This is a genomic window from Paenibacillus antri (assembly GCF_005765165.1).
Lineage (GTDB): Bacteria > Bacillota > Bacilli > Paenibacillales > YIM-B00363 > Paenibacillus_AE > Paenibacillus_AE antri.
The window spans coordinates 115343-173013 of the sequence record NZ_VCIW01000008.1; the positions used below are offsets into that span (position 1 = coordinate 115343).

Genomic DNA, 57671 nt, shown 5'->3' on the forward strand with positions numbered 1-57671 from the left:
GCGACCGTTACCTCGTTGGTTGTTGCGTTCGCTTGAATGTCGTTCGCGGACGGTGCAGTGGACGATTCTTGCGTTGCAGTTACCGTTACCGGCGTGCTCTCATTCTTGTTCGCTTCCGTGATCGCGACCTTCACTTCGTCGCCGTTCGCCAGATCGACGTTTAACGTCACCGGGCCGGACGTACCGCCTGTGTTCGTAGCTGTGCCGATGACCGTCTCGCCGTCCGCGGCGTACACCTTCACCGTCGCTCCCGCCGGCACGTTCGCGACCGTCACTTCGTTGGTTGTCGCGTTCGCTTGCACGTCGTTCGCGGAAGGTGCAGTGGACGGTTCTTGAACTGCCGTTACCATCACCGGTGTACTCTCATTCTTGTTCACTTCCTTGACCGTGACCTTCACTTTGTCGCCGTTCGCAAGGTCCGTGTTCAACGTCACCGTTACCTGGCCGGTCGTGGCGCCATTGTTCGTCGCCGTGCCGATGACCGTCACGCCGTCTTCGGCATACACCTTCACCGTCGCCCCCGCAGGCACGTTCGCGACCATCACTTCGTTGGTTGTTGCGTTCGCTTGAACATCGTTCGCGGATGGTGCGGTCGACGATTCTTGAACCGCCGTTACCGTTACCGATGCACTTTCGTTCTTGTTTGCTTCCGTGATCGTGACCTTCGCTTCATCGCCGTTCGCGAGGTCCGTGTTCAATGTCACCGTTACCGGGCCGGGCGTACCGCCTGTGTTCGCAGCTGTGCCGATGACCGTCAAGCCGTCCACGGCGTACACCTTCACCGTCGCGCCTGCTGGTACGTTCGCGACCGTTACCTCGTTGGTTGTTGCGTTCGCTTGAATGTCGTTCGCGGACGGTGCCGTCGATGGATCCTGCTTGGCCGTCGCGGTTACCGACGCGCTCTCATTCTTGTTTGTTTCCTTGACCGTGACCTTTACTTCGTCGCCGTTCACAAGGTCCGTACTCAATGTCACCGTTACTGGACCAGACGTACCGCCTGTGTTCGTAGCCGTGCCGAGGACCGTCACGCCGTCCTCGGCGTACACCTTCACCGTCGCCCCCGCAGGCACGTTCGCGACCATTACTTCGTTGGTTGTCGCGTTCGCTTGAATGTCGTTCGCGGACGGTGCCGTCGATGGTTCCTGCGTCGCCGTCGCGGTTACCGACGCGCTCTCATTCTTGTTTGTTTCCGTGATCGTAACCTTCACTTCATCGCCGTTCGCGAGGTCCGAATTCAATGTCACCGTAACTGGACCAGACGTACCGCCTGTGTTCGTCGCCGTGCCGATGACCGTCACGCCGTCCTCGGCGTACAACTTCACCGTCGCACCCGCAGGCACGTTCGCGACCGTTACCTCGTTGGTTGTTGCGTTCGCTTGAATGTCGTTCGCGGACGGTACCGTCGATGGTTCCTGCGTCGCCGTCACCGTTACCTGCGTACTTTCGTTCTTGTTCGCTTCCGTGATCGTGACCTTCACTTTGTCGCCGTTCACAAGGTCCGTGTTCAACGTCACGGTCACCGGGCCGGTCGTGCCGCCATTGTTCGTCGCCGTGCCGATGACCGTCTCGCCGTCCGCGGCGTACACCCTCACCGTCGCGCCCGCCGGCACGTTCGCGACCGTCACTTCGTTGGTTGTCGCGTTCGCTTGAACATCGTTCGCCGATGGAGCGGTGGACGGTTCTTGTGTTGCAGCTGCCGTTACCGGCGTGCTTTCGTTCTTGTTCGCTTCCTTGACCGTGACCTTCACTTTGTCGCCGTTCACCAGATCGACGTTCAATGTCACTGTCACCTGGCCGGTCGTGCCGCCATTGTTCGTCGCCGTTCCGATGACCGTCACGCCGTCCTCGGCATACACCTTCACCGTCGCACCCGCGGGCACGTTTGCGACCGTTACCTCGTTGGTTGTTGCGTTCGCTTGAATGTCGTTCGTCAACGGCGCCGCTGTCGTTTCCTGCACGGCCGTTACCGAAATTTTCTCGCTTTCGCTCTTACCCACTTCGGTAATCGACACCTTAAGCTCCGTGCCGACCGTCAATGCGACGATCGGCACCGGAACGCTTGCAACCTCGGACCCGCCGTTCGTCGCCGTACCGAGTTCCGTTACGCCGTCTGCCGCGTACACCTTCACCGTCGCTCCGGCCGGCACATTCACAACCGTGACGATATCCGTCGTAGCATTGGCTTTCAAATCTTCAGGTGCAGGGGCTGCGCTGCCGCTGGCACCTTTATCAGGAATATCTTCGAGCAGTTTCTCTTCGCTCTCAGGATCGATCTTCGATCCTCCCGTCGGGTATGTAAGAACTACTTTTTTCGTAGTCGCCGGTACTTTAATGTATTTCCCCGTCTCGCCATCCCCGAACGTTAGAGTCCCGTCTCGGACGCTGGTACCTGACTCATCCATTGCACCCCACTTTACTGTAACGGTACCGTCGCTTCCGTCTTGGCGTTCCACGTAAATCTCGTACTCGCCATCGTCCTGCAATTCTTTCTCGATGATATTGTATTCTCCAGGCTTCGCAGGGCGGTCATTCATACTGTCCGCTTTTATGAAAACGTTGGAGTCGAGTGTATTATCCATGCCATCTGCGATTGCTAGTTTAATATGGTTTACTTGACCGCTATTCACCGGAACGGACACGGACATAACGACGGTCAATCCGTCCATTTGAATGTCCAACAACTCGCTTTCCGTAAGTTCGTCCAAGTCATTGTTAATAAAGTATTCTTCATTAACTGGATCGGACTGGTCATTACCACCGTTAACGGTATTAATAGATACCGCCGTGTCCGTCCCAGGGATTAATGCCCTATTCATATCGTTCACGAAGAAAGCAAATACATCGTTATAATCCGAATTCGCATATTCGTTATACTCTTCTGAAGAAAAAACGTATTGGAAGGAAATGTTATCCCCGTTTGGAATAAAGTCGAATTCCAAGATCGCTGCGTCGTATGTTTCCCTGCTCGCAAGATCTGTTAACTCCTGATCCCCATTCGTACCGTGTGACACGGATATACCCGGATCATCATTCGGACCTGCAACATTCACCGCATTGCCAGTGCTTAAAATGATCCCGCTCGCGAAGCCAACGGAATCCGCCCCTCCTACGAACGTACCGAATGCGGCCTCTTTGCCGATTAACGTAACATTCGAATACGTAATACCGCTCCCCACGATAGTTTCTACCAATTGCTCCGCATCCTCAGCGTTAGCCAGTGGAGTTACCGAAATTCCTCCGGCCGCTTCCGCGGATGGAGCAACAGGGAAGAACGAAACGAATAACGAAAAAATGATCAAGCCGACCAAACTTGTCCTTTTCTTTCTCCTAATACTACTGAAATCCATCATTCAACCTCCAGCTCATAGAATTACTAGTTCATTAGTCGCACGACCTTCGTTGCAAATAATCCCATATATCACCAATGATATATTCTGAAAAAGAGTAAAGCACGTTCATTTGACGCGCGCCAATTGTCGATTTTTGACACAAAATAGAAAAAAATGTATGACTTTTATACTTGCCTTTTTAAACGAGGTCTGTTTCCATTTCTGCGATCGGAATGACCGATTCACCTGACAACAGAAAAAATCCCGGAACCCTCTTAGTAGAAGGTTCCGGGATGCTTACCCGCGCCCGCGGCGCTCGATCAGATTAATGCCGACGCCCATGCACGCGACGCCGATCAGCAGCAAATACGACACCGGCCGCAGCAGCTCCGACCACGTGTATCCGTGGTAAGCGACGCCCTTGAGCGCCTCCATCCCGTACGTGACCGGGATGACCTTGGCCAAGGCGAGCAGCGCCGGGTTGGTCACGATCTCGATCGGCCAATACGCGCCGCCGATCATCGCCGAGCTCACCGCGACGATCGGGATGAGCACCGCCATCTGCTGCGGCGTCTGCACCAAGCCCGCGAGCAGCAGGCCGAGCGCCACGACCGCGAACGTGTAGACGCCGATCAAGAGAAGCAGCGTGGCGAAGCTGTCACCGACCGGGAAGCCGAAGACGTAGCGGAACAAGACGAACACGATGGCGATCTGCGCGTACCCGGCGATGAAGCTGTTGACGAGATGACCGATGTACATCGACGTCTTGGACACCGGCGACAGGATGACGCGGTCCCAGACGCCGCTTTTCTTCTCCTCGAGCAGCGCGTTGACCGAGTAAGCCACCGTGAAAATCGAGAAGAACAAGGCGAATCCGAACAGCGCTTGCACCCTCGCGTCGTACTTGAAATCTTCTTCCGTCGCCACCTCCGACGACGCGACGCGCAGCGCCGGGGCGGCCAAGCGCTCCTCGAGCTCGCCGCGAATCGACGCGCCGCCCGACGACGCCTCCGCCGCGCGAATCGTCAGCTCCTCCTCGTACACCGTCCGAACGTAATGAGCTAGCGCCTGGAGGTTAGCGCTGTCGTCGACGGCCGCCACGATCCGATAATCGTCCGGCAGCAGCCGCAGAGCGAATTCGGCCTTCCCTTCGGTGACGCGCTCCTTCGCTTCCGCCTCAGGCGTGAGCGCGAACTCGAACGTCTCCGACCGGTTCAGCCGCTCGAGCCAAGCTTCGGCGTCGTCGGCCGACAGCGCCGGATCATGGAACGCATACACGGGCACGCTGGTAACCGCGTTCGCCCCCATCGCCACCGTAAACAGAACGGTCATGACGATCATTAACAGCATCGTGGCGGGGTTTCGCTTCATCTGTTGAAGCTGCACCTTCAATATGGCAAACATCGCTCAGCCGTCCCTCCTCTTCGGAAACATCCATACGGCGGCCGCCGCGAAGACGACGGCCATCCCGAGCAGCCGGTATACGTCATCCATCCAGCGGGCGGAATCGGCTCCTTGCAGCATCTGCAGGTACGAGGACAGCGCGGCGCCGTTCGGCGTCCATCCGCCGAGCGCGTTCAGCCAATCCGACATCTGCGCGGTCGGGAAGAAGCTGCCGCCGAGGAAGGCCAACAAGGACACCATCATGCCGGAAAATAAATCCGTCGCCGTCCCCGTCTGCAGCCGGTAATTCATCGCCGTCAGCAGCGCGGCCAGCCCGCCGACGCAGACGGCCGCCGCCGCGCTGATCAAGGCGAGACCCGCCCAGAACCGCGGCGGCTGCCCCGCGAACGATTGGAAAATGAGACTCGACAGCAGGAAGAGCACCGCCAGTTGCAGGAAGGCTAGCATCGCGCCCGACGCGATCTTCCCGCCGAGGAAGCGAAGCGGATGCGCGCCGGCGATGATCATCCGGTCGAACGTGTACTGCCGCTTCTCCAGGAAGGCGCGGCCGGCCGTCGACGAAGCGACGTACAGCACGAACATGACGGCCATCCCGATCGTGTAATATTGCAGTGAATTCACAGTCTTATACCGAGACACGGACTCGACGCCGCCCGCGGCCGTCGCGGCCGCCGGAGCGTCCGTCGCGTCGGGAGCGGCGCCGGACGTCTGTCCCAACGCCGTCTGGAAATTCACCGAGCGGACGAACCCGTCCACGATGTCCCGGATGACGCCCGCCCGCAGCGGCGACGACTCGGACGCTTCCAGCTCCAGCGTCGCCCCATCTCCGCGCTCGAGCAGCATCTTCCTTAGCGTATCGTACGTGAAGTTCGGCGGGATGCGCACGATCGCGTTCGCCTCGTCCCGTTCCAGCGCCGTCCGAGCGGCTTCCAGCTCCATCTCGGATACGGCCAGCAGCTCGGACAACGCTTCGCTCTCAAGCATGTCCCGCAGCAGCCGCTGCGGCCGCACCTCTTCGGAGGCGGCGAGCAGCGCGGTCTTGGCGTCTTCCGGGAGCGGCGCGGACCGAACCTCCTCCTGGAAACGCGCCAAACCTTCCGCTTCGTCTTCCTCGTCGACGACGACGACGCCCATATCCAAGGTCGGCGCCGTCGCGTTAATCATGTCGCCGAGCGCGAAGCCCAGTATGGCGATCAGCACGAACGGCATCAGGATCAGAATCGCGAGTTCCTTCCGGTCGCGAAGGATCAACAGCACGTCTTTCTTTAGAAACGGTGTCAATCGTCCTCCCCCCTAATCTCTCAATTTACGTCCGGTCAGATGCAAGAACACGTCTTCGAGGCTCGGCTTCTGCACGTTCAAGTTCACGATCTGCGCGCCGTGCTTCTCCGCCGCCTGGAACAGGCGGCCCAGCAGCTTGCTTTGCTTCGGCACGATCAGCTTCAGCCCTTGGTCCGCCTCCGCGACCTGCCGAATGCCTTCGGCGCTCCGCAGCTCCTCCGCCAGCGCGGGGCACGGCTCCTCCAGTTGCAGGAAGATGGTGTCCTCCGAAGACAAGATGCTCTTCAGCTCGTCTTTGCGTCCGGAAGCGATCACCTTGCCGTGGTCCATAATGTACACGCGGTCGCACAGCTGCTCCACTTCTTCCATGTAATGGCTCGTGTAGAGCACCGTCATCCGCTTCTCCCGATTGAGCAGCCGCACCGTCTCCAAGATGTAATTCCGCGACTGCGGGTCGATGCCGACCGTCGGTTCGTCCATGATAACGATCTTCGGCTGATGCAAGAGAGCGGCGGCGATGTTAATCCGGCGCTTCATCCCGCCCGAATACGTCTTGATGCGCTCCTTCTTGCGCTCGCTGAGGCCCACCAGCTCCAGCGATTCTTCTACGGCGAGGTCGAGCGCCTTGCCTCGCAACCCGTAGATTCGTCCGAAAAACTGCAAATTTTCGAGCGCGCTCAGTTCCTCGTATAGGGCGATCTCCTGCGGCACGACGCCGAGGACGCCTCGAATGTGCTTCGGATCTTGGACCACGCTCCGCCCGTCCAGCTTCACGTCTCCCGACGTCGGGCGCAGCAAGGTGGAGATCATCGAGATCGTCGTCGATTTTCCGGCCCCGTTCGGACCGAGCAGACCGACCGACTCGCCCGCGTCGAGATATAGATTGACATTGTCTACCGCGACATTGGTTTTATAAGTTTTGCGCAGATCGACCGTTTCCAGCATCGTTACGTTCCTCCTAAGCGGCTATTGACTTCAATATACATAGAAAAAGACAGTGCTCCCACTGCCTTCGGTCATTCGTTATCGGCGCGACCATGACTTCGGTCACTTTATATCAAATCATGCCGGATGGCGTAAATCGCCAGCTGCGTGCGATCCCGCAGCTCCAGCTTATCCAGAACGAGGCTGATATGGTTTTTCACCGTGCCCACGGACAGAGCCAGCTCTTCGGCGATCTCCTTATTGCTTCGGCCTTCTCCGACCCTTCGAATGATGTCGAGCTCCCTCGGCGTCAAAGACGGATCGACCGGCTTCGTCTCCGTCTTCCCCAACAGGCGGGGCATGACCTTGGCCGCCACATGCTCCTCCAGCGACAAGCCGCCCGACAAGCAGCTTCGGATCGATCGGATGAGCGCCGCCGGATCGGCGTCCTTCAACATGTACCCGCTCGCCCCGATCTTGAGCGCTTCGAGCGCGTATTCGTCGTCGTTGAACGTCGTGAGCATCATCACCTTGCGGTCCGGCCAACGGGATACGATATGCCGGGCCGCCTCCAAGCCGTCCATCTCCGGCATCCGAATGTCCAGCACGACGAGGTCGAACGCTTGGCGTTCGCATTGCGCGACCGCCTCTCGGCCGTTCGACGCCTCGCCGGTGACCCGAAGCTCGGGATCGGTTTCGATCATCATTTTCAAGCCGTGGCGCACTAACGTCTGGTCTTCCGCGATCAAAATCCGAATCATCGGCCTCGCTCCTCCCCTTGCTCCAGCTTGAACGTGCCTCGCACCAGGAATTGTCCGCCCGCGCGAACGAGCGTAAGCTCGCCCCCGGCCTTCTCGATCCGCTCCCGCATCGCGGTCAGTCCGAATCCTTCGCGAACCGGCTGCTCCGGCCCGCCGTCCGCGTCGTTCGACACCTCGAACCGGAAGACGCGGCCGCCCGGCGATTCGAGCAGAATGCCGACCTTGCGCGACGCGCCGTGACGCATCGCGTTCGTCATCGCCTCCTGAATCGCGCGGTAGACGGCGATGGACGGCTCGTTCCCGAGCGGAACGGAGAGCGCGCCGTGCCGAACCGTAAATTCGACCTGCAGATAACTCTCCGCCTCCAGGTTGCGGATCAGGCGCAGCAACGCCGGAAGGCCGCCTTGCTCCTGCTCCTGCAGCGTCTTGACGGCGCGGCGCGTTTCCTCGAGGCTGTCCTGCGCGAGCCGCTTCATCTGTTCCGCGGCGGCGAGATGCTCGCCGGCCGCGTTCAGGCGGAACATCTCGATCTGCATGAGCAGCGAGGTGAGCTTATGCCCGACCGAATCGTGGATCTGCCGGGCGACGTTCGTCCGCTCCTCCGCGCGCGCCGCGTCTTCGCCGCTCTTCGCTTGCCGCTTGAGCTTGCGGTACTCGCTCAGCAGCGCCTCGAACCGGGCGCCGCCCTCCACGTTCGCCGACCGCTCGCGGCGGTACAGCGTCAGCGCGGCCGCGGCCGCAGCCGCGAACAACAACGCGAAGGCGGCGGGGAGCGCCCGCGCCGAATCGGCGGCGTCGAGCCAAGCCGACGCCGTCGCCCCCGCGGCGGCGAGCGCGCCGAACGCCGCCGCGAAACGGCCGGGAAGCCGGTACACGGCTTCCCCGGCCAAGTACGCCGCGAGGAGCAGCGCGTAGAGAGCCCCCGCGGCGCCGATGCCGGGCAGCGCGGCGACAGAGGCCAGCAGCGCGCCCGTGAGCAGCGCGAACAACGCCGCCGGCCGGCGAAAGACGAGCGGCGACGCGAAATAACACGCGAAAAACAGCGCGCAGCCCAGCGCGCCTCGAGGCGCCGCTTCCGCCCCGCCTTGCAGCAGCGCCGCCGCCCACACGGCGCCCAACCATGCCAACCAAGCCCAATACGAGCGCATGAGCTCCGTTCACCTACTTTATGGTTCGATATCTATTCTATTCTCTCCGCTCCTTCGCTTCTCCTGTTTCTTCCCACCCTTGACTTAAGTCAATGTAAGGTCGGCGGTCTCCGTCTACAATGAATGCATGATGAACCTGGGGGGAATACGAATGAATTCGGATCTGCGGGCTTCCGCGCTCGTCGCAGGGATGTCGCTGCTGGGGATGGCGATCGCGGCCGGCTTCTCGTACGGCTACGTCCATGGAAACCTAGTAATTCCGGGGGATGCCGGAGCGACTTACGAAAATATCGCATCGTCGGCTCCGCTGTTCGCCGCCGCGCTCTTCGGTTGGCTCGTCGTCTTGATGCTCGACGTCGTTGTCGCTTGGGCGTTCTATGTGTTTCTGAAGCCGATTCGGCCCCGTCTCGCCTTGTTGGGAGCTTGGCTTCGTCTCGCGTATGCCGCGATTCTAGGCGTCGCGATCGCGTGCCTGTTCGTGTCGTCGCTCCTCGCGAGCGGCGCCGTCGATACGTCGTCCTTCCCGCCGGAACAGCTTCACGCGCTGACGAATTTGTTCCTGGAAGCTTTCGATTCGATCTGGTCGATGGGATTGATCGTGTTCGGCGCGCATCTGTGGGTGACGGGCTGGGTCTCTTCCCGATCGAACCGCATTCCGAAGCTGTGGAGCATCCTGCTGCTGATCGCCGCCGTCGGTTATGCAGTCATTCACATCGGAAACGCGTTCCTTCCTTCGTCCGATCGAATCGTGGCCGCGCTGGAGACCGTATTTATGGTCCCGATGGTCGCGGGCGAGCTCGGCTTCGGCTTGTGGCTGTTGTTCAAGGGAGGGAAGCTATCGTCCGCCCCGGCGCAGGCGCCGCCTACGGGTGGACCCGTCGCTTGATCCGGCTCAACGATTCGGGGGTCACGCCCAAGTAGCTCGCCAATTGATGTTGGGGAACGCGGTCGATCAAGTTCGGCCGCTTCCGCAGCAGCGACATGTAGCGCTCTTCGGGGCTGGAAGCGACGAAGGCGGCGAATTCCTCTTGCATATGGCCGAAGCTTTGTTCGATCATGCGGCGCGTCATCCCTTCCAGCTGGGCGTGTTTATCGTACATGTCCTGTTCGATGTCCAGCGCGCCGACGACCGCCGCGGTGTCTTCCAGACACGCATACGTATACTCGGATGCGGGGTCCCCCCGATGGCGGTGGAACATCGCGATCGCTTGCTCTTCGGTATAGAACTCGGAAGTGAGCTCTCTTCCGTCTTCGTCCACGGTATACTGCCGGACGCAACCCTTCAATACGAAATAACAACGGTCGGGAACGTCCCCTTGTTTCAGAAGGATCGTTCCCTTCTTGTATTCCTCGACCCGAAGATCGTCTAAGATCGCTTGCTGCGCCGCTTCGTCGAGACTCGTGTAGCGGGTCAAATACGTTTTCAAGATTTCCTTCATTCGCTCGGTCCCCTCGTCGCGTCTTCGATCAGCCGAAGCAGCTGCGCTTTCTCTTCCTCCGGGATCCCTTCCGTCAATCGGGCGGCCGCCACCGGGAGCGTCCATTCCTCGATGCGGCGAAGCGTCAACCCGGATAACTCGAGGTACCGTTCCAGATAAGCTTCGCTCCATTCGTTCCTCGCCCGCCGAAGCGCTTCTTTCGCGTCGGGCGGTAAATCTTCGGGCGGCGTTCCGTATCGAAATAAGAGCAGCGTTCGCGCGACGTCCCCCGCCGCATCTCCGATCGCACCCGTCATCCAATCGATGACCCAGGCCCGCTCGCCGGAGATGACATTGTCCGGGTGATAATCACCATGGCAGACCGCGTTCCCGTCCGGCAGCCGCTCCGTATGGCGCAGAAGCTTCGTCTTTATATCGCTCGAGAGCTGCGTCGCGTTGCGGATGTTTCGGGCGAGCTCCGCCTTCAGGACCCGCAGCGACGGATGCCTTCCGGCATCGACTTGACATCGGTGAATGCATACATGCAGATCCGCGAACTCCCTTGCGAACCGGTTCCGTTCGCCGGGATGACGAAGCATCTGCTGGAGCAGCGTCGAGCCTTCCGCCCGTTCGAATACGATGCCGTGCCGCCCTTCGGTATCGACCATGTCGAGAGCTCTCGGCGCGGGGATGCCTAGGTCGGCGACGATCCGGCTCATCTCATGCTCGTATTCGACGGAATCTCTAGGAAAGCCGGTAAGATACAGCTTCACGACCTTGTCCGCTCCATGCTCGAAAACTTCCGCGGTTCTTCCCGCGCCAAGTGCGCTCATCCCTCATCCCCCTGTCGTCCGGATTTATAATACTTCCAGCTTCACCGATCCGGTTTGACCTGGATACGATGTCAGCATCAGTCCAGCGAACCATGCCCTTACCCTTAGTCCGACTTCCAAACGCGTTGTGTCTCCATTATAGTTCACGACGGCATCGTCCGTCAGCGAAATCCAAACCGCTTCGGGATGATTCGGGTCCCCGACCGTCAAATCCGGGTTTTCAATAAGAATCCGATTCGTTCGCTCGTCGATTTCCGTAATAACCCCTTCGATATCGGCTTCCTCGGGGATTACGAACTGATGCAGCTTCAACGGAAACGCCGTCCCTGCGACTCGGAAGATCGAGCCCTGAATCTCGTTCAGTTCTTCCGGACTTATCTGCGCTTCATGTTCGCCGTATTTCCGGAATACGATCTCAGCCTGCCCGTCGACGCTCCATCCGGAGAGAGGAACGAAACCATATTCGTCTTGCAGTTGTTCCCTATGATCGATGATTCGTTCCATCATGTAGTTAAAGTCTTCATCCTCGACGTATACGAGCGATGTCTCCACGTTTGCGCTTCGACGCTCCTCGTCCCACGTCACTCCCGCTCCGAAACCGGCGGACAAAGCCCTAAGAGAGGAATATAATGTCCCGTCGAGGATTTTCACTTGATTTTGTAAGCTGACCTCCGCGTCTCCTTCCACGATCAAAACCTCGGCGTCGGGCAATACTCTGATGCTTCGATTGAGTTTCTTCCCGACGACCTCTCTGGCTTCATGATCCCATTCTACGGTTGCGCCTATGGACTCAAGAAGCTTTCTGACGGGCGCCAGCATTACTCCGTCCACTAGAAGGGGCGGCGGCGAAAACAGGATCATCTCTCCGTCGACCGTTACCGCCGGCGGATCGTCTTGCGCCGCGGCGGTCGGGCTCGTTAAGGCCATTAAGAAAACTAGCAGCAGTGCCGATTTGCGTCCCATAATGAAAACCTCCTCGACCGGTTTAAAGTATCCTTATATACGCCCCCAGACATGGAAAGTTTCCCCATACGCCAACGCGGTCGGCGGCAGAAAAAAAAGGCGCGCATCCGCGCACCCTTTTCGGTGAACCCTTTAACGGTCGATGCCTCTGCCCCTCAGCAGGAGCAGCATCGCGACGGACTGAAGCAGCCCGATGATCAAACCGTACATCATATGTCTTTGCTGCCCGGTGGCGGGCGTCCAGCCCGGCGGCAGGACGGCGTCCGCGACGTACAGCCCGACGGCGAAGCCGACGCAAGCGGCCGCCGTCCCTGTCGCCAACCAAAGCCAGACGCTGCCCTCTTTGTTTTGCGCCAACCAGAACAGGAAGCTTACCAGCAAGCCGCAAAACAGCCCCACCCAAACGAAATGCACAGACAACGGCCTCGCATCCCCTACCGCATGCGTAAGCGCGAAGCCGGCGACGGCGGCCAGCATCCACCGGCCCCCGAAACGATGCCCGCTCACCCGGAGCGCGATCCATTGCGCGCCGCCGATCAAGACGCCGCCGATCGCCCCTTGGAACACCCCGCCTACGGCACCCTCGAGCATCCATTCCGTTACTTCGTTCGTCCCTGTAGGGAAATGCGTCAGGAATCCCGCCGCGATATAACCTGCGATACTCAATAACAACCATACATAAACGTTGATCTTCCGCGTCGCCAACCTCGGATCGCCCCCCTCCCCAGCATTGTATACGCGCCGGCGAAGGGAGGGAAGTTACGGCGGTCATATGACTTGCCTGACTCGTCTATTCGACCAGTCGATACACGCGCGCCTCGTATGGGCGGAGCGACAGCTTCCGCAGCGATTCCGCCCGGTCGACGTCTCCGTTCGTCAGCAGCAGCTCGCCGTGGCTGTAACGGATCGACTCCGGCAGCGAGAACGTCGTCTCGACCGGAAACAGATTCGCGATGACGATCAACTTCTCGTCCCCGAGCGTGCGCGTGTACGCGTAGATGAACTCGTGCTCCGGCAGGATCAAATCGTATGTGCCGTACACGGCCACCGCATGCGCCTTCCGCAGCTCGATCAGCTTCTTATAATAATGATAGATCGAATGAGGATCCTCTATCGCGTCCTGTACGTTAATCTCTTCGTAATTCGGATTGACCTTCAGCCAAGGCTTGCCGGACGTAAAGCCCGCGTTCGCCGCATCGCTCCACTGCATCGGCGTGCGGGAGTTGTCGCGCCCGTTCTTCCAGATGACCCGCATGATCTCTTCGTGCGTCTTCCCGTTCTCCCGCTCGAGCCGGTACAAGTTCTTGATCGCGACGTCGTTGTAGTCTTCGATCGAATCGAACCGCACGTTCGTCATGCCGATCTCCTGCCCCTGATAGATGAACGGCGTGCCCTGCATCAGGAAGTACATCGTCGCGAGCGCCTTGGCGGACGCCGCCCAATATTCGTCGTCGTTGCCCCAGGTGGAGACGGAACGAGGCTGGTCGTGATTTTCGAGAAACAACGCGTTCCAGCCCATGCCTTCCAGCCCCTTCTGCCAATGGGTGAGCGTCTTCTTCAGCGCCGGCAGGTCGAGCCCGCCCTCCGCGCTCTTGCCCCAGAGGCCGAGATGCTCGAATTGGAAAATCATATCGAACGCCCCTTTGCTCTCGCCGACCCACAGCTCCGCGTCGTCGACGGTCACCCCGTTCGCCTCGCCGACGGTGACGATGTCGTATTTCGCGAACGTCTCCCGCTTCAGCTCGCCCAAGTATTCGTGAATGCCTTCCCGATTCATATGCCCTTCGTACGAAGGCACGTACGGCAGCTTCTTCGGGTTCGGCAGGTCCGGGAAGCCCGGCACCTTCTTAATATGCGAGATCGCGTCGACGCGGAAGCCGTCGATGCCCTTGTCGAGCCACCAGTTCACCATCGCGTACAGGTCGCGGCGCACGGCTTCGTTTTCCCAATTCAGGTCCGGTTGTTTCTTCGAGAAAATGTGCATGAAATACTGCCCCGTCCCAGCGTCGTACTCCCACGCCGAGCCCCCGAAGATGCTCTCCCAATTGTTCGGCTCGGCGCCGTCCTTCGGATCGGCCCATATATAATAATCGCGCTTCGGATTGTCCTTGCTCGATCGCGACTCGATGAACCAAGGATGCTCGTCGGACGTATGGTTGATGACCAGGTCCAAGATGAGCTTCATCCCCCGCGCGTGCACTTCGGCGAGCAGCGCGTCGAAATCTTCCATCGTGCCGAATTCGGCCATAATGTCCTGATAATCCGAAATGTCGTATCCGTTATCGTCGTTAGGCGAAGCGAACACCGGGCAAATCCAGATGATGTCGATGCCGAGACCTGACACATAATCGAGCTTCGAGACGATGCCGCGAAGGTCGCCGATGCCGTCGCCGTCGCTGTCCATAAAGCTTCTCGGGTAAATTTGATAGGCTACCGCTTCTTTCCACCATATCCGTTTCATCCGTCTATTCCTCTCTTTGTCGTGGCTGCTTACTTGATGGCTCCTTGCATGACGCCTTTGATAATGAAGCGCTGGCCGAACAGGTACGCGATCAATATCGGCAGGATCGTCAGCAAGATCGCCGGAATCAACAATTCCCAATTATTCATATAGGTTCCGTTAAATACCTTCATCTTAATCGGCATCGTGTACACTTCTTCCTTCACGAGCACGAGCGACGGCAGCAGGTAATCGTTCCAAATCCATAGGACGTTCAAAATGGCGATCGTGACGGACGTCGGCATGAGCATCGGCAGCACGATCTTGAAGAAGCTCTGCCTCGGGGTGCAGCCGTCGATGAACGACGCCTCCTCTAGCTCCAACGGGATCGACTTCACGAAGCCGTGGTAGATGAACACGGAGAGCGCGCTGCCGAAGCCGATATACAAGGCGATCAAGAGCGGGATCGGCGCGGTGTCGATCAGGTGCAGCTTCGCGCCGTAAATATATACGAGCGGAATCATGATCGATTGGAACGGAATGATCATCGAAGCGACCATGAGCGCGAAGAAGCCGTTCGCGAAGCGCGAAGGGTTGCGGACGAGGTAGTGCGCCGTCATCGCCGAGAACAGCAAGATGAAGAAGACGCTGACCGACGTAATGACGAACGTGTTCTTGAACGTGACCAGGAAGTTCATCTTCGCGACGACGTCTGCGAAGCGGCCGAGATCGACCGACTGCGGCAGGGCGAACGGGCTTTCCAAAATTTCGCCGTTCGACTTGAACGAGTTCACGATCAAGAGAAAGAACGGGAACGTGAACAAGACGAACGCCGCGAGCAGCGGCAGGAGCGTCAGCGAGGCGGAGGACATTTTCCGAACGGGCATCTAGGCTTGCACCTCCCACTTCTTGCTGAAATACACCTGCAGGCCGGTGACGACGGCGACGATGACGAACAGCAGTATCGCTTCCGACTGCCCGAGGCCGTAATTCGTCTCGACGAACGCCTTCTGTACGACGTGCATCGACACCATCTTCGTGCTGCCGTACGGGCCGCCTTCGGTGAGCGAGTAGTTCAGGTCGTACACCATGAACGCGTCCTTCAGCGTCAGGAACACCGTAACGACGAAAGCGGGCACCATGAGCGGCAGCGTAATTCTCGTCAGCCGGCGCCACGGCCCGGCCCCGTCGATCGTGGACGCCTCGATGACGTCGCGCGGCACCGCGATGAGGCCCGCGATGAAGATGATCATCATATAGCCGGCCGACTTCCAGATCGTGACGATGACGAGCGCCCAGAACGCCAGCGCTTCGTCGCCCAGCCAGCCGAGCCGGAGCGCCTCGATGCCGAGCTTCTCGCCGACGGACGGCAGCGACTGTACGAAGATGAACTGCCAGATGTAGCCGAGCATCAGGCCGCCGATCAGGTTCGGGGTGAAAAAGGCGGTCCGGAAAAAGTTCTGGCCCCGCATGCCGGACGTCACGAGGAACGCCAGCGCGAAGCCGATCGCGTTGACGAACGCGATCGTTCCGCCCACGTATTTGAGCGTCAGCCACATCGAATCCCAGAACTGCTTATCCTGGAACGCCTTCGCATAGTTGGCGAACCCGGCGAACTCGACCGGACTGACCGGCGACGTAATGCTCGTTAACGTCAGATAGAAGCCGTACGCGAACGGGATCAGAATCGCCGTCGCGAAGAACAGCGCGGTCGGTCCCATGAAGAACGCTTGGTTGGCGAGACGGTGGATTCTACTCTTCCCTGTCATAAGGTTCCTCCTGCATATCTAGAAAATAAGGAAAGATCAAACGGGCAAGGTCGCGGCCTCGCCCGTTTGATCGTCTCATGCGTCGTTGCGATTATTTCGCGTAGTAGTTCTGGATGAATTTCGCCAAGTCTTCGCGCGTGTTCTTGCCGACGATGTACTTCTGCACTTCCGGACCGATAATCGTGTTCCACTCTTCGGCCAGTACGTAGTTCGTGCTGAACGGCATCGTTCTGCTGTTCGCGATGGCGTCGCCGATCGCGGCGCCGAGCGGGTTCGTCACCTTGTTCGGGTTGTTCTTGAACGCGGAGATCACTTGCGACTTGTTGACGATGAAATCTTGACCGGCCGCGTCATACACGAGCCAGTTCAGGAACTTCTTCGCCGCTTCTTGCTCTTCCGGCTTCGCCGCTTTGTTGATGACGAGGACCTGCGTCGCGCCCGCCGCGATTTTGCCGTTCAGCGGGTTCGCCGGATCGTTGTCGACCGGCACCGGGATGAAGCCGAAGTCGTCGCCCGCGACCGCCTGCAGCGAATCGTACGCCCAGTTGCCGTTGAACAATACCGCGGACTCGCCTTTGCCCACGGCGACGTGCGCGTCGTCGTAGTAGCTGCCGAGCGGACGCTCGCCGTACTTGTTGTACTTCTTCGACGCGAGCAGGTCCATCGTGTCGTAGTAGCCGTTCCACGTCGCGTTGCTTGCGAGATCGAGGGTGCCGGCTTCGAGCTGCTTCACGACTTCCGTCGGATCCGCCGCTTGGTTGATGAACTGCGTGCTGTAGTGGTTCGATACCGACCAGCTTTCCGTCTGGTACGCGACAGGGTACGTTACGCCCGACGCCTGCAGCTTGTCGAACAGCTCGACGAGCTTGTCGCGCGTATTGATGGAGAACGGATCGAACGCGCCGCCTGCCGCCTTTTCGACGACTTGCTTGTTATAGACGAGACCGAAGCCTTCGATCGCGAACGGGAAGCCGACGACTTGCCCTTGTTCGTTCTTCAGCGCGCTGTCCGTCTCGGACACCCACTGCTCGTTCGACAGATCACTGTAGACGTCCTTGTATTTGTTGAGCGCCGCGCTCGGCTCGAACATGGCGATCGTGACCGTCTTGCCGGACGCCGTCATCATGTCGAAGACGTTCAGCGCGTCTCCGACGGCCGCGGAACGCGTCTCGACCGTGATGTCCGGGTTCGCCGCCATGAAGTCCTTCGCCGCTTGCTCCCATTGCGACGTAATTTCGCCCTTGCCGTTCGTGATGATGATGTTGACCGGCTCGGCCGCTTTCTCGTGGGCTTTCGCCTCCGCCGCCGGTGCGGGCTCGGTGGCAGCCGGCTCGCTCGCCGTCGTGTCGCCGCCCGATGTCGCGCCTCCGCCGCAAGCCGCTAACGCGACCGCCATGAATGCGGATAAGACGATGAGGCCGTGTTTCTTCGTGCGTGCCGTGAACATTTTCATTCTTGTACTCCCCTTGTCTGGAATATATAGCGTCCGGATCGCCGGAACGGTTTCGGGTTCGGCGGTTCGGGTGGGCTCGGTTGCGGGTAAGCGCTAACATATTAATTGTGGGAAAATATTTTCCTGATGGAAGTGTCTTGGCGGGAAAAGTCAGGTTTATATTCACTCATTTTCATGCTGTAAGCGCTAATAATGCTATGTATTGGGAAAATTATTGTCCTGCATTGGTGATTATATGACGTTTTATTTTCCCGGTCAACGGCGAATATTCTAGATTCCGCATCAGGCGCATGGTATCATGGGGATAACGAACTCGGAGCTTGGAGAGGAACCGTGATGAAGGTAACGATTAAAGATATCGCAAGCATGGCCGGCGTCTCCATCTCGACCGTGTCTCGCGTCATCAACGGCAGCAAGCCGGTGAACGAGGACGTGCGGAACCGGGTGCTCGAGGCGATGCGGCAGACGAATTACCGCGCCGTGCACATCCCTGGCGGGGGCGAAGCCGCGGATCGCGAGTCGCTGCGCATCGCCGTCATTATTCCCGAATACAGCAATACGGTATTGAACGAGTTTATCGTCGGGATTCATCGGGTCGCGCAGTTGTACGGCTACGTCATCGACATCGGACTGACCGACGGCACGCCCGCCACCGAGCTCGACTATTTGCGCCGGTTCAGCGAAGAGCGGCCGAACGGCCTCATCTTCGTCGGCTCCGAATGGGGCGCAGAGCATACGGAGATCGCGAAGTCGTCGGATCTTCCGTGCGTGCTGGTGGGACAAGAATCCCGTGTGCCGGGGGTGCCTTCTGTGCACGTGGACAACGTGACGGCGTCGTACGAAGCCGTGACGTACCTCGCGCAGCGCGGGCATCGCGACATCGCGATCATTTGCGGCACCGGCAATATGGCGGTCGGCACGCATCGGCTGCAAGGGTACCGGCAGGCGATGGCCGACGCGGAGCTGCCCGTGCGGGACGATTGGGTGGTGGAGTGCGAGATTTCGGTAGAGGAAGGCTATCGCGCCATGCGCGCGATCGCCGGAACGGGCGAGTTGCCCACCGCGGTGTTCTGCGCGACGGACCTCATGGCGATCGGCGCGATGAACTGTTTATTGGATCAAGGCGTGCGGATCCCGGAGGATGTGTCCGTATTCGGCTTCGACGGCAGCTTCGTGTCGTCCATCTTCCGTCCGAAGCTGACGACGGTCGAATATTCCGCGACGGAGGTCGGCATGACCGCTGCCCGCCACTTGATGAAGCTGATCAAGGGCGAAACCGGCGTGCCGCCGCACTCCAACGTAACGCACTATTTGGCGATTCGGGAGAGCACGAACTAAAAAACCAGCGTCCCCCCATCTTATCGGGGGATGCTGGTTTTTTGGTGCGCCTGGGGGCGCAGAGTTGCGCTTATAAGCGGAGTTTCGCCCGGCGAACCGCGAATCCGCGCTTATAAGCGGAGTTTTCCGCTTATAGCGCCCGGCGAACCGCGAATCCGCGCTTATATGCGGTGTTTTCCGCTTAAAGCGCCGGCGAACCGCGAATCCGCGCTTATAAGCGGAGTTTTCCGCTTAAAGCGCCGGCGAACCGCGAATCCGCGCTTATAAGCGGTGTTTTCCGCTTAAAACGCCCGGCGAACCGCGAATCCGCGCTTATATGCGGAGTTTTCCGCTTATAGCGCCCGGCGAACCGCGAATCCGCGCTTATATGCGGAGTTTTCCGCTTATAGCGCCCGGCGAACCGCGAATCCGCGCTTATATGCGGAGTTTTCCGCTTATAGCGCCCGGCGAACCGCGAATCCGCGCTTATATGCGGAGTTTTCCGCTTATAGCGCCCGGCGAACCGCGAATCCGCGCTTATATGCGGAGTTTTCCGCTTATAGCGCCCGGCGAACCGCGAATCCGCGCTTATAAGCGGAGTTTTCCGCTTATAATGCCCGGCGAACCGCGAATCCGCGCTTATGAGCGGTGTTTTCCGCTTATAGCGCCCGGCGAACTGCGAATCCGCGCTTATAAGCGGAGTTTTCCGCCTCAACCGGCCGGGGCTACGCCTCAGCGGCCGCCGAATACGTGCTTCATGCCCGCACTCGGGGAGAAGTTACTCGCCTCTTGCGTACGTCTTCCCTACTTGCAGACCGATCGCCTATGCGGGCACACTTTCTACGCGCCGCTGGCCGGCGGGGCAAGCCGTTAGAAACGGTCGAGACGTTCGTCAGACGCCGTCCCTAAAACCGGTACGTCCAAAACCGCTCCGTCCCGAACCGCTCTTCGACTTCCTTGGTCGGCTGCTTCTTGTTCCCCTGCAGCTCGGGCACTTGGAATTGGCTCCGATGCGCCTGGATGGACGCGATCTTCTGCTTCAAGAACGGCTTCACGTCGACGGCGACGTCCGGCTTGCCGATATACTGTTCATGATCCCGCGAGAATGCCATGCAGTGCACGACCGGACGGTCGGCCTCGGGCAGCCGCTCGACCGCGCGGATGACCGCCGCGCCGCAAGCGTCATGGTCCGGGTGGACGCTGAACCCCGGATAGAACGTATACACCAAAGAAGGGCGCAACGTCTGAAGAAGCTCGAGAATTTTCCCGTCCAGCAGCTCCTTGTCCTCGAATTCGATCGTCTTGTCGTGAAAGCCGAGCAAGCGGAGATCTTGAATGCCGATCGTCCGGCACGACAGCTCCAGCTCCTCCTTACGAATCCGGGGGAGCGTCACCCGATTCGCGAACGGGGGAACGCCCATGTTGCGCCCCATCTCCCCAAGCGTCAAGCATGCGTAAGTGACGTACCCGCCTTCGCGTATATGCTTCGAAAGCGTGCCCGACAGCCCGAAGCACTCGTCGTCCGGGTGCGGCAGCACGACTAGAATTTTCCGTTCCGTTGATTCCATAGGTTCGTACACCTCCTCTGTCCGCTTAGAATGGCTGCCCGCTTAATTGAAGAGCGACGACCAGCTTGCCTTGGCTGTCGTGCCCGGCCAAGAGCAACCGTTCCGTCTCCGTCTCTTCGTAATGCGTCAAGCCTTCCGAATAAATCCACCCATGCTCCGTCTTCAAACCGACGCGGTACGGACCGGCGCCGGAGATCGAGCCGTGGGTATAACGGACGGCGGCGTTCGTGACGAACGTCGCGGCCGGATGCTTGGTGCTGTCCCAATGGGCGGCATAAGCACCGGTCGTCATCTCGAGATGAAGGTATAAGTCCTGATTCTTTAACGAATCGATGCGGCGCTGAATTTCGCCAAGTTCGATCGGTTGCACGTGAACGACTTCCTTTCTTGCTTGCCGCGACTTCTATGTTTTCGGCGGCTCTGTATTTGACGATGCGTTCGATCCAATCGTAAGACAGCTTATCCTTACTATCTCATCTTCCGATCGATTCGACAAGTCCGCGGACGACGCGGAAAACGAAGGAAGACTGCCTATGCGGCAGCCTCCCGAAAATCTACTTCGACTTTTTCTTCGCGGCCGACCGGCCTTGCTTCTTCGGATCGTCCGACGGCGGCGCGGCGTGCTGCGAGCCGTTCGGGCGAATTTGATCGCTCATGGGTGCTCCTCCTTTTTTCGCGGGTTGTCGTTATTTATGCGCCGTTTCGGAAGAAACTATCACGCATGAACGTACAACCACTGCAACCCGATCGAGCACCGAGCCGCTCGAATCGTCAACCGGCGCACGCCCGCTTCCGCCGGGAAGGCCGTCGTCCGCGCCGAATGCCAGTCGCGCCGCGCGACGTCGATCGACGCGACCGGAGCGTCGTCCAACCGGATTTCGGCTTCTCCATCCCCGTCGGAAGAAACCATCAATTCCAGCGAATACGAATCCGCGCCGCCCGCCGGGACGACGAACTCGTACGCCAGCCATTCGCCCTCCTCCAGATGGACATACATCCATTCGTCGTCCCGCCACGGTTCGCCGCCCATGTGCTGGAAGTTCGGCCGGTCCAGGCCGCTGTCGACGAACCGAATGTCCGTCCGGTCCCCGGCCCGAAAGCCCTCCGTCGCCTTCGGCCTCGGGCGCGGCCGTGCCGAAGCGCCGAAGCCGTAGCCGACGCCTTCGCCCTTGCTGCCGTAGAACACGGCCGGAATGCGCAGCGGCGGCCGGCGAAGCAGCGCGTTCGCGACCTGCGGGCGGTACTCGCATCGCCTAAGCGGCAAGGCGTCCAAGTAGTCCCATAAGATACGCTCCGCCGCCTCGGCGTCCGGCCGGGCGCCGCCTTCCAAATACGCGACCAACAGCGGCCACCCGTCCGGCTTCCGGACCGAGTACGGCGAGTTGTCGCAGTCCATCTTTTTCCACGTCCAGAAGTTCCACGAGATGCCGAGATCCTCGTATAACCCGAAGGCGCCGGCGTACCAATCGCAATTGTTCTCTCCGCCCTCGCCCATGAAGATCGGGACGTTCCACGCCTCCCGCTTCTCGAGGAACGGCCGAAGGCTCTCCGCGTCCGGGGGATTCCAATACTTATGAAACTGCAGCATCAGATTGTCGTCGAGCTTCTCGTCGAAGATCGACCAATCCGTCGCCCAATGAACGCCTTCCAAGATGATCATATGTTTCTCGTCGACCTCGCGAATCGCGCGGACGATGTCCTTGTACAGCGGCATTACCCGGTCGTTGTAAGAAGCAAACCACTCCGGCAGCGGTTCGTTGAGCAAGTCGTAGCCGGCCACGATCCACTCGTCCTTGTAGCGCGCCGCGAGCATACGCCACAGCTCGATCGTCAACCGCCGATTCCGCTCGCTCGTAAATAGGTCCGGGCGGTCGAACTCGGAATCGTCGATGTTCGTTCCCGTCTGGCCCCCGGGCGCGCCGTGCAAATCCAAGATCGCGTATACGGCGTGCTCCCGGCACCAGCCGACGACGCGGTCGAGCAGCTCCAGATGCTTCTCGCGGTATTGGAGCGGATCTTCCTTTTCGATAAGAAATCTTGCATGGATCGGGATGCGGACCGAGTTGAACCCTTCGGCCGCGACGGCCCGGATGTCCGCTTCGGATACGTAGCGCTCGTAGTACAGCGCCCAGAAGCTCGCCGCCTTCTCCGCGCCGATCAGCTCCTCGATCATGCGCTCGATCTTCCTCGGACGGTCTCCCCCGCTCGGAAACCGCCACATATACCCCTCCGGCAGCAGCCAGCCGCCGAAGCCGACGCCCCGCAGCAGCACTTCTTCGCCCGAGCCGTTCGCCAGCTTCGCGCCGGAAGCGCTCAGAAACCCCGAAACCTCCGTCGTTCGCATTCGTTCCATAGAACCGCCTCGCCCCTTCGCGTCAGCCTTTGATCGCGCCTTCCGCGATGCCGCTGAGGATATATTTCTGCAGCAGCAAATACGCCGCGACGACCGGCAGCATCGTCAGCACGAGAGACGCCAAAATCGCCGACCAGTCGTTGTTGTATTCGCCGAACAGCATGTTCGTTGCGATCAATAACGTGTAATAGTCGCTGTCCGTCAGCATGAGGAGCGGCAGCAGGAAGTCGTTCCACATCCACAGCGCGTTCAAGATCGCGACGGTGGCCGAAATCGGCAGCAGCAGCGGGAAAATGACCGAAGAAAACAACCTCAGCTCGCCGCAGCCGTCGATGACCGCCGCCTCGTCCAGCTCCCGCGGGATCGACTTCACGAAGCCGTGGTACAGAACCACCGCGAGCGCCACGCCGAGTCCGATATAAACGAGCGCCAGTCCGTACGTCGTCCCTTGCAGATGAAGCCCTTTGGCGATGCGGACGAGGCTGATCATGATCGAATGGAACGGAATGAGCGAGGACAAGGCGAACAGCCCGAAGAGCGCTCCGCTCAGCCGCCCCGGCGTACGGGACATCTTATACCCCGCGAGCGAGGCGAACAGCACGATGCCCGCGACGCCGATGACCGTGACGACGATCGTATTCTTGAAGCTTTGCGGAAAATCGATCTTTTCGTAAGCATCCGCGTAATTGAGCAGCTCCAACCGGCTCGGCCAGGACAAGACGTTCGTCAGCATCTCGCCTTCGGTCTTTACGGAATTGAGCAGCGCCATGTAGATCGGGAACAGCGTGAAGACGGCCGCCATGGACAACGCCAGCAGAATCGCCGCGCGGGACGCGGCCGCGGCACGGCCGGAGCGCCTCATGCCTCCACCTCCCTTCGCTTCATGACGCGCAGCTGAATCAAGGTGACGAGGAGGACGATCAGGAACAAAATCATCGCCTTGGCGCTGGCGTACCCGTACCGCTGCTGGAACCGGAACGCTTCCTCCATAATGTTGATCGCGATCACCTGCGTCGACCGGCCCGGACCGCCGCCCGTCAGCGCGTACACGGCGTCGAACACCTTGAAGGACGAGCTGAGCGTCAGGAACACGCCGATCGTCATCGCCGGGGAAATCATCGGCAGCGTCACGTGCCGGACGATCTGCCATGCGTTCGCGCCGTCGATCGCCGCGGCTTCCTTCAGGTGTGCGGGCACGCCTTGCAATCCCGCGATATAGATGACCATGATGTAGCCGACCCCGCCCCACAACGAAAGCATGAGGATGGAATAAAACGAAAGCGTCGGGTCGCCGATCCACGATCGGTCGAGCCAGCCGAAGCCGGTCCGCTCCGCGAAGAACGGCAGCGCCTTCGTAAAGATGAACATCCACATGAAGCCGCCGACGATCATGCTGAGCATGTTGGGCATAAAGAAAATCGTGCGGAACAGCGCCTTGCTTCGGCGCCGCGACTCCACGAGCACCGCCAGCCCCAGCGCCGCGACGTTCTGAAGCACGACCATGAACATCACGTATTTGAGCGTAAAGAGAATGGAATCCAGAAAATACGGGTCGTCCCGGAGCGCTTCGACGTAGTTGGAGACGCCGACCCACTCGTACTCGCGATTCAATCCGTTCCAATCCGTCAGACTGTACCAGAAGCCCCCGAAAGCGGGGGCAATCGTACAGACGAGGTAAAAGAGCAAGGCGGGAAGGACGAAAGCGAGCAGGACGGCCGTCCGCTTCGCGCCCCTCGTCATTGCGACGCTTTCACCGCCGCGGCCCACGTGCGGTCCATCGTCTCGATAAATTGCTCCTTCGTCACTTCCTTCGCGTAGTAGCTCTGCAGCAGCTTCGCCTGCTCGTCGGTGACGCCGTTCGGCAGCTTCAGATCCTGATACGCCTTGCCTTGAGCGACGTTTTCGGACGCTTCGTTGACCCAAGGGAACACCTCGTATTGATGGGCGCTCGAGACGGGGTTGAACTTCAGCTCCTGGAACAGAGCCGACGAATCCTTCTCGTCAAGAATGTAGTTGAGCAGGTCCAACGCGACTTCCTTGTTTTTGCTCGTCGGCGATACGGCGAGCGTCGTCGACGTGGACAGGTTGATCATCGTTCCCGCCGGATCGTTGCTGACCGGCAGCGGCGCGACGCCGAACTCCATATCCGGATTGACCTTCAGAATCGTCTCCGCGTTCCAAGGCCCTTGCACCCACATCGCCGCCTTGCCGTTCGCGAAGTCCGTCGAGCCCGCTTCGTTGCCGACCTCGAACGGCTTCTCCGTGCCGTTCGCCATAATAAGATCGATGATATCGAAAATGGCCTGCACGTCCGCGTAGGAAGCTTCCCCCGCGCTCATCTTCTCGATCCAATCCGGCTGCTGCGACGACACGATGCCGCCGAGCGACAGCGCCGTCATCAGCTGCGGCACCCACGATTCTTGGAACGCGAGCAGGAACGGGGCGACGCCGTTCGCCTTGAGCGTCTCGACGGCCGCCTTCATCTCGTCTAACGTCTGCGGCGGCGTAAGGCCGTTGTCGGCGAAAATTTTCTTATTGTACAGGTATCCCCAAGACAAGCTCTCCATCGGAAGCGCGACGACCTTGCCGTCTAACGTGACTTGCCGCTTCACGCCGTCGTACAGCGTCGCGACGAACGGCTGAGCGGACAAATCCTCGAGATAGCCGGCGCTATGGTACGTCGCCAGATCGTTGGCGTGGACGTCGAACAGGTCCGGGGCGTCGTTCGAGGCGAGCCGCGCCTGCAGCACTTGCTTCGCCTGATCGGGATTCGGCATCTCCAGCTCGATCGTCACCTCGATGTTTTTCTCCGCGAGCTCCTTCGCTTTGAATTGTTCGAAGTATTTCTCGAAATACTCCTTGAACCGCGGCTGACCGAGCATGACCTTCAACTCCGCCTTCGTCGGCGGCGGCGTCTCCGTCGGCTTCGGCTCCTCCTTGGCCGCGCTCGAATCCGCGGCCGCCGGTTCGTCCTTCGGTTCGTTCCCTGCGGCGCCTCCCGAGCTGCACGCCGCGAGCAGCGACAGCAGCAGAATCGAAACCAACATCGTATAAAGCGCTTTCTTCATGAAGGTTACCCCCTTAATGTAAGTACATCCCCAGTATAAGAGAGCCCTCGGTTCCGATCATTCCAGCGAATTAGCGACTTTCGTTGCACGATATTGATATCGGTTTCATGGACAACGCTCCGCTCGATACTCCCCCGGCGTCTTCCCGGTCCGCTTCTTGAAAATGCGGTGGAAATACGCAAGCTCGGGATACCCGACCGTCCGAGCGACGTCCTTCGTCGCCATCCCCGGGACGGCGAGCAGCTCCATAGCCCGCTCGATTCGCTTCCGGACGATGTAGTCCGAGACGTTCTCCCCCGTCGTCGACTTGAAGGAGCGGCTGAGATGCTCCTTGCTCACGTAGAAGCGAAGGGCGATCGACTCCAGCGTAATCGGGTCGGCGTAATGCTCGTCGATGTACCGGGCGACTTGGGCGATCGCGAGCTTCGCCTTGCTCGGCCGGCTCGCCTCGGTGCGGTCGATCGCTTCGACGTAGGCGGCGGCCAGCGCGCGCACGACCGCTTCCGCGGTCTTGGGCGTCCCTCGGGACGCTTCGACCGGCGTCTCTACCCGCTGCTCCGCCATAAATTCCCGCAGCGTTCGCAGGCCGTCGGCGTATATCTGCCGCAGCATCGGCCCGTCGGCCCCGTCGGGATACGCCGCGCGAAGCAGCTCTTCGAGCTTGTCGAGCGCCTGCAGCGCCCCGGGCTTGTTCAGCTCGAAGAGCGAGCCGAACAGCCGCTGCCGAAGGAGCAAATACCGCTCCATCATGACCGCGTCCGGCAGCGCGAGCGGCGACCGCCAAGAGGTGCTTATCGTCTGCTCCGCCTCCTCCAACTCCCGGACGCAGCGCTCCAGCGCGCCGTTCAGCTCGTCCGGATCGATCGGCTTGAGCATATATTCGACCGCGCGGGACTGGATCGCTTGCTTGAGGTACGCGAAGTCGTCGTAGCCGCTCATCACGATCATTTTCAAGGTCGGATACCGTTCGTGCATCGCCTGCAGCAGCTTCGCGCCGTCCACGCCGGGCATCCGCATGTCGGTGACGACGATGTCCGGCTTCAGTCGTTCGATCAAGCCCAGCCCCTGCGCGCCGTCCTCCGCTTCGCCCGCCACCGTCAGCCCGAGACGGCTCCATTCGCCGAGCGCCTTCACCGCCTCGCGCGCCCACGGCTCGTCGTCGATGATCAATACGGTTCTCATGAGTACGTCTCCTCCCCCTCGCCGTTCATTGGCAGCGCCAGCGCGATCACCGTTCCTGCGCCCGGCTCGCTGAACATGCGGATGCCCGCTCCCGCGCCGAAATGGAGTCTTAGCCGCGCATTCACGTTACGCAGCCCGATTCCTTTGCGCCGCGGCGGCTCCCCGCGTTCTTCGACGCTCCGGGCCGGAAGCTGCAGCGAGACGCCGGTGCGCAGCTCCTCCCGCAGCTCGCGAAGCCTCGCCGCGTCGATGCCGACGCCGTTGTCCCGGATCAGTACGGCGATACGCCGCCCGACCGTCCGAATTCGGATGTCGATCTCCCAGGCGCCCTCCTTCGGCTGAAGGCCGTGTTCGAAGGCGTTCTCGATCAACGGCTGCAGCGCGAAGCGCGGCACGAGAAGCCTCGGCGTCGGCTCCTCTACGACGAACGACACTCGGCATCGCCCGAGGAAGCGCTGTTCCTGGATCAGCAAGTAGTTGCGCGCATGCCTGACCTCGTCCCCCAGGGACGCCGTCTCGGCACCCGAGCCGATCGAATAGCGCAGCAGGTCGCCGATCCCTTTCGCGACGCGGTAAATATCCGGCGCGCCCTTCGACAACGCCATTCCTCCGATCATAAGAAGCGCGTTATTGAGGAAATGCGGATTGATCTGCGCCTGCAGCGCCATCAATTGGGCGTTCTTGACCTCGATCTCGCGCTGATATTCGTGTTCGATCAGCTCGCGAATGCGCTGGATCATCGAGTTGTAGCCGCGCTCGAGCAGGCCGATCTCGTCCCGGCTGTTCACCGACGTCATCTCGAAGTGGCGGATCGGCGCCGTGCGCATCGTCTTCGCCAGACTGACGATCGGGCGGCTGATGCGCAGCGACACCAGGATCGACGCCAGCACGGACAGCCCGGCGAAGATGAGGCCCAGGGCGACGCCGGCGCGCACCGTGTCGTTCGCGCTTTCCGTCACCGCGGATATGGGAACCGCTTTCAACAACGTGAGCGCTCCGTCGTCGACCTGCTCGGCGAACAGGAAGTACCGATCCGTCTTTCGGAATCCCGCCGCATCTTCCTCGTATGTCCTACGATACGTATCGAGGACGGCGTCGTATTCGGCCGCGGAGGAGGACCCCGTCAGCAGCTCGCCTTCGTCGTTCATCAGGAAGACGGCGCTGTCCGACTCCGAGCGGAGAATGTCGCCGACCTGCTTCCAGACGCCGTCGTTGATGCGGACCGATAAGCCGCCCAGCAGCGCGCGGTCCTCGAACCGGTTGACGCTGTGGAACGCGGAGACGCTGTCGCCCGTCTGCTTGAAGTATAAGTTCACCGGTCCGGCGGTCATGCGGCTCCAGGCGCCGTTTTCGATATGGAGGGAATGAATGAGTCCGCTCGTCGAAAAATTGACCGAGTAGAGGCGTTGGTTCTGGTGCGTGTAGAGCGAGAGCTCGTCCACCTTCCGCGAGTTCGCGTAGAAGGCGGACGTCAGCGTCTCTTGGATATACCGCTGCGTCCGGAACTGCTCGCCAACGCTCGGATTGCCCGTCGGGTTCAGCCCGTCCATCAATGTTTGGTTGATCTGCAGCGAATAAAACAACACGTCGATTCGCTCGACCAGCTCGTCCAAATATTGCTGCGCCCACAGCATCCGAGATCGATTCGCATCGATGATTTCCTTCTCAACGGAGCTGCGCGTATTGTGGGTCGCCGTTAACGTCACGATCAGTACGGGAATCGTCGTCAAGCAGATCATCAGCAGCATCAGGCGATATCGGATGCTCGTTCTCATAAACATGCGTCGTCGCCCTCCAGTCCCGTCGTTCGGTCTGTTGGTATTCGGCGCCGCCGGGGCGAAATCCTGTCTGCGAAGCGGGCGGGGCGTTGGAGCGCGTTGACGTCTTTCATTGGACGATATTGATCTGGATGCGGTACATGCCGCATGCTACAATGGAGGGAACAAACATTCTCTTCATGCGTAATGAGGGGGGACGTCGGGATGGACAAATTCTTGTACAAGCCGAGTGCGGCCGGACGGGATATGCTGCGAGAGGAAAACCTGACCTACGACGATTATGCGAGCTGGGACGACGGAAATCGGTACGAGCTCGTAGACGGTCGGTTGGAATTAATGAGCCCGGGGCCGAACACCGCGCATCAGTGGATCAGCATGGAAATTTTAAAGCGCATTACCCAAACCTGTTCGAACGAGGCCGTCATTCTCGCTGCGCCGCTCGACGTGATCTTATCGCCGCGCGAAGTGCGTCAGCCGGATTTGGTCGTGGTGCTTCGACAGAACTTGCATATCGTCACCAAGCGCGGCATCGAAGGTGCGCCGGACATCGTCGCCGAAATCCTGTCCCCCTCCACGGCGAAACGGGATAAGATCGGCAAGATGCGCGCTTATGCCGCTTACGGCATTCCGGAATATTGGATCGTGGATCCGGCCGCTTGCGTGTTGGACCAGTATATGCTGGCTGCGGACGGAAAATATGAATTGTCGAACGTATACGCCGGCGAGGAGCCGGTCGTTTCCCCGCGCCTGCCTTGCCTCGCGTTCGCGATGCAAGAAATCGCCGACAGCCTGCCCGAGGCGCTGCGGTGAGGCGGCCTTTCGCCCCTTGCCACGCGGCCTCGCTCTCCACGCCGAACGCTCGCCGCCCGCCACCCTTTGGGCACGCTCCCGCCGCTCGCCCACTCCGCCGAAACACATCCCCATTTCATCCTGCTCGTGCCACTTTCTTTGCCCTTGCGGTTCCCGGTTCACGCCGGTTTCCTCTGCGACCGCAATCCCCCCCTGCCACGGAGGGGCACGATGAAGCAGTGGGGCGGCAGCAGCGTTTTTGACGTTACAGCACGAAGTTACGGCGATTCGGCGGGCGGTAGCGGCATTTTTGACAATGCATCCCCCCCGGCGGGATTACCTGTTTTCGGCCATCGTAGATAATTTTCTAAATTAGAAAAAAATCGACGATAAGAAAAAAAACATCTAGCGGTGGGGAGGCGGCCGTCGGATAATCGGAGGATTCCGCTTAAAGTGGCCTAGAGTGGCCGGGAGCCCGTACTTAAGCGGGGAACGCGCGAAGCCCGGCGACGAGCGGAACATTCCGCCGCCCCCGGGCTTTCCTGCGCCGGCAAGCTAGCCGCCGCTCGTGCGATCTTGCAGCTGAGCGAGCCGCTGCGCGCCCCATGCGAAGCCGCCGGACCGCAGCCGCTCCACCTTCGCCGGGTCCAGCTCCACGCCGATGCCCGGCTTCGCCGCGTCCGGCACGAGCAGGTACCCGCCCTCGTACCGGACCGGCTCGACGGCGACGTCGTCGACGTACAGCTCCGGCCCCGTCGGATCGGAGATCGTCGTCAAGTTCGGGAGCGACGCGCCGAAGACCGCCTGCGCCGCGGTGCCGAGGCTGAGCTCTTGCGTCGTGCCGATCAAGACGCCCTTGCCCGCGACCTCGGCGGCCGCGGCGGCTTTGCGGGCGGCCTCGAAGCCGCCGATGAAGACGAGCGCGATGTTGAGCACGTCGACGCAGTCGCCGCGAAGCATCTCGTGCAGCTGCCGGAAGCTCCAGACATGCTCGCTGACCGGCAGATCGACGGCCATGCGGAAGTGCCGCAGCCCCTCGAAGTCGTTCCGGAACGCCGGGCTCTCGACCAGCTGCACGCCATACGGCAGCAGCCGCTTCGTGACGCGCAGCGCCGACTTCCAATCGAGCAGGTGGCTGTAATCGAGCGACTTGATCGTCACGCGATGTCCGAATTCGGAGCGCACCCCGTCGAGGAACGCCTCGTCCGCGTCGGGATTGACGCCGGCGTACAGCCGGAAGGCGTCGAAGCCTTGCGCGAACCGCTTCCGCACGACGTCCAGATTGGCGTCGACCTCCTCGAGCGTGCGGCTCCGGAAGATCGGGTAGCATACCTTCAGCTTGTCGCGAAGCCTCCCTCCGAGCAGCGTGCCGACGTTGACGCCGAGCGCCTTCCCCGCGACATCGTAGAGCGCTAGGTCGACGCCGCAGCGGATGAAGGTCCCCTTTTCGTAATAGTACATCGTCTCGGGGAACAGGTCCGCCAGCTCGCGATTGAGCGCGACGAGATCGAACGGGTCGCGTCCGACGAGCTGCGCGCGCAAGGTCGCCCGCAAATCCTCGACGTCGATCGAATACTTCGGCAGATGCGAGAAGTCGGACATCTCTCCGATTCCCGTAATTCCTTCGTCCGTGTCGAGACTTACGATCCCGTGCTGGCATACGAAGCCCGTGCGCCTCGGGACCGAGACGACGTCGAGCCGAACGTCCGTAATTTTCATGGGCGAAGCACTCCCTCCTTCCGTCAAACCGAAATCGAAATCGTCTGCGTATGCGTGAAAAATTCCATCGCCGCGCGCCCCTGCTCCCGCGAATGCGAGCTGGACTTCTTCAAGCCGCCGAACGGCGCCTGGTACTCGACGCCCGCGGTCTCGCCGTTGACCTTGATCATGCCCGCCTCGACGCGGTTCGCGAACGTCATCGCCGTCTTCAGCGAGCCCGTGAAGATCGCCGCGCTGAGGCCGTACTCGGTGCCGTTCGCCAGCGCGATCGCCTCGTCCAAGTCGGTCGCTTCCATCAAGGCAAGCACCGGGCCGAAAATTTCTTCCCGCGCGAGCGACGTCTCGGGCGTCACCCGGTCGAACAACGTCGGCTCGACGTAGCAGCCCGCTTGCAGCTCGGGCCGATCCGGAGCGCCGCCGCCGTGCAGCAGCCGGGCGCCCTCTTCCGCGCCGCGGCGGATAGCCTGCAGCACGGCGTCCCGCTGCGCCGGCGTGGCGACCGGCCCGAAGTATGTGTTCGGGTCCATCCCGTCTCCGACGCGAATCGCGCGGATGCGCTCCAGCAGCAGCTGCGCGAACCGTTCCTTCGCGGAGGCGGCGACGATGACCTTGCTAGTCGCGGTGCATTTCTGCCCGGCGCTCTTCATCGCGCCGGAGACGACGAGATCCGCGGCGCGCTCCAGCTCCGCGTCCCCCCAGACGACGACGGCGTTCTTGCCGCCCATCTCGAGCTGGTACTTCGCCCCCCGCTCCGACGCGATGCGGGCGATCCGAGCGCCGACCGCGTTGGAGCCGGTGAAGCTGACGCCGTCGACGAGCGGATGCGCCGTCAACGCGCCGCCGATGTCGGAGCCGGAGCCGTGCACCACGTTGACGACGCCCGGCGGGCATCCGGCTTCGTCGAAGAGCTCCGCGAGTCTTGCGGCGGTAAGGCCCGCATTCGTCGCCGGCTTCAGCACGACGGTGTTCCCGTACGCCAAGGCCGGCGCCATTTTCCAAATCGGGATCGCCACCGGAAAATTCCAAGGCGTAATCAAAGCGACGACGCCGAGCGGCAGCCGCTTCGTGAAGAGCAGCGACGTCCCGTCCGACGCCGGAATATGCTCGCCGTTCGCGCGCAGCCCTTCGGAAGCGTAATACTTCAAGATGGCGGCGCCGCGCAGCGCTTCGCCTCTCGCTTCCGCCAGCGTCTTGCCCATCTCCCTCGTGATCGAACGCGCAACGTCCTCGGCGCGCTCCTCGAGGAGTAGCGCCGCCCGCAGCAGCAGCTCGCCGCGGACCGCGCCGCTCGCGGCGCGCCACGCCGGCAGCGCCCGATGCGCGGCGCGGACGGCGGCGTCCGCGTCCTCGGGCGTCGACAGCGGCACGCGGCCGACCGTCTCCCGGACGTCCGCCGGATTGACGTTGTCCGCGTACGTCCCGGAAGACGGCGGCGTCCAACCGCCGTCGATATAATTCAAGCGCGTCTCCATGCCGAGCCTCACTCCTCCTTGCCGATTATGTCTCATGCCTCCGGCAGCAGTCCCCACGTCCGCAGGATGCGGGACACCTCCCGCTTCTCCTCGGCGGCGAGCGGCGCGATCGGCGGCCGAACGACGCCGTTCCCGCGGCCCAGCTGCGCCATCGCCTCCTTGACGACGCTGACGTTGTCGCCGCTCAAGCGCCGCTCCCGAAGCCGTTCGAACGGCCGCGTCTCTTCCCATAGGCGCATCGCTTCCTCGAACCGCCCGAGCCGGAGCGCCTCCGCCATGGCGAGCGAGCGTCCCGGATCGACGTTGGCGAGACCCGATGTAAAGCCGACCGCCCCCGCGGCGTAAAAGAACGGCGCCCACGTCTCCGCCGTGCCGCAAATCCACTCCAGCGCGCTCCCGACTTCCCGCACCGCTTGCGCGAACGCGGGCAGATGGTTGACCGCGTATTTGACGCCGACGACGTTCGGAATGGCCGCCGCCTCCCGAAGCGTCGCCGCCGACATCCCTTCGCTGCGGACGTACAGCACGATCGGCAGCGACGTCGCGTCGGCGATCCGCCGGTAATAGTCGAGCACGCCGTCTTCGCGCTGGAACGGATGCGCGGGCTGATGAATCATCAGCCCGTCCGCCCCCGCCCGCTCCGCATGCGCAGCAAGGGCGGCGGCCGTCTTCGCGTCGTGACCGACGCCGACGACGATCAGCCCGCGGCCCGCCGCGGCTTCGACGGAAAGCGACGCGACGCGCTTCGCCTCCTCGACGTCGAGCGAATAAAACTCCCCCGTGTTCCCGCACGGATACAACGCGTCCAGCCCGCGGTCGATCAAGAAGCGGATGGCTTCGCCGAGCGCGGCTTCGTCGATCTCTCCGTCGAGCCGGAACGGCGTGACCGGGATCGCGTTCACCCCTCGAATGCGTTCTCTGAATCGTTCCCGTTCCTTCATGTTCTCCTCCTCTTACTCCGCCTTCTGGAACGCCATCCGCCCTCCGTCCACGACGAGGGACGCCCCCGAGACGAAGCGCGCCTCGTCGGAGGCGAGGAACAGCGCCGCGTTCGCGACGTCCTCCGGCGTGCCGAAGCGGCCGAGCGGATGCGACGCCAGCATCGTCCGCTCCTTCGCTTCGCGGTTCTCGAACAGCTGCAGATGCGCTTCCGCGAGCGGCGTCAGGATGAAGCCCGGGCATACATTGTTCGCCCGGATGCCCTGCCCGCCGAACTCGACGCAGATGCCGAGCGTCATCGCCTGCAGCCCGCCCTTCGCCGCGTGATACGGAAAGTGGCGCTGCTGCGTGCGAAACACATGCGTGGAGGAGATGTTGACGATGCTCCCGCCGCCGGCGTTCGCCATATGCGGAATGGCATGCTTGCAGCAATGCCAAGCGCCCTTCAGGTTCGTATTCATCACGCGTTCCCAATCGTCCTCCGTCGCTGTCAAGACGTTCGTATTGCCCGTCACGCCCGCATTATTCACCAGGACATGCAGCGCCCCGTACGCGCCGACCGCCTCCTCGACGACGGCGCGCGCCTCGGCTTCGCTTCGCAAATCCGCCCGGACGAAGCGGGCGTCCCCTCCCCGGGCGACGATCGCCGCGACGGTCTCCTCGCCCGTAGAAGCGACGTCGTTCACGACGACGCGGGCGCCCTCCTCCGCGAACCGAAGCGCGATGCCTCGGCCGATGCCGGAGCCCGCGCCGGTGACGACCGCCGTCTTGCCGCGCAATCTCATCGGACGGACGCCTCGGCTTCGTCCGCCGCTTCGAACAACCAATCCAAATCCTCCGCCTTGCCGGCTCCCGCGACGTCCCGCGCGCGCAGCGGCTGGTCCGCCTTCACGATGCCCGCGATCAAGTACGCCCCTTGCCCGAAGACGAGCCGATGCCGCCCCGCCTCGTACAGGAAAGCATGAATATTCACGCTCGGTTGGAAAAAGACGCTCACCCCGTTCTTCAACACCGGCGACAAGCCCCCGCGATCGTCCGCATGCGTGTTCTCCTCGAGATTCGGCACCTTCAGCCACTGCGGATCCGCGGAATTGAAATACCCGACAAGGATGCGGGCGGGCTCCTTCAATTCGATGTCGAGATGGACGCCGTCCCGAATCGCCGCGTCGCAGCTGAACCGGATCGCGATCGCGCCGTCCAGCTCCTCCGCCACGTTCGAAGCGAGCAGATCGGCGTCGGTAAACAGCTTGCTTTGCTTGCGCAGCGTGTACGTCTCCGCGTCCGGCGAATGAAGGACGAACGCCGCCGGCGCGTACCGTTCGATCGGCCGCCCGGATTCGATGACCGGCGTCGGCAGCCGACCGGCCCGGAGCGACTCCAGCCGCTGCAGGAAGACGTCGAACTCTGCCTCGTACAGCGGGAGGCAGTCCTTCCAGTGCCGATACGCTTCCCCATCGGGGAACGGCACCTTCCGCTGGGGCGTCTGCATGCTGTTGGCGTACAAGTACGTCCGCTCGGTCAGCTCCGTCAGCTTGCGGTACTGCGTAAGACTCTCTCGAAAATGCGGCACGGCCGCCTCCAGTCGCTCCGCCTGCGACGCATAATCGCCGGCGGCGAGCGCCTTGTACGTCAATATGTCGATCGCCGCCCGGACCTTATGCGTGTAAGCGCGCGTCATCAAGCCGATCGCCTCGATATCGGCCGCGAGCCGCTCGAACTCGTCGCGACCGCTCGCTGCGGACGAGCGCGCCCGCTCGATCGCCCGCTCCGCCTTCGCGGCGTGCCGTTCGACCGCCTCGATCACGTCGAGCGGCGTCTCCCCGATATGCGGCTCTCCCGCCAGCTCGCGCCTCACGAACACATCCAGCCGTTCGCCCTCCGGCGCTTGGCATTCCCACAGCTCCGCCCAAGGACGGTAGCGCTCCGGATTCGTCAGCTGGCTCATCGTCATGCCGAGGCTCATCGTCTGACGATTGCCCTCCGTGATGCCGAATCGCCGCAGCAGCCGCGGCGCGTTCTCCCCCGACGCCTCGTAGGCGTCCAAGACCGCCTCGCCCGCTTCGGCGGAGCCGTATCGTTCCGCGAGCTTCCCGATCCAATAGGCGCGCTCCGTCCGAGGATCCAGGTCCGGATTCCAGGCGTACCGGAACCACGCGGCGAACCAGATCCAATCCCGCTCCAATTGCAGCAGACGGGGGCTCGCCTTGTCGGGCGCGTACGGCCAATCCCAATAGAACAGCGGATACAGATGGATGCCGTTCGCCTCCAGACGGTACTTCGCCGCTTGCACGCATTTCTGTATGAAGCTCGGCGACCCGTACCGGAACGGCTCCAAATTCGCAAGGATATGCACATTGAAAAGGTGAACCGAATTCAGCGAGCTCAAATGCCGATGAATGTCCTGCCAACGGCCTCGCGGCGTATACGTCGTCAGCGACTCGCCGTTGTACTTGGCTTCCGTGAACAAATTCGCGTATTTCGGGATCGCGGCTTCCATCACCTTTTCCGAAGGAATCGCATGCGCCCTTACGATAATCGGCGGCAGCTCCTTCCGATCGAGATCCTTCAGCCCTTCGTTCACGCCCGTCAGAATCGTCTCGTTGAACCACTCGACGCCGTACAAAGCGCCTTGCAGCGCTTCCCCGAGGCAGACCATCAAGCCGACGTTCGGGAACGAACGGATGAACGCGGCGATCGACCGAATGTAATAGTCGCTCGTCAGCGGAAGCGGCTTCGGCTGATGCAAATCCAGCCCGTGCTTCTCGGCGAACGGCAGCGGAATATGAATGTTGTAAAATTTCAACACGAGCCAGATGCCGCGGCGGTCGCACTCCTCCGCCAGCCATCGGAACGTCTCCACGTTCAGTCGAAACTCGTCTTCGGTCACCTCGAGCGCTTCCGGATACTCCGGCAGTCGGACGAGCGAGGAGAACGGATGCCCGGACCACACGTACACGACGTTGCAGCGGTACTCCAGCAGCCGATCCAGATGCTCGATCCAGAGCGCTTTGTCGTAAAACCACGGAAACCGACCCGGCGTAATCGGGTATTCGTACGTGCGCCGCGGCGGCTCCACCTTCGTCAGCTGCAAGGGGACGACCGGTCCGCGCAGCTTCATGACGGGCGCGTCGCCGAAGGCGAGCTCGTCGGGCAGGGCACCGTGCGCCGCGACGACGGCAGCCAGCTCCTGGCAGCCGTATAAGGCGCCCGTGTCCCCGCCGCCGGCCACCACATACAGGTCGCCCGGCAGCCGCGCCAGATAGAACCCCTCGCCCTCCGGCGGCGCCGTATGGTACAGCAGCACCTCGCGTTGCTCCAGCTCGCGAATGAGCTCGTTCGTCCGGCGATCGCCGACGACGAGCTTCGGCCCTTCGACCCGCCGGTAGTCCGAGATCGACCACGTCTCCGCCGTCTCCTCGACGTCATATCCGGCCTCGCGCAGCGCCTTCCCGATCAAGGCGGCGCCGAACCGCAGCCGCGGCGCCGCGTCGGCGGATACCGATATCGTCGCTATCGTCGCTTTCGTCGCTTTCGTCGCTTCCGTCGTCGCATTCCTCATCGATGCCTTGCCCCCTCCGCCGTTCCTTGTTCTTATTGCGCGGACTTCCGATGCAGCTCGAGCAATTGCGTCAGTCCGGCTTGATTCAGCTCTTGCACGTACTGATTCCATACCGCGTCGTCGTTCACGTCGACCTGCCCCATGATCGCCTTCACGTAAAATTGCTCCGCGATATCCGTCACGCCCGTGATCAGGCTGTTCGCCGTCTCGCGATCCTCGGCGGACAAGTTGAACGCGGTGAACGGAACGAACGGCTTATCCTTGAACGCTTCCGATACCGCCAAGTCCGTCTGCCGATCTTCGTTCGACGCGACGTACTCCGGATCGGTGACGAGGAATTCGATGAATCCGGTCTTCTGGAACATCTCGTGTTTATCCGCCGCGCCGTTGCTGTACTGCGGCTTGCCGTCCACGACCTCGTACGTCTCGCCTTCCACGCCGAGCGTGTGGAACTTCACGCCTTCCGGCGACGCGGCCCAGTTGAAGTACTCGAGCAGTCGATCCAACCGCTCGCCCTCGACCTTGTTCGTCACGATCGGACCGTACGAGAAGAACGGCAGCTCGCGGTCCACGAAGCCCGGCTTGTCGCCCGTCGAGATGGTGACCGGCGCCCAATCCCACTGCGCCTCCGGCGTATCCTGCATCAGGTTTTGGAAATACGCCGCGCGCGTCGCGTAGTCGTACATAATGAAGGAGCGGCCGCTCACCCCGCGCTGCGTCCATTGTTCCGTCGTCATCGTCGGAAACTCTTTTTCGATCAAATCTTCCTTATACAACTTGTTGATGAACTTGAGCGACTCGCGGAATTTGTCCGTCGCCTGCGCGTACATCACTTCGTCGTTCGCGTCGGGATCGCGGTAGAAGCCTTCGAAGCCGTACCACATGTCGCCCGGCAGTCGGTAGGCGTTCACGGCGATGCCGATGACGCCGTCCTTGCCGCGGTTCGAGATCGGCACGGAATCCGGGTAGGCGGCCTTGATCGCCTTCAGCGCCGCGTACAGCTCGTCGAGCGTCTCCGGGAACTTCAGGCCGAGCGCGTCGAACACGTCTTTGCGGTAAATCCACGCCTTCGAATGGCTGCGGTAGTTTTTCGCCGGCAGGTAGTACAGCTTCCCGTCCGGATTTTGCGCGAATTGGGTGACGACGTTCCATTCCTCGTCGGTCCACCACTTCCGGTATTCCGACAGCGCGTCCATATGGTCGGAGAGCGGTACCAGGAAGCCCGCCTCGCCCCACCGCTTTACTTCCGCCTCGTGGTTCAAATTCGGGATATAGTCCGGATAATTGCCGCTGGCGAACAAGACGCTCAGCTTCTCCAAGCCTTCCGCCAGCGTAATGTAGTTCGTGTCGGTCTTGATGTTGAACTTCTCCATCACCAACTTGTCTTTCATCGTCGGGTTTTCGTCCGGAAGATTCTGATATTCGGCCACAACGTCGTACTCCAGCAGCTTCGGCGCCGCGTCCGCGGGCGCCGGCGCCGGATCTCCGGATGAAGCTTCGGCCGGGGTCTCCGAGGCTGCGCCGCCCGAACCGGAATCGCCGGAGCTGCAGGCCGATAAGACGAAAGACAGCGCGACGATCAAGCTGACCCATGCGGCGAACGTTCTCTTTTTTGGCATCACTACCAACCTCCTCATGATCTGAACCATCCCTTTCCCCTCCGCTATCGAGTTGCATCCTTGCGGGCTCCCTTCTCGGTGTCCGTCGGACCGTTGGCCGCAGGCGACCGGCGGCACCCCCTTTCCCTATTTTCAGCGCGTCAGCCCTTAAGCGAACCGATCATAACGCCCCGGACGAAGTATTTCTGGATGAACGGGTATAAAATGAGCATCGGCAGGATCGAAATGACGAGCGTGCCATACTTCAAGCTCTCCGAATTCGCCTGCGTTTGATAGTCGATCGGGCTTCCCTGCATCAGGTTCTGAATTTGCGATTGGAGCACGATTTGCCGCAGGATGAGCTGAAGCGGGTACTTCTCGTTCGAGTTGATGTAGAGCAGCGCCTGGAAATAAGAGTTCCAATGCTGCACCGCGTAGAACAGTCCGATCGTCATGACCGAAGCCATCGACAGCGGCAGCACGATGCGGACGAGTACCTGCATGTCGTTGCACCCGTCGATCTTCGCCGACTCTTCGATTTCCTTCGGGAAATTTTTGAAGAACGACAGCATGATAATCATGAAGTACGTGTTGATCGCCAGCGGCACGGTCAACGCCCAGAACGAATCGTACATGCCCAGCGAGTTGACCAGAAGAAATTTCGGGACCAAACCGCCGCTGAAGAACATGGTGAGCAGGAACATTTTCAAGAAAAAGGAACGAAAAGGCAGCCGGCTCTTCGACAACGGATACGCCGTCAACACCGTCATCGCCATATTGATGGCGGTGCCGAGCGCCGTAATGATCACGGAGTTCAGGAACGACTTCGGAATGAGGAAATTGCTGAAGATCAGCTTATACGCCGTCAAGTCGAAGTTGACGGGCCACAGAAACACGTTGCCGGCGACGATGTCCTTCGGTCCGCTGAACGAGATGGAGACGACATGGATGAAGGGCAGCAGCGTGACCAGCAGGACGACCGCCATCGTGACGTGCGTCGCGACATCGAGCAACCTGGACGATATGGATCGATCTCTTACCATCGCGTATCACCTACCATAAGCTTTCGCTCGTCAATTTGCGGGATGCGTAGTTCGCGCCGACCAAGATCAGCAGGTTCACGACCCCGTTGAACAATTCGACCGCCGTGCCGAAGCTGTAGCTCATATCGACGAGGCCGCGCCGGTAAATATAAGTCGACAGCACGTCCGCCGTCTCGTACGTCGCCGGGCTGTACATGAGAAGCACCTTTTCGACGCCGACGTCGAGCAGGCCGGACAAGCTCAGCAGCAGCATGACGACGATCGTCGTCTTCAGCGCCGGCAGCGTAATGTGCCAGATTTGCTGCGTGCGTCTCGCGCCGTCGATGACGGCGGATTCGTACATCTCCGGATTGACCTTGGAGAGGGCGGCTAAGTAGATAATCGATCCCCAGCCGAGCTTCTGCCAGATGTCGGACGTGACGAACAGCGTTCGGAACCAGTCCGCGTCCCCGAAGTAATATTTCGGCTCGATGCCGAACAGCGCGCCGAGGATGTTGTTGATCGCGCCGGACTCGGGCGAGAGGAGCATCTTCAGCATCCCGATGACCGCAACGGTAGAGATGAAATACGGCAAGTAGCTGACGGTCTGGATGACCTTCTTGTACAGCAATTGCCGGACCTCGTTGAGCAGAATGGCGAATAGAATCGGCGCGGGAAACCCGAAAATCGTGTTGTATACGCTCAGCAAAATCGTGTTACGCAGCAGCTTCCAGAAGTTCGGGCTCTCCACGAACGTAATGAAGTGTTTGAGGCCCGCCCAGGAACTGGTGAAGACGTTTTCAATATAGCCGACATTCGCGTTCAGCCGGAAATCCTTGAAGGCGACCAGGATGCCGTACATCGGCAAGTATTGGAACACTACGAAATAGACGAACCCCGGAACGAGCATCAACAATAGAAAACGATGCACCGCCACCTCTCTCCTCAACCGCCCCCACTTCCCGATCGAGGCCCGCTCGGGACGAATCGTAACCTGCTGCCGCAAATCCATCGCTTTCTCCCCTTCGCCGATTTCGCGGCCGCCTCGACGGCGCCGCCGCTCGATGCAAATGTAGCAGGGCATGGCGCGAAGCCGCAAGGTACATTCCCTTCGATCGGCACCCATCTCCTCGGAAAGAACGGCGAACACTCCATTCTTCCGGTCGGCACACGAATCTTACGATGATGTCCTTCCGGTTCCGTCCATGCCCTGCGAAGGCTTTGCGGACTCGTTATGGCTTAGGCTTCTATCCCGCGCTCGTCGAGGATGTCCTGCACCCGGACGCGCTCTCCTCCGTTCGCGGCGCTTCTGCGCATCGCCTCGAGAACGGCGATCGTCCGCACGCCCTCCTTGACGTCGGGGTACGGCGTCGCGCCCCGGTCCAACGCGTCGGCGAAATATTCGATGTAATTCTGATATTCGCCCGCGTGGTGGCTCTCCCCCTCGAAGCGGAAGTAATATCCATGAAGGTCGTCGAACGTCCGAACGTTCTTCCCCTCTCCGGCGAAGTGCGTATAATAATGCAGTCGAAAATATTCCGCTCGCGAGCTCCCCTTCGTCCCGCGCAGCGTACACTGAATCGTCGGCTCCGCGTCCCGGCCGAGCGTCGGCAGCGTATAGCTGCCCGAGACGACGCCGATCCGTCCCTCCCCGTCCCGCAGCAAAAACCTCATGTTGTCCCAAGCGTCGAGTCCGTAGCTGCGGCTCGTCTCGCTGCACCGTCCGTACCCGACGACCTCCTCGACCCCCGGTAAGTACCAGCGAACCAAGTCCGCCGCGTGAATCATGAAGTTGTACATCCAGCTGAAGCCCGCTTGCCGGCTCCACCCCTTCTCGAGAAACCAGCGCCCGTCGGTAATGTAATGCGCCTCGACCGTCTCGAGCTCGCCGTGCTTGCCGGCTTCGAAGTCCTCCCGCTGCCGCAGCATCGGCTCGAAAAACCGCGAGCTCTGCCCGACGAACACATGCTTGCCGGTCCGCGCCGAGAGCTCGATCAACTCCTGGGCGCCGTTCAGCGACAGCAGCAGCGGCTTCGTGCAGATCGCGTGCTTGCCGGCCTCGAGCGCCTGCTTCATATGCGCGTAATGCAGCTGATCCGGCGTATAAATCGCGATCGCATCGATCGCGTCGTCCTGCAGCAGCTCCTCGTACGACGTCGTCCACCGATCGAAGTCGAACTCGTCGGCCCGCGCCCGACAAACGTTAGGGTTCAGGTCGCACACTTGCCGAAGCTCCCAGCGATCGCTCCGCAGGGCGGCGGACATAATGCTTCGCCCTTCTCCTAAGCCAACGACGCCGAGCGTATACACTTGCTTTGTTGTCATGATCGTTCATCCCCTCGTCTATGAATCTATCCCCATTATAGGAAGGCGGGAGTAACGGGTCTCTACCCGATGTTGCGGAATAGTTAAGCGATTTTGCTGCCGGAAGCGATCCTAGACGAAGAAAATAGAGGAGGCTATACTGAGGGATAGATAAAGGAGAGGGGCGCGCGCGCGATGACGAATCCGTATCAACTGAAGCAGCTCGTTCCGCATCTGGATCCCGCATTCCCGTTCAACGTGTTCGACATCGTGCCGCCGGAGAAGCAAATCATGCATCTGCACTGGCATGACGACTGGGAGATCGTCTATTTCAGACAGGGCAACGCCGTCTTCCATATCGGATCGGAGCGAGTGCGCCCGCAGCCCGGCGATTTGCTCTTCGTCAACCGCGGCCTCATCCATACCGGCTTCGCGGAGGATGACGAGAAGGTGCGTTACGCCGCCGTCGTCTTCCATCCGTCTCTCGTCGCCGGATCGTTGACGGACGCCTATCATTTGCAAATCATCGGGCCGTTCGCCTCCGGGAAGAGCTTCTTTCCCATCCATATCGCCGCGGAGCACCCGCAGCATCCTTCCGTCGTCGCGCTCGTGGAGGACTTGATCGCCGAATACGACGCGAAAGCCAGAGGGTACGAGCTGGCCATTCGGTCTAAGCTTCATCTGCTGCTCATTCATCTGCTCCGCCACCACGACGTGTCCGACGGCCGCACCCGAGTGCACGGCTTCGACGAGGAGCTGTACGGCAGATTTAAGGAACTGATCGCCTACGTAGAGAACCATTATGCGGACAAGCTGACCGTGCAGCTCGCCGCCTCCATCGTCAGCTTGAGCGAATACCACTTCTGCCGCACCTTCAAGAAAATTACGGGCAAGACGTTCGTCGAATACGTCAACCTGCATCGCATCAACGCCGCCGAACGGCTGCTCGTCGACACGACGATGCCGGTGACGGAGATCGCCTACCGCGTCGGCTTCAGCAGCATTAACTACTTCAGCCAGATGTTTAAGCAATACAAGCGCTGCTCCCCGTCGCAATGCCGGAAGCGCCAGGGCGGCCATGAGGAGTGAGGACGCATCGCCCTTTTGCCGCCCCTTCTCCTCGACTTCCGTTCGCTCAGCCGCTAGTTCCTTCTTGCTACCCTTACCCCCGCCCCCCGCCGCCTACGTAGACAACTCTACCTGCCGCGCCCGAGCCCCGTACATTCTCTTTTGTCACTCCTTCTCCTCGACTTCCCTTCGCTCAGCCGCTAGTTCCTTCTTGCTACCCTTACCCCCGCCGTCTACGCAGAAACTTATCCCGCCGCCCCCGAGCCCGTACCTTCTCTTTTGCCGCCCCTTCTCCTCGGTTTCCCTTCGCTCAGCCGCTAGTTCCATCTTGCGGTCGCGGGGGTAAACTCCGTTTCATCTCGCCGACTCCCCCCCTTGCTAACTACCCTTACCCTCGCCGCCTACGTAGAAACTTATCCCCCCGCCCCCGAGCCCGTACCTTCTCTTTTGCCGCCCCTTCTCCTCGACTTCCCTTGGCTCAGCCGCATGGTAGCTGAGCCAAGGTAAACCGAGGACAAGGGGCCGCGGAACACTTATGCGATCCCTCGATCTTGCGATACTCCTCCCCCGATTTCTCTCCGATCAGCAAGAAGACAGCTGAGTCAAGGGAAACCGAGGACAAGGAGCCCCGGAACACTTATGCGATCCCCCGAGCTTGCGATACTCCTCGCCCCGATTTCTCTCCGATCAGCAAGAAGGCAGCTGAGCCAAGGGAAACCGAGGACAAGGAGCCCCGGAACACTTATGCGATCCCCAACGGCCCCGAACATACCGACAGCCGGTCCCTTGGGAACCGGCTGTCCTTGCCCTCCTGTTTACTTCGCGACAGACGCCGATGCCCCGACGACCTGCAGCGCCCCTTCGAACGTATACTCGCCGGAGCCGATGCGGATGACGGTCGCCCCGGCCTCCTCCCCGTGATATACCCATCCGTGCTCCGACGTCTCGGCGGCCTCGGCCGCGTTCCAGGCGCCGTCCACGACGACGTTCGACGCCGGCACGTATACCGTCGCCATGACGTTCGCCGGAATGGCGACCTGCAGCCGAAGCCGTCCCGCCTCCGACACGTCCCAAGACACCGCGATCGTTCCGTACAGCGACTCGTACGAGGCGCGCACCCAGCGCAGCGTTCCGCCGGGATGCGGCCGGATCAGAACGTTCCGGAAGCCCGGCGACGCCCGATCGACCTCGATGCCCGCCATGTACCGGAACATCCACTCCCCGACCGAGCCGAGGGAATAATGGTTGAACGAGTTCATGCTCGGCGTCTGGAAGCCCTTCTCTTCGGTCCATCCGTCCCACCGCTCCCAGATCGTCGTCGCGCCGTGCTTGATCGAGTACATCCAGGACGGGAACGTCTCCTGCTGCAGCAGCGCGTACGCCAGATCGAGACGGCCCGCGTCGGTAAGCGCCGGCAGCAAATACCCGACGCCGAGAAACCCCGTCGAAAGACGGCTGCCCCGCCGCTCGATGTCGGCGGCCAACCGGTCGATCGCGCGCGAGCGCAGCTCCTCCGTGAGCAAGCCGAATTGCAGCGCCAGCACGTACACCGTCTGCGTGTCGCCGTAGATGCGCCCCTCCGCGTCGACGAAGGCGCTCCGGAACGCCGCCGCGACGTCCCGATGCAGCGCTTCGTAACGCGCTGCATCATCAGACCGCCCGAGCGCTCCCGCGATGCGCGACATCAGCAGCGCGCTGTAAGCGAAGTACGCGGTCGCGAGCACTTCGTTCGGCGTGTCCGCGTCGATCGACAGCCAATCCCCGTAGTTGGCGTACCCTGGACGGACGAGGCCGTCGCTGTTCGCCTGCAAATAGTCGACCCACCGCGTCATCGCGTCATAATGCGTCTCCAATATCCGAACGTCGCCGTACATCAAGTACAGCGTCCAAGGAATGATGACGCCGGCGTCGCCCCAGCCCGGGTTGTCCGGGGCGAACCAGTTCAGCCTCGCGTTCCACATCTTGTGGCGGATCCAGCCCGCGTCCGGCGCGACGTCGGTGAACGCCCCGGACGGCTGTTGGCAGTCGATCATATCCCACATAAACTTGGTAAAGAACGTCGATACGTCCATGTTGTAGGAAGCGGTTCTGGCGAAAATTTGCGCGTCTCCGGTCCAGCCGAGCCGCTCGTCCCGCTGCGGGCAATCGGTCGGGACGGACAGGAAGTTGCCGCGCTGTCCCCACCTGATGTTCGAGTACAGCCGATTCACCATCGCGTCGGACGTCTCGAGGCGGCCGGCGACCGGCGTATCGGAGTGGACGACCACCCCGACGATCGCGTCCAAGGTCGGCTCTCCCGGATATCCGATCAACTCGACGTAGCGGAAGCCGTGGAACGTAAACCGAGGCTCGTACACCTCTTCCGCTTCGCCGCCCTTCAGGATATACCGTTCCTGCTGCACCGCCTTTCGCAAGTTGTCGAGATACAGCGTGCCGTCCGGATTCAGCATCTCCGCATGGCTGACGACGACCTCCGCGCCGCGCGGCCCCTTCACGGAGAGGCGCGTCCAACCGACCATGTTCTGTCCCATATCGAAAACGACGCTCCCCGAAGCCGTCCTCCGCATCCCGATCGGCCGCAGAAGCTCGGTCGCGCGGACCGGCGGCTCCAGCATCGACACGAGCCGGCCGTTGTAGACGGGCCGAATGTCGGGCGACTCCCACGCCGCGTCGTCGTAGCCCGGAGCATCCCAGCCCGTAAGCTCCAACCGGGCGTCATACGCCTCGCCCTTAATGAAGTCCGAGTACAGAATCGGTCCGCGCGCCGTCTTCCAGCCGCCGTCCGTGACGACGACGTCCCGCGTGCCGTCCGCGTAATCGATGTGCAGCTGCAGCAGGAAGAACGGACGCTCGCCGTAGACGTTCCGGCCGAGAAAGCCGACGGTGCCCGAATACCAACCGTCTCCCAGGATGACGCCGATCGCGTTGGCGCCGGGCCGCATCGAATCCGTCACGTCGTACGTCTGCACCTGCAGCCGCTTGTCGTAGTCGGTCCAGCCGGGCGCGAACTTATCGCCGATCGGCGCGCCGTTGACGCGAAGTTCGTATACGCCGAGCGCCGTCGCGTACGCGGTCGCCCGCGCGACCGTTCCGCGCGTCGTCACTTCCTTCCGAAAGTAGGGGGACGGCTGCAGACCGGCGCCTGCGCCGACATCGGCGACGTTCTCGGCGTCGGCCTTCCGCCCGATCAGCTTCGCTTTCCATTCGGCCCGCGTCAGCAGCCCCATCGTCCAATACGCCGGCTCGCTCCACGCCGACTCGCGGCCGCGCCGGTCCCATACGCGGACCTTCCAGTAGCAGCGCTGCTCCGAGCGCAGCGGCGCGCCGTCGTAGACGACGTGGACCGAGGCGTCCGATTCGACGCGACCGCTGTCCCACAGGTCGCCTTCGTCCTTCGCGAGCCGCTCCGGGCTGGACGCGACGAGCACGCGATACGCGCCCTGACGCGCGCGGCGCTCCGAAGCCGCGAGCCGCCAGAACAGCCTCGGCCGAGCCTCGTCGATCCCTAACGGATTGCGGACGTATTCCGTCTTGCAGTCGATGACTTGCAGAACCAATGGGATCTCATCCTTCCTTCGTCGCTTCGTGGAACAACGCCAGCTTGGCGTACATATCTTCCAGGGTGAATCGGGCATCGACGTACCGGTACACGCGGATCAAGCGCCCGCCGCCGTCGGCGGCATGCTCGTACGCGCCGTCGGCGCGAAGGCGCGGCGCGGGCCGCATGTCGAATTCGAAGGCATGGTCGTCCAGCAGCAGCGAGACGGCCGGCGAATCGCCGAGCATCCACATCTCGCCTTTCGGCCATGCCGGCTTGTCGCCCCACCGCTCGTTGAAGTCGACCAATTGCTCGAACAAGTACCGGCCGAGCTCGCCTTGCGGCCGCACCTTCGCGGCCAACTCCGCCAGGCTGACGCGGATCATCGAGTACACGTTCTTCGGCACCTGCCATAGCGGAATGCCGGAGCCGAGCACGACGTTGGCCGCGGCGATGTCGTTGCCGGCGTTAAATTCCGCCGCGCCGTCCGGATACGTCCCGCCGCCGATCCACACCGCCGTCAGCCGGTCCGCGATGCGCGGCTCCGACAAATACGCCGCGGCGAGATCCGTGAGCGGCCCGAGAAAGATAACGAACAGCGGCCGCGCGTCGTCGTCCCGCATCGCCTCCCGGACGATGAGGTCGGACCCCGGCGAGACGATCGCTTCGCGCTCGCTCTTCATCGCCGCCGGAGCGCCCGGCGTCGCGGCGTATCGGCCGTCCAAGCGCATCAGCCGGAGCAGCTTCTCGATCTCGCGGCAGGAGCGCTCCATCGAATCGGCGTCCCTCGCGCCGTAATGGGCGCCGATCAAACCGCGGATGTCGAACCGCGGCGTGAGCAGCGCATGCGCGATCGCGAACTGATCGTCCGCTTCGTTGGCCGCGTCCGTATCGACGATCAAGCGGAGGCGCTTCGCCTCCGGGACGCGATAAGGCAATATCTCGTTCAAATCCAACATATCCGACTCCTCCTCCTTCTCCCTTACCGCGACCGAAGCCGCGCGATTTCGAACTCCAGCGTAAAGCCCTCGGCGTCTCCCTTCGCGAAGCGGACCTCCGTGTCGCCGAACCGCTGCGACCAGCGGTCGGGCGGGCCGAGGAACGGCTCGATCGCCTCGCGCACCCGTTCGTCGCCGAGGAAATCGTCGGTCGCGAGCCATCGCCCGCTCCCGACCCGTCCGCTGCTCCGCCACGCCTCCGGCGCCAGCCAGCTCGCGATGACGACCAAGGCGCCGTCGTTCGCCTTCCGGCGCAGCCCGTCCAGCGTGCCGGGCGACAGCCGGGTGCCGGCCGCGACGATGAGCCGCGGAGCGCCCAGCCGCTCCTCCGTGACGGTTTCGTCGTAGACGAGCACGTTGTTCGACGGCAAGAAGAGCGGATGCACGCCTTGGCCTCGTCCCCATTCCCGCCCGTTCTCCAGCGGAAACTCGTCGATCGGCGTCTCCTTCTTCAGCCGATGCCGCGGGAAGTCGTAGCCGGGGATATGCATGCAGCTGCCGTGCGAAGGGATCGCGCCGCGGCTGAGCAGGTGCCAGACGTGAAAGACGCTCTGCGTCTCGACCGGCGCCTCGAGGCTCCGGTTCCCGAACAGCCTCGCGTTCTGGCCGTAATTGCTGTCGTCGGCGTGAACGAAAGCGATGTCCGCCTCCGCGTCGCGGTGCGACCAATCGAGCGGGTGGCTCGGCACGAAGCGGCGCGCGAATTCCTCCCATGCATCGCCGAACGCCGTGCGCCGGAATCGGCCGCCGCCTTCGTGCCGCAGCAGGCAGTCGATATTTTCCGCGAACAGATGCGTCGGCGCCATCAAGTACCCCATCCGCAGCGCGGAAGCGAATTCTTCCGGAGAATGGCCCGGAAACCCGGAGGTGCGCGTGAACCAAGGACCGACGTCCGGCCCCCATAGATCGGCGCAAATCCAGAGGTCCCTGCCGTACTGCTTCGCGGCGCCGAGCGCCGTCGCGAGCTGCAGCGGCTGGAACGACTCCTTCATCACCTTCGGGCAGACGGCCATCCCCCCGCGCGCCTGCACATGGAACAGCACCGAAAACACCTGCTCGGACACGAGCGGCGCCGATTCGGCGCGAAGCCCTTCGGCCTCCAGGATGCGCCGCACCGCAAGCGCCCGACGCTCGACCGCCGACGCGACGCGGTCGGACGCCTCCGCCAACGACAGACCGTCCGTCGCGCCCCAATGCGGCAGGAACGCATCCTTCCGATATTGCCCCGCATTGATCTGCAGATGCTCCGGCTCGTCGTAGAGCGCGCCCATCAGGATGCCGGCTCTCGCCGCCTCCGCCAGCGTCTCGTCCGGCACGTCGTACCGGTTCGTGCCCTCGACGTACGGGCCGTTAATGTTGCCGTACTCGTTCCCGAGGCACAGCCGCATCCCGGCCCGCGCCAGGTCGCGGATCATCTCCGATTGCCCGGCGAGGCTCGGGATCAGATGATGCACATAGAACGCCGCGCCCAGCTCCTGCATCGCCCGGACGAACTCGCCCGGAGTCGGCGCCGGCTCCTGCGACGGGTAGACGATGCCCGTGCCGGTGCGCATGATGTCATCCGACCGCTCCTTCGCCCAAGGGTCGTGCCAGGCGACGACGGGCCCTTGCAGCCCGAGCGTCGGCTGATTCGGCCGCGTCTTCGGTTCCGACATTCCCGTCACCTACCCTCTCAAGAACAGTTCGATGACCGGCACCGCGACGTCCGGCTTCTTCACCGGCAGGGCGAGCGTCAACGTATCCTCCGGCCGCCCCTCGTTGAAGGCGCCCGCCTCCATCGTCATCTCCTGCTTCCCTTCGGTCATGCGAATTTCGGAGCCGTCGTTCAGCAGCTGCGCGTATTCCACGCGGCCGGAGAAGCCCGGCAGATGCAGATGCTTGAACGGCCAGCTGAAGACGTGCAGATATAATCGATTCGTGTCCGGGTTGTACGTGAGCCGGCAATCGGCCGGGCACGCGAATGCGTCGGGAGCGGCGGTGCAGCCGTAGATGGAGCGGTTATGCCGCCTCATCCAAGCGCCGATGCCCTTCAGCCGATCGACGGCCCGCTCGTCGAACTCGCCGCGGCCCGTCGGGCCGACGTTCAGCAGCAGATTGCCCCCTTTGGCCACCGTGTCGATCAGCATCTTCACGAGCTGATCGACGCTCTTCCACGTCTCTTCGTCCCGGTAATAGCCCCACGACCCGCTGAACGTGTGGCATGCCTCCCAGACGACCCGCCGGCCGTCGACCTCGATCCATTTCCGAGGCTGGTACTGCTCCGGCGTCGTAATGTCGCCGCCGACCTGCAGCCGGTCGTTCAGCAGAATGTTCGGCTGCAGCTCCCGAATGAGCTTCACGAGCGCTTCGCTCCGCCATTCGTCCTTCCCCTTGCCGGGGAAGCCTTCCAGCGACGGAATCGAAAAATCGAAAAACATGAGATCGATCTTGCCGAACTCGGTCAGCAGCTCCCGCGTTTGGTTGAACATATATTCGACGTAGCGGTCGAAGCGTCGTTCGGAATCCTTTCCCACGAAAGTCTTGTCGTACCGCAGCGGATGCTTGACGTCAACCGTATAATCCGGGTGATGCCAGTCGAGCAAGGAATAATACAATCCCGGATGGATGCCGCGCGAGCGGAACGCCTCGACCATCGGCTTCAGCACGTCGCGCCCCGCGGGCGTATTCGGCGCCTTATAAACCGTATATTTCGAGTCCCACAAGCAGAAGCCCTCATGATGCTTCGTCGTGACGACGAAATATTTCATGCCCGCTTCCAGCGCCAAGTCCGCCCACAGCTCCGGGTCGTACAGGTCGGGATCGAATCGCCGGAAGTATTTGTCGCGATAGGCCTCGGCGCTTAGAAACTCGCGCGACTGCAGCCATTCGTGTCTCGCCCCGAGCGAGTACAGCCCCCAATGAATGAACATGCCGAAGCGGCTTTGCGTGAACCAGGAGCTGTCGCCGATCGTCGGCCTTACGTCCAGTCCCATTCTCTCTCCTCCGTCCGAACGTCGATTTGGAAACGCTTCACATAAGGAAAAGTATAAGCCCGCCCGCAAGACGAGGTCTCTATTCGATATTGCTGAAAAGTTAAAGTTTCTTGCTCACTCGCCGGACGCTTTCGCGGAATCGCGGAACGCTTGGGCCTGTTCCCGATACGCCGTCGGCTGCAGCCCCTTGACCCGCTTGAACGCCCGCCGGAACGACTTGTCGTTGCTGTACCCGACGCGGGCCGCGATGTCCTGGACGGGTTCCTCCGTCGTCGCCAGCCATTCGCAGGCTTTCTCCATGCGCAGGTTCTCCAAATAGGTCGAGAAATTATGGTTAATCCGGTCCTTGAACAGGAAGGAGATATAGTTTTCCGTCAATTCGAAATGCGCGGACAACGTCGACAACGACAAATTCGCGTCGTCGAAATGACGCTCCACGTACGCCAGCATCTCATGAATGAGCTCATGACCTTGGTCCTTCTTCTGCCGCGCCGCGTACCGGTGCAGCTCGCGCAGCAAGCCGGACAACGAAACGAACGCCTGCGGCGCGTCGTCCGGGCCGAGCCGCTCCATCGATTGCTCGACGGAGCTTCGCAGCGCCGCGTCGTTCTTCTGAAGCTGCCCCGCGACTTTATATACGGTGCCCTTCATCTCCAGAACGAGCTGCTGCTTGCTCTCCGCGGACAGCTTCCGCTGCCGGAAGTTCCCGTCGTAGACGTGCTCCAGCAGCGCGTCCAGCGCGCTCTCTTCCCCGGCCTTCACGGTTTGCACCAGCTTGCTCTCGATTTCCAACGGATAATAATATTCGTCGGACAGCTCCATCCGCTCCGCCCACGCGACGCGATTCGGCTCCGCGAAGTCCAGCGTGCCGATCGCCTCGTAATACGACTTCCAGCTGTCAGCGAGGCGCGGCTGCGGAGCGCCGACGGCGAACCGGACATTCATGCGGAACTTCTCCGTGACGAAATAGACGAGCCGTTCCAGCTTGCCCGCCAGCGCCGAATCGGGGGCCGCGTCCGCCTCCGAGGAGCAAATCAGGAACGCGATCGAATCCTCGCTCAGGTCGTGCGCGAAGACGGAGCCGATCGCGTCGTTCGCCAAGTTCTTGATCACGAACGTGTTGAAGTGGAGCTCTTGCAAGATTTCGTCCGTTATCGCGCCCCCGTACTTTTCGATTCGCGCCACGGCCCATAGGAAGCGGTCGCCCGTAAGCGCCAGCTTCGCCCGTTCGGCGAACGTCTTCGCCTCTTCTTCGCTCTTGAATTCCCCCCGCATCGCCTTCTCGATACATACCGTCCGCAGCATCGGCAGCTGCTGCTCCATCACGCTCTTCAAGTCGTTATGGCGATTCGCAATGTTCCTGTACGTATTCAAGATGTATTCGAACTCGTCTTCCTCGTGCTTGCGCTGCACCTTGCCGGACTCCGTCAGCTCGCGCAGCAGCCGGGTCAGCGGCTTGCGGTTCCGATAGGACAGGTACAAGGCGGTCAGCGCCCCGGCCAGCAAGGAGATCGCCGTAATCGACAGAATCGTCTGCCGAATATAGTTCAGCTTCTCCAGGAACACCTCTTCCGGAATGATAGAATAGTACGCCCAGTTGGAGTATCTCGATACCGTGGAGGTGACGTAGTATCGCTCGCCTTCGAACGTCAAGTACCCGTTCCGCCGCTCCGAGGCGAGCACCGCTTCGATCGGCGGCATGGCGCCGGCGTCCGTCGAAACCATGAGCGCGCGTTCCGCGTCGACCGCGAACGCCCAGCCGCCCGTGTTGTTCGTCAGCGGCAAGAGCAGCTCCCGGATTTTCGCTTCGTCGATGTAGACGACGACGGCGCCGTTCGACTGCCAAGACATGCCGAGGTGAATCGGCGCCGTGAACGCGACCGTCTCGTACACCCCGGCGGCGCCTTGAACGATCGCCGGTTCGTGGAAGCTGTAGCCCGGTCCCGTCATTTTCGCCGACCATTCGTCATAGGACAAATCGCCGTATTTCAGGAAATGCTCGTATTCCTCGCCCCCGTGGAAGATGCCCCGCGTCGTCAGCACCGTATCCGACTTCTTGAAATGCAGCAGGATGTCCTTGACGTACACGTTCAAATACTGGTGGCTCGCCAGCTCCTTGGAAAGCTCCATCAACTCGTAATGGTTCTGATCGGTCAGCGGCAGCTTCACGTTCGCGAAACGCAGCACGTCGCTGTTGACGGTGAGCCGATTCGCAATGCCGAGAATGAAATTGAGCTGTTCGTCGACGATCTTGCCGGATTGATCCAGCATCGCGAGGCCGGTACGCTTCGCTTCCGCCTCGATCGCGTTCAAGGTTTGGAAATGCACGTACGCACCGATGACGATCGGAATGATCAGGATGAGCAAATACGAAAATAACAACTTGTAGAACCCGTTAAACCGCTTCTTCGTTCCCTGTCTCATAAGACGCCCCCGATTCAAAGCGTTCTTCGCGATACCCCCACCTTAACAGGACTTCGTAGGCCGAACAAGCGCCCAGCGCTTCAATTTATCCCCAAATTAGACGAGAAGCTCCCGCAGGCGCAAGGTACATTTCTTATGTCGACACCCAAATCCTTCGTTCCGACTTGGCGAATAAGAAAAAGAAGGAGCGACGCAGGCGACGGTGGGCTCCTCTTGACGTTATTCGGCAATCCGCCATCTCCGTATTGACCACGTGGTCGATGGTGAATATAATGAATTCATAGCGCATTGACCACCCGGTCAATGCATGCTTAAGAGGAGAGAGGAGGAGGACATTGGTCGAGGACAAGAGGAAGCTGATCATGGACATCGCCCTGGAGCATTTCGCGGCGTTCGGCTACGAGAAAACGTCGACGAATCAAATCATTCATCAAGCCGGCATTTCCAAGGGGATCTTGTTTCACTATTTTTCGAGCAAGAAGCAATTGTATGCCACCGTGCTCGATCATGGACTGGAGCGCGTCGCTTCTTTCATGAAGGACGCCTTGTCGGAGCTGCCGACCGACCTGTTCGAATGCATCGTCGGCATGAGCCGCGCGAAGATGAACTTTTACTTGCACGAGCCCGCGACGTATAAGCTGCTCGTCGGCGCATTCTCCGCTCCGATTCCGGAGGAAACGGCGGATCTGATCGCGGAGCGCCGGCGCCTGATGGCCGCTCACATGTCCGTCTCGTTCGAGAACGTCGACATGTCGAAAGTAAGAGCGGGCGTCGACCCTTCCCAAGCTTTCGACTTGGTTACGAGCGTCGTGAACTTGCTTAGCACTCGGTTCATCGAGCGGCATCGGGAGCGTCCCGACAGAGGGTTGGAGCTGCTGGAGCCGTTCCTCGAACAAATCGGGCAGTATCTCGAGATGATCGAATCGGGTATTTATTCGCCACTTAATAAGGAGGGAAACAAACGATGACCTTCGAAAGAAAAATAAGCAAGCTCTACAAGCTTGACGAGCAGGCATGGATGCGCCACGCCAGCCCTTGGAGCGTATGGACCCGAAATACGGTGCTGCCGATCTTGATCGCAGCCTTCTGGAGCAGGGAATGGCTCGGGTACGGAGCGGCGGTTCCCGTCGCGATCGCCGTCCTCTGGGCCGCGGTCAATCCGCACATCTTCAAGCGCCCGGCCTCTCTCGACAATTGGGCGTCCAAATGCGTGCTCGGCGAACGCATCTGGTTGAATCGCGACAGCGTTCCCGTGCCGGCCCGTCATGCGAGGCTGCCCCATGTGCTAAGCGCCGCGGCAGGCGTCGGCGCGGCGCTTGTGATCGTCGGCGTCTTCCGGCTCGACCTGTGGATGACGCTGCTCGGCGCGGCGTTCGTGTACGCCGGCAAGCTCTGGTTTCTCGACCGGATGGTATGGCTCTACGAGGATATGAAGGGCCATGAGGCGTATCGGGAGTTGGGCAAGGCGCCTTCGGGCACGCGGTAGTGCCTCGACGCTGCTAAAACCCGTAAATCGTCATGCCGCCGTTCAATAGTTTCGTTATGCCGAGGATTATACAGAAAAAAAAAGCAGCGTTAGCCTACTCGCGGCTGACGCTGCTCTCTTATGCAATGCCGGGCTTCAGTCGCCCCTCGCCGCTTGCTCGGCTTTATAAATTTCGGTCGCCTGCTCGATCAAATCCGCGCCGCCTTCGGCCAAATATTTCGCCTTAAATTCCTCGTACAGGGCGTCGAGATCGCCGCTCGACGTAATGGCGATCGTGCGGAACTCCTTTTCCATATCGTCGAGAATCGTGCCGCGTTCCTTCTGCACGTCGGGCAAGCCGAAAATATAAGCGTCCTCGAGCGTGTGGTCCAACACCATCTGCCGCGCTTCCCGCGTGATGTCGTTGTAGAGCTGTTCGCGGAGGCCCTGACTGCCGCGGTTAATGATGACGGAGTACATGTATCCGCCGGCGTCGCGCAGCTTCACCGCGTCGTCGAACGGCGGGATCCACTCGAATTGCCCGCTTGCGTTCCACTTGTAGTGCACGTTCTCCACGCCGGCCCAGGTCAGCCGGTCGCCTTCGACGGAGACGAGATAATCGAGCGCCCGCATCGCGGCTTCCGGGTTTTTCGCCGCGCTGGAGATGACGGTATACGCGCCGCTGTCCTCCATCACCGGACGCACGTGGCCCCCTTGACCGTTAGGACCCTTCAAGTACGTGTACGCGAATACCGGCTTCGGCTCTTCCACGTAACGGGTGAGCCAGTTCTGCGTCGTGCCGTCCGCGTTGAAGTTATACGCTCCGACCTTGCCGTTCCACAGCTTCTCGAACGATTGCAGCGTCGGCACCGTGGCGAATTCCGGATCGATCAAGCCTTGCTGATACAGCTTATTGAGAAACTTCACCGCGTCCAGATATCCCGGCGCGAGCAGCCAAGGCGTCAGCTTGCCGTCGATCGTCACGTAGCGGCCTTGCGGAACGCCGTGCGCCGCGAAAATTTGCTCCCACGTCTGGCGAACCTCCACCGCCGCGCCGAGACCGATCGTATCGTTGAGGCCGTTGCCGTCCGGATCGTCGTTCACGAACGCCTTCAGCGTCCGCTCGAATTCGTCCAACGTCGTCGGCACCGGCAAGCCCAGCTTGTCGAGCCAATCCTTCCGAATCGCCAGCGCGTTGCCCTCGAACCACATGTCCGGAATGCCGTACGTCTTCCCGTCGATGTAAGCCGGGCCTTGCAGCAGCGCGCCTCGGTTTTCCATCATGTTCGGTCCGTGCGACTTCAGCAGATCGTCCAGCGGCATGATGACGTCGTTGTCGACCAGCTCCTGCAGCTTCGCCTTCGTGACGCGGAAGATGTCCGGCGCGTTGCGGCTGACGATGAGCGTGTTCAGCCGGTTCTCGTAATCGTCGGACACGACCGATTCCACCTGCAGGTTGACGCCGGATTGCTTGCGAATCTCTTGAATGACGAGATTGTCCTCGGGGAAGTTGGTCGCTCGGCTCATGAGCGCCGTCACCGTCGGCGCTTCCGCCGGCGCCTTCGAGGCGTCCGAGGTACCGCCGCTCGGCGCCTTCGCGCCGCCGTCTCCCGAGCCGCTCGCGGCGGGAGCGCCGCCGGAGCCGCCGGAGGAACCGTTGCAGGCGGCCAGCGCGAGGACCGCCGCCAATACGCACAAACGGAGCGTCGCCAGGTTGAACGTTCGATTCATTTTCATCGTAACCCTCCTCATGATTCGCCTTCTCGGCCGTTCGCTGCTCTCTATCGTTGGAATCCCGACGCTTACCCCTACCCCTTCACCGAGCCGATCAACACCCCCTTGACGTAATACTTCTGAAGGAACGGGTAGATCAGCAGCATCGGCAGAATGGAAGCGACGATCGTCGCCATCTTGACCGATTCCTCGGAGATGTTCGCCATCGCGGCGCTGTCCGACGCTTGGATCGACCGGGACGATTCCATGGCGCTGAAATTCAGCATGCTTCTAAGGAATACGGTCAGCACTTCGTTGCTCTGCGAATGGATGTACAAGACTGCGTCGAAGTAAGAATTCCAGTGGAACACGCCGTAGAACAGCGCCACGGCCGCGATCACCGGCAGCGAGACCGGAACGACGATCCAGAACAACGTCACGATCGGCGTCGCCCCGTCCATGTTCGCGGACTCCTCCAGCTCGACGGGAATGCTTTGGAAGTAATTTTTCATGATGAAAAAGTTCCACGCGCTAATCGCCGAAGGGACGATCAACGCCCACAGCGTATCGACCAGGCCGAAGCTGTTGACGAGCAAATACGTCGGGATCATGCCGCCGCTGAACAGCATCGTGAAGAAGATGAACAGCGTCAGCGGCGTCCGCCACAGAAACCTGCGAATGGACAGCGGATACGCCAGCGTCGCGGTCAGCAGCACGTTCAGGAACGTGCCGACGAACAGACGGAACAGCGAGTTGCCGTACGCCTGGAAGATGCCGGAGTTTTGAAACATCATCGCGTAGGAATCAAGCGAGAAGCCCTTCGGCAGCAGAAAGATGCCGCCCCCCATCGCCTGTCTCGGATCGCTGATCGAATACATCAATACGTGCCAGAACGGGTACAGCGTCAAGAAAGTCAGCGCGATCAACGCGCCGTTCAGCGCCCAGTAGCCCGGCTCCGGCCTTCGGATCGTTCCCATGTCGTCCCCCCTTAGATCAGACCGCTATCTTTGTCGATTTTCTTCGCGAGAACGTTCGTCAGCAACACGAGGACGAGGCCGACCGTCGATTTAAACAACCCGGACGCGGTCGCGAGATCGTATTT

45 protein-coding genes and 1 pseudogene (2 of these 46 running past the window's edge) are annotated in these 57671 nt (G+C 61.2%); 6 read left to right on the top strand and 40 right to left on the bottom strand.

Annotated features, from left to right (window positions below):
* The 7 genes and pseudogenes from FE782_RS14020 to FE782_RS14045 form a co-directional block, all read right to left on the bottom strand.
* A protein-coding gene (locus FE782_RS14020) for an S-layer homology domain-containing protein (RefSeq protein WP_158299396.1) crosses the window boundary here: on the bottom strand, positions 1-2534 show its 5' portion. The gene continues 4141 nt to the left of window position 1, outside the view; the window shows 2534 of its 6675 coding nt (coding positions 1-2534); its start codon is at positions 2532-2534; the stop codon falls past the left edge of the window.
* A 6-nt stretch (positions 2535-2540) separates the two neighbouring features.
* Positions 2541-3350: pseudogene (locus FE782_RS33295) on the bottom strand (choice-of-anchor L domain-containing protein); the annotation flags it as partial.
* A 276-nt stretch (positions 3351-3626) separates the two neighbouring features.
* On the bottom strand, positions 3627-4733 hold the full coding sequence (locus FE782_RS14025; RefSeq protein ID WP_138194826.1) for an ABC transporter permease: 1107 nt from the start codon (positions 4731-4733) through the stop codon (positions 3627-3629).
* A gap of 3 nt (positions 4734-4736) precedes the next feature.
* Complete coding sequence (locus FE782_RS14030) at positions 4737-6014, bottom strand: ABC transporter permease (RefSeq protein ID WP_138194827.1); 1278 nt, start codon at positions 6012-6014, stop codon at positions 4737-4739.
* A gap of 12 nt (positions 6015-6026) precedes the next feature.
* A complete protein-coding gene (locus FE782_RS14035; protein ID WP_138194829.1) occupies positions 6027-6959 on the bottom strand; it encodes an ABC transporter ATP-binding protein in 933 nt (310 codons plus the stop codon).
* Between the two features lie 107 nt (positions 6960-7066).
* On the bottom strand, positions 7067-7699 hold the full coding sequence (locus tag FE782_RS14040) for a response regulator (protein ID WP_138194831.1): 633 nt from the start codon (positions 7697-7699) through the stop codon (positions 7067-7069).
* Positions 7696-8847, bottom strand: a complete 1152-nt coding sequence (locus FE782_RS14045) for a sensor histidine kinase (protein WP_138194833.1) — start codon at positions 8845-8847, stop codon at positions 7696-7698. Before FE782_RS14045 ends, FE782_RS14040 begins: the two co-directional genes overlap by 4 nt.
* 151 nt (positions 8848-8998) lie before the next feature.
* Between FE782_RS14045 and FE782_RS14050 the strand changes: the two genes are divergently transcribed.
* A complete protein-coding gene (locus FE782_RS14050; protein ID WP_138194835.1) occupies positions 8999-9733 on the top strand; it encodes a DUF4386 domain-containing protein in 735 nt (244 codons plus the stop codon).
* Here the strand turns inward: FE782_RS14050 and FE782_RS14055 are convergent.
* The 8 genes from FE782_RS14055 to FE782_RS14090 all read right to left on the bottom strand — a co-directional run bounded on the left by FE782_RS14055 (position 9711) and on the right by FE782_RS14090 (position 17723).
* Complete coding sequence (locus FE782_RS14055; RefSeq protein ID WP_138194837.1) at positions 9711-10286, bottom strand: Crp/Fnr family transcriptional regulator; 576 nt, start codon at positions 10284-10286, stop codon at positions 9711-9713. The genes FE782_RS14050 and FE782_RS14055 overlap by 23 nt on opposite strands.
* Positions 10283-11098, bottom strand: a complete 816-nt coding sequence (locus FE782_RS14060; protein ID WP_138194839.1) for a phosphotransferase family protein — start codon at positions 11096-11098, stop codon at positions 10283-10285. The genes FE782_RS14055 and FE782_RS14060 overlap by 4 nt, the downstream gene beginning before the upstream one ends.
* 24 nt (positions 11099-11122) lie before the next feature.
* The gene (locus FE782_RS14065) at positions 11123-12061 is read right to left on the bottom strand and encodes a stalk domain-containing protein (RefSeq protein ID WP_138194841.1); all 939 of its coding nucleotides are present in this window, start codon (positions 12059-12061) and stop codon (positions 11123-11125) included.
* Positions 12062-12193: 132 nt separating this feature from the next.
* Positions 12194-12766, bottom strand: a complete 573-nt coding sequence (locus tag FE782_RS14070; protein ID WP_138194843.1) for a hypothetical protein — start codon at positions 12764-12766, stop codon at positions 12194-12196.
* 85 nt (positions 12767-12851) lie between these two features.
* Complete coding sequence (locus FE782_RS14075; protein WP_138194845.1) at positions 12852-14522, bottom strand: glycoside hydrolase family 13 protein; 1671 nt, start codon at positions 14520-14522, stop codon at positions 12852-12854.
* 29 nt (positions 14523-14551) lie between these two features.
* Entirely contained in the window at positions 14552-15388 is an 837-nt protein-coding gene (locus FE782_RS14080) for a carbohydrate ABC transporter permease (RefSeq protein WP_138194847.1), read from the bottom strand.
* Complete coding sequence (locus FE782_RS14085; protein ID WP_138194849.1) at positions 15389-16270, bottom strand: carbohydrate ABC transporter permease; 882 nt, start codon at positions 16268-16270, stop codon at positions 15389-15391.
* A gap of 91 nt (positions 16271-16361) precedes the next feature.
* Positions 16362-17723 carry an ABC transporter substrate-binding protein gene (locus FE782_RS14090; protein ID WP_138194851.1) on the bottom strand — a complete coding sequence of 454 codons (1362 nt, stop codon included), beginning with the start codon at positions 17721-17723 and terminating at the stop codon, positions 16362-16364.
* A 336-nt stretch (positions 17724-18059) separates the two neighbouring features.
* On the opposite strand from FE782_RS14090, the gene FE782_RS14095 reads away from it, so the two are divergent.
* Positions 18060-19061, top strand: coding sequence for a LacI family DNA-binding transcriptional regulator (locus FE782_RS14095; protein ID WP_238392491.1), 1002 nt, complete (start codon positions 18060-18062; stop codon positions 19059-19061).
* A gap of 884 nt (positions 19062-19945) precedes the next feature.
* On the opposite strand, the gene bshB2 is transcribed toward FE782_RS14095, so the two are convergent.
* The 8 genes from bshB2 to FE782_RS14135 form a co-directional block, all read right to left on the bottom strand.
* The gene (gene bshB2, locus FE782_RS14100) at positions 19946-20608 is read right to left on the bottom strand and encodes a bacillithiol biosynthesis deacetylase BshB2 (RefSeq protein ID WP_138194855.1); all 663 of its coding nucleotides are present in this window, start codon (positions 20606-20608) and stop codon (positions 19946-19948) included.
* 25 nt (positions 20609-20633) lie between these two features.
* A complete protein-coding gene (locus FE782_RS14105; protein ID WP_138194857.1) occupies positions 20634-20978 on the bottom strand; it encodes a YojF family protein in 345 nt (114 codons plus the stop codon).
* Positions 20979-21323: 345 nt separating this feature from the next.
* Positions 21324-22961 carry a cellulase family glycosylhydrolase gene (locus FE782_RS14110; protein ID WP_138194859.1) on the bottom strand — a complete coding sequence of 546 codons (1638 nt, stop codon included), beginning with the start codon at positions 22959-22961 and terminating at the stop codon, positions 21324-21326.
* A 22-nt stretch (positions 22962-22983) separates the two neighbouring features.
* Positions 22984-23823, bottom strand: a complete 840-nt coding sequence (locus FE782_RS14115) for a carbohydrate ABC transporter permease (RefSeq protein WP_138194861.1) — start codon at positions 23821-23823, stop codon at positions 22984-22986.
* Positions 23820-24701, bottom strand: coding sequence for a carbohydrate ABC transporter permease (locus FE782_RS14120; RefSeq protein ID WP_138194862.1), 882 nt, complete (start codon positions 24699-24701; stop codon positions 23820-23822). Before FE782_RS14120 ends, FE782_RS14115 begins: the two co-directional genes overlap by 4 nt.
* Positions 24698-26029, bottom strand: coding sequence for an ABC transporter substrate-binding protein (locus FE782_RS14125; protein WP_138194863.1), 1332 nt, complete (start codon positions 26027-26029; stop codon positions 24698-24700). The genes FE782_RS14120 and FE782_RS14125 overlap by 4 nt, the downstream gene beginning before the upstream one ends.
* A gap of 105 nt (positions 26030-26134) precedes the next feature.
* Positions 26135-27211, bottom strand: coding sequence for a response regulator (locus FE782_RS14130; protein WP_138194864.1), 1077 nt, complete (start codon positions 27209-27211; stop codon positions 26135-26137).
* Positions 27208-28992: a sensor histidine kinase gene (locus tag FE782_RS14135; RefSeq protein ID WP_138194865.1), complete on the bottom strand. Its 1785-nt coding sequence runs from the start codon at positions 28990-28992 to the stop codon at positions 27208-27210. The genes FE782_RS14130 and FE782_RS14135 overlap by 4 nt, the downstream gene beginning before the upstream one ends.
* A 201-nt stretch (positions 28993-29193) precedes the next feature.
* On the opposite strand from FE782_RS14135, the gene FE782_RS14140 reads away from it, so the two are divergent.
* Positions 29194-29799, top strand: a complete 606-nt coding sequence (locus tag FE782_RS14140; protein WP_138194866.1) for a Uma2 family endonuclease — start codon at positions 29194-29196, stop codon at positions 29797-29799.
* A gap of 534 nt (positions 29800-30333) precedes the next feature.
* Here the strand turns inward: FE782_RS14140 and FE782_RS14145 are convergent.
* The 9 genes from FE782_RS14145 to FE782_RS14185 form a co-directional block, all read right to left on the bottom strand.
* The gene (locus FE782_RS14145; RefSeq protein ID WP_138194867.1) at positions 30334-31497 is read right to left on the bottom strand and encodes a mandelate racemase/muconate lactonizing enzyme family protein; all 1164 of its coding nucleotides are present in this window, start codon (positions 31495-31497) and stop codon (positions 30334-30336) included.
* A 23-nt stretch (positions 31498-31520) separates the two neighbouring features.
* Positions 31521-32969 carry an aldehyde dehydrogenase family protein gene (locus tag FE782_RS14150; protein ID WP_138194868.1) on the bottom strand — a complete coding sequence of 483 codons (1449 nt, stop codon included), beginning with the start codon at positions 32967-32969 and terminating at the stop codon, positions 31521-31523.
* A gap of 32 nt (positions 32970-33001) precedes the next feature.
* Positions 33002-33910 carry a dihydrodipicolinate synthase family protein gene (locus tag FE782_RS14155; RefSeq protein WP_138194869.1) on the bottom strand — a complete coding sequence of 303 codons (909 nt, stop codon included), beginning with the start codon at positions 33908-33910 and terminating at the stop codon, positions 33002-33004.
* A 12-nt stretch (positions 33911-33922) separates the two neighbouring features.
* On the bottom strand, positions 33923-34735 hold the full coding sequence (locus FE782_RS14160; RefSeq protein WP_202914532.1) for an SDR family NAD(P)-dependent oxidoreductase: 813 nt from the start codon (positions 34733-34735) through the stop codon (positions 33923-33925).
* A complete protein-coding gene (locus FE782_RS14165) occupies positions 34690-37467 on the bottom strand; it encodes a hypothetical protein (RefSeq protein ID WP_138194870.1) in 2778 nt (925 codons plus the stop codon). The genes FE782_RS14160 and FE782_RS14165 overlap by 46 nt, the downstream gene beginning before the upstream one ends.
* Before the next feature lie 32 nt (positions 37468-37499).
* On the bottom strand, positions 37500-39086 hold the full coding sequence (locus FE782_RS14170) for an extracellular solute-binding protein (protein WP_158299397.1): 1587 nt from the start codon (positions 39084-39086) through the stop codon (positions 37500-37502).
* A gap of 140 nt (positions 39087-39226) precedes the next feature.
* Positions 39227-40108, bottom strand: coding sequence for a carbohydrate ABC transporter permease (locus FE782_RS14175; protein ID WP_138194872.1), 882 nt, complete (start codon positions 40106-40108; stop codon positions 39227-39229).
* 10 nt (positions 40109-40118) lie between these two features.
* Positions 40119-41237: an ABC transporter permease gene (locus FE782_RS14180; RefSeq protein ID WP_202914533.1), complete on the bottom strand. Its 1119-nt coding sequence runs from the start codon at positions 41235-41237 to the stop codon at positions 40119-40121.
* A gap of 89 nt (positions 41238-41326) precedes the next feature.
* Positions 41327-42412, bottom strand: a complete 1086-nt coding sequence (locus FE782_RS14185) for a Gfo/Idh/MocA family protein (protein WP_202914534.1) — start codon at positions 42410-42412, stop codon at positions 41327-41329.
* A 174-nt stretch (positions 42413-42586) separates the two neighbouring features.
* Between FE782_RS14185 and FE782_RS14190 the strand changes: the two genes are divergently transcribed.
* Positions 42587-43480 (top strand): helix-turn-helix domain-containing protein, encoded by an 894-nt coding sequence (locus tag FE782_RS14190; RefSeq protein ID WP_138194873.1) that lies wholly within the window; start codon positions 42587-42589, stop codon positions 43478-43480.
* Positions 43481-44274: 794 nt separating this feature from the next.
* Here FE782_RS14190 and FE782_RS14195 read toward each other — a convergent pair.
* The 5 genes from FE782_RS14195 to FE782_RS14215 form a co-directional block, all read right to left on the bottom strand.
* Positions 44275-47016 (bottom strand): glycoside hydrolase family 78 protein, encoded by a 2742-nt coding sequence (locus FE782_RS14195; protein WP_238392486.1) that lies wholly within the window; start codon positions 47014-47016, stop codon positions 44275-44277.
* A 7-nt stretch (positions 47017-47023) separates the two neighbouring features.
* Positions 47024-47956 carry a nucleoside hydrolase gene (locus tag FE782_RS14200; RefSeq protein ID WP_238392487.1) on the bottom strand — a complete coding sequence of 311 codons (933 nt, stop codon included), beginning with the start codon at positions 47954-47956 and terminating at the stop codon, positions 47024-47026.
* 23 nt (positions 47957-47979) lie between these two features.
* Positions 47980-49650 (bottom strand): hypothetical protein, encoded by a 1671-nt coding sequence (locus FE782_RS14205; RefSeq protein WP_138194875.1) that lies wholly within the window; start codon positions 49648-49650, stop codon positions 47980-47982.
* A 9-nt stretch (positions 49651-49659) separates the two neighbouring features.
* The gene (locus tag FE782_RS14210; RefSeq protein WP_138194876.1) at positions 49660-50967 is read right to left on the bottom strand and encodes an alpha-L-fucosidase; all 1308 of its coding nucleotides are present in this window, start codon (positions 50965-50967) and stop codon (positions 49660-49662) included.
* Positions 50968-51081: 114 nt separating this feature from the next.
* Positions 51082-53391, bottom strand: coding sequence for an AraC family transcriptional regulator (locus FE782_RS14215; protein ID WP_138194877.1), 2310 nt, complete (start codon positions 53389-53391; stop codon positions 51082-51084).
* Positions 53392-53726: 335 nt separating this feature from the next.
* On the opposite strand from FE782_RS14215, the gene FE782_RS14220 reads away from it, so the two are divergent.
* Both FE782_RS14220 and FE782_RS14225 read left to right on the top strand, forming a co-directional pair.
* Positions 53727-54359, top strand: a complete 633-nt coding sequence (locus FE782_RS14220; RefSeq protein ID WP_138194878.1) for a TetR/AcrR family transcriptional regulator — start codon at positions 53727-53729, stop codon at positions 54357-54359.
* A complete protein-coding gene (locus FE782_RS14225) occupies positions 54356-54877 on the top strand; it encodes a DUF6653 family protein (RefSeq protein WP_138194879.1) in 522 nt (173 codons plus the stop codon). Before FE782_RS14220 ends, FE782_RS14225 begins: the two co-directional genes overlap by 4 nt.
* 135 nt (positions 54878-55012) lie before the next feature.
* On the opposite strand, the gene FE782_RS14230 is transcribed toward FE782_RS14225, so the two are convergent.
* The 3 genes from FE782_RS14230 to FE782_RS14240 form a co-directional block, all read right to left on the bottom strand.
* Positions 55013-56593, bottom strand: coding sequence for an extracellular solute-binding protein (locus FE782_RS14230; RefSeq protein ID WP_158299398.1), 1581 nt, complete (start codon positions 56591-56593; stop codon positions 55013-55015).
* A 71-nt stretch (positions 56594-56664) separates the two neighbouring features.
* Positions 56665-57546, bottom strand: a complete 882-nt coding sequence (locus FE782_RS14235; protein WP_138194881.1) for a carbohydrate ABC transporter permease — start codon at positions 57544-57546, stop codon at positions 56665-56667.
* An 11-nt stretch (positions 57547-57557) separates the two neighbouring features.
* Positions 57558-57671, bottom strand: partial view of an ABC transporter permease gene (locus FE782_RS14240; RefSeq protein WP_238392488.1) — the 3' end only. The gene runs 897 nt beyond the window's last position; only the last 114 of its 1011 coding nucleotides appear in the window; its start codon lies beyond the right edge, outside the window; the stop codon is at positions 57558-57560.

What these genes read in the sequence shown, in the direction of transcription:
- FE782_RS14025 (WP_138194826.1), bottom strand. Translation starts at nt 4,733, where the DNA reads ATGTTTGCCATATTGAAGGTGCAGCTTCAACAGATGAAGCGAAACCCC.
- FE782_RS14035 (WP_138194829.1), bottom strand. Translation starts at nt 6,959, where the DNA reads ATGCTGGAAACGGTCGATCTGCGCAAAACTTATAAAACCAATGTCGCG.
- FE782_RS14040 (WP_138194831.1), bottom strand. Translation starts at nt 7,699, where the DNA reads ATGATTCGGATTTTGATCGCGGAAGACCAGACGTTAGTGCGCCACGGC.
- FE782_RS14045 (WP_138194833.1), bottom strand. Translation starts at nt 8,847, where the DNA reads ATGCGCTCGTATTGGGCTTGGTTGGCATGGTTGGGCGCCGTGTGGGCG.
- FE782_RS14050 (WP_138194835.1), top strand. Translation starts at nt 8,999, where the DNA reads ATGAATTCGGATCTGCGGGCTTCCGCGCTCGTCGCAGGGATGTCGCTG.
- FE782_RS14055 (WP_138194837.1), bottom strand. Translation starts at nt 10,286, where the DNA reads ATGAAGGAAATCTTGAAAACGTATTTGACCCGCTACACGAGTCTCGAC.
- FE782_RS14060 (WP_138194839.1), bottom strand. Translation starts at nt 11,098, where the DNA reads ATGAGCGCACTTGGCGCGGGAAGAACCGCGGAAGTTTTCGAGCATGGA.
- FE782_RS14065 (WP_138194841.1), bottom strand. Translation starts at nt 12,061, where the DNA reads ATGGGACGCAAATCGGCACTGCTGCTAGTTTTCTTAATGGCCTTAACG.
- FE782_RS14075 (WP_138194845.1), bottom strand. Translation starts at nt 14,522, where the DNA reads ATGAAACGGATATGGTGGAAAGAAGCGGTAGCCTATCAAATTTACCCG.
- FE782_RS14080 (WP_138194847.1), bottom strand. Translation starts at nt 15,388, where the DNA reads ATGCCCGTTCGGAAAATGTCCTCCGCCTCGCTGACGCTCCTGCCGCTG.
- FE782_RS14085 (WP_138194849.1), bottom strand. Translation starts at nt 16,270, where the DNA reads ATGACAGGGAAGAGTAGAATCCACCGTCTCGCCAACCAAGCGTTCTTC.
- FE782_RS14090 (WP_138194851.1), bottom strand. Translation starts at nt 17,723, where the DNA reads ATGAAAATGTTCACGGCACGCACGAAGAAACACGGCCTCATCGTCTTA.
- FE782_RS14095 (WP_238392491.1), top strand. Translation starts at nt 18,060, where the DNA reads ATGAAGGTAACGATTAAAGATATCGCAAGCATGGCCGGCGTCTCCATC.
- bshB2 (WP_138194855.1), bottom strand. Translation starts at nt 20,608, where the DNA reads ATGGAATCAACGGAACGGAAAATTCTAGTCGTGCTGCCGCACCCGGAC.
- FE782_RS14110 (WP_138194859.1), bottom strand. Translation starts at nt 22,961, where the DNA reads ATGGAACGAATGCGAACGACGGAGGTTTCGGGGTTTCTGAGCGCTTCC.
- FE782_RS14115 (WP_138194861.1), bottom strand. Translation starts at nt 23,823, where the DNA reads ATGAGGCGCTCCGGCCGTGCCGCGGCCGCGTCCCGCGCGGCGATTCTG.
- FE782_RS14120 (WP_138194862.1), bottom strand. Translation starts at nt 24,701, where the DNA reads ATGACGAGGGGCGCGAAGCGGACGGCCGTCCTGCTCGCTTTCGTCCTT.
- FE782_RS14125 (WP_138194863.1), bottom strand. Translation starts at nt 26,029, where the DNA reads ATGAAGAAAGCGCTTTATACGATGTTGGTTTCGATTCTGCTGCTGTCG.
- FE782_RS14130 (WP_138194864.1), bottom strand. Translation starts at nt 27,211, where the DNA reads ATGAGAACCGTATTGATCATCGACGACGAGCCGTGGGCGCGCGAGGCG.
- FE782_RS14135 (WP_138194865.1), bottom strand. Translation starts at nt 28,992, where the DNA reads ATGTTTATGAGAACGAGCATCCGATATCGCCTGATGCTGCTGATGATC.
- FE782_RS14140 (WP_138194866.1), top strand. Translation starts at nt 29,194, where the DNA reads ATGGACAAATTCTTGTACAAGCCGAGTGCGGCCGGACGGGATATGCTG.
- FE782_RS14145 (WP_138194867.1), bottom strand. Translation starts at nt 31,497, where the DNA reads ATGAAAATTACGGACGTTCGGCTCGACGTCGTCTCGGTCCCGAGGCGC.
- FE782_RS14150 (WP_138194868.1), bottom strand. Translation starts at nt 32,969, where the DNA reads ATGGAGACGCGCTTGAATTATATCGACGGCGGTTGGACGCCGCCGTCT.
- FE782_RS14155 (WP_138194869.1), bottom strand. Translation starts at nt 33,910, where the DNA reads ATGAAGGAACGGGAACGATTCAGAGAACGCATTCGAGGGGTGAACGCG.
- FE782_RS14165 (WP_138194870.1), bottom strand. Translation starts at nt 37,467, where the DNA reads ATGAGGAATGCGACGACGGAAGCGACGAAAGCGACGAAAGCGACGATA.
- FE782_RS14170 (WP_158299397.1), bottom strand. Translation starts at nt 39,086, where the DNA reads ATGCCAAAAAAGAGAACGTTCGCCGCATGGGTCAGCTTGATCGTCGCG.
- FE782_RS14175 (WP_138194872.1), bottom strand. Translation starts at nt 40,108, where the DNA reads ATGGTAAGAGATCGATCCATATCGTCCAGGTTGCTCGATGTCGCGACG.
- FE782_RS14185 (WP_202914534.1), bottom strand. Translation starts at nt 42,412, where the DNA reads ATGACAACAAAGCAAGTGTATACGCTCGGCGTCGTTGGCTTAGGAGAA.
- FE782_RS14190 (WP_138194873.1), top strand. Translation starts at nt 42,587, where the DNA reads ATGACGAATCCGTATCAACTGAAGCAGCTCGTTCCGCATCTGGATCCC.
- FE782_RS14200 (WP_238392487.1), bottom strand. Translation starts at nt 47,956, where the DNA reads ATGTTGGATTTGAACGAGATATTGCCTTATCGCGTCCCGGAGGCGAAG.
- FE782_RS14205 (WP_138194875.1), bottom strand. Translation starts at nt 49,650, where the DNA reads ATGTCGGAACCGAAGACGCGGCCGAATCAGCCGACGCTCGGGCTGCAA.
- FE782_RS14210 (WP_138194876.1), bottom strand. Translation starts at nt 50,967, where the DNA reads ATGGGACTGGACGTAAGGCCGACGATCGGCGACAGCTCCTGGTTCACG.
- FE782_RS14215 (WP_138194877.1), bottom strand. Translation starts at nt 53,391, where the DNA reads ATGAGACAGGGAACGAAGAAGCGGTTTAACGGGTTCTACAAGTTGTTA.
- FE782_RS14225 (WP_138194879.1), top strand. Translation starts at nt 54,356, where the DNA reads ATGACCTTCGAAAGAAAAATAAGCAAGCTCTACAAGCTTGACGAGCAG.
- FE782_RS14230 (WP_158299398.1), bottom strand. Translation starts at nt 56,593, where the DNA reads ATGAAAATGAATCGAACGTTCAACCTGGCGACGCTCCGTTTGTGCGTA.
- FE782_RS14235 (WP_138194881.1), bottom strand. Translation starts at nt 57,546, where the DNA reads ATGGGAACGATCCGAAGGCCGGAGCCGGGCTACTGGGCGCTGAACGGC.